General features: G+C 66.5%; 58 protein-coding genes (2 of these 58 only partly in view). 32 read left to right on the forward strand and 26 right to left on the reverse strand.

The features are described from left to right. Window positions 1-111, forward strand: the final stretch of a protein-coding gene (locus tag ACCQ12_RS17465) for an FAD-dependent oxidoreductase (protein ID WP_372382347.1). Its footprint begins 1,098 nt before the window's first position; only the last 111 of its 1,209 coding nucleotides appear in the window; the start codon falls outside the window, past its left edge; its stop codon occupies window positions 109-111. 19 nt (window positions 112-130) lie between these two features. Here the strand turns inward: ACCQ12_RS17465 and ACCQ12_RS17470 are convergent, their stop codons facing one another. After that, complete coding sequence (locus tag ACCQ12_RS17470) at window positions 131-325, reverse strand: hypothetical protein (protein WP_039405970.1); 195 nt, start codon at window positions 323-325, stop codon at window positions 131-133. Between the two features lie 246 nt (window positions 326-571). Here ACCQ12_RS17470 and ACCQ12_RS17475 point away from each other — a divergent pair, with 246 nt between their 5' ends. The 4 genes from ACCQ12_RS17475 (at window position 572) to ACCQ12_RS17490 (ending at window position 3,297) form a co-directional block, all read left to right on the forward strand. Further along, on the forward strand, window positions 572-1,123 hold the full coding sequence (locus ACCQ12_RS17475) for a cysteine hydrolase family protein (protein WP_372382348.1): 552 nt from the start codon (window positions 572-574) through the stop codon (window positions 1,121-1,123). Window positions 1,124-1,343: 220 nt separating this feature from the next. Further along, the gene (locus tag ACCQ12_RS17480) at window positions 1,344-1,850 is read left to right on the forward strand and encodes a YciE/YciF ferroxidase family protein (RefSeq protein ID WP_039405821.1); all 507 of its coding nucleotides are present in this window, start codon (window positions 1,344-1,346) and stop codon (window positions 1,848-1,850) included. 130 nt (window positions 1,851-1,980) lie between these two features. Further along, window positions 1,981-2,880, forward strand: coding sequence for a manganese catalase family protein (locus tag ACCQ12_RS17485; RefSeq protein WP_039405823.1), 900 nt, complete (start codon window positions 1,981-1,983; stop codon window positions 2,878-2,880). Between the two features lie 81 nt (window positions 2,881-2,961). Further along, window positions 2,962-3,297, forward strand: coding sequence for a hypothetical protein (locus ACCQ12_RS17490; RefSeq protein ID WP_372382349.1), 336 nt, complete (start codon window positions 2,962-2,964; stop codon window positions 3,295-3,297). Between the two features lie 172 nt (window positions 3,298-3,469). Here ACCQ12_RS17490 and ACCQ12_RS17495 read toward each other — a convergent pair whose 3' ends face one another. From ACCQ12_RS17495 to ACCQ12_RS17505, 3 genes are all read right to left on the reverse strand, one after another. Next, the gene (locus ACCQ12_RS17495; protein ID WP_372382350.1) at window positions 3,470-4,042 is read right to left on the reverse strand and encodes a hypothetical protein; all 573 of its coding nucleotides are present in this window, start codon (window positions 4,040-4,042) and stop codon (window positions 3,470-3,472) included. Window positions 4,043-4,077: 35 nt separating this feature from the next. Then, on the reverse strand, window positions 4,078-4,371 hold the full coding sequence (locus ACCQ12_RS17500) for a hypothetical protein (RefSeq protein WP_372382351.1): 294 nt from the start codon (window positions 4,369-4,371) through the stop codon (window positions 4,078-4,080). A gap of 239 nt (window positions 4,372-4,610) precedes the next feature. Next, complete coding sequence (locus ACCQ12_RS17505) at window positions 4,611-8,150, reverse strand: CheR family methyltransferase (RefSeq protein ID WP_372382352.1); 3,540 nt, start codon at window positions 8,148-8,150, stop codon at window positions 4,611-4,613. Window positions 8,151-8,350: 200 nt separating this feature from the next. Between ACCQ12_RS17505 and ACCQ12_RS17510 the strand changes: the two genes are divergently transcribed. Further along, window positions 8,351-8,734 carry a response regulator gene (locus ACCQ12_RS17510; RefSeq protein ID WP_047694768.1) on the forward strand — a complete coding sequence of 128 codons (384 nt, stop codon included), beginning with the start codon at window positions 8,351-8,353 and terminating at the stop codon, window positions 8,732-8,734. Here ACCQ12_RS17510 and ACCQ12_RS17515 read toward each other — a convergent pair. Next, a complete protein-coding gene (locus ACCQ12_RS17515) occupies window positions 8,728-8,919 on the reverse strand; it encodes a hypothetical protein (protein ID WP_372383655.1) in 192 nt (63 codons plus the stop codon). The two genes, ACCQ12_RS17510 and ACCQ12_RS17515, sit on opposite strands and share 7 nt — an antisense overlap. A 65-nt stretch (window positions 8,920-8,984) precedes the next feature. After that, window positions 8,985-10,265 carry a sigma-54-dependent transcriptional regulator gene (locus ACCQ12_RS17520; RefSeq protein WP_179456435.1) on the reverse strand — a complete coding sequence of 427 codons (1,281 nt, stop codon included), beginning with the start codon at window positions 10,263-10,265 and terminating at the stop codon, window positions 8,985-8,987. A 531-nt stretch (window positions 10,266-10,796) separates the two neighbouring features. On the opposite strand from ACCQ12_RS17520, the gene ACCQ12_RS17525 reads away from it, so the two are divergent. The 3 genes from ACCQ12_RS17525 to cydB all read left to right on the forward strand — a co-directional run bounded on the left by ACCQ12_RS17525 (window position 10,797) and on the right by cydB (window position 13,751). Next, a complete protein-coding gene (locus ACCQ12_RS17525) occupies window positions 10,797-11,078 on the forward strand; it encodes a hypothetical protein (protein ID WP_047694764.1) in 282 nt (93 codons plus the stop codon). 250 nt (window positions 11,079-11,328) lie between these two features. Then, window positions 11,329-12,738 carry a cytochrome ubiquinol oxidase subunit I gene (locus ACCQ12_RS17530; RefSeq protein WP_372382353.1) on the forward strand — a complete coding sequence of 470 codons (1,410 nt, stop codon included), beginning with the start codon at window positions 11,329-11,331 and terminating at the stop codon, window positions 12,736-12,738. Beyond that, window positions 12,729-13,751, forward strand: coding sequence for a cytochrome d ubiquinol oxidase subunit II (cydB, locus tag ACCQ12_RS17535; RefSeq protein WP_047694760.1), 1,023 nt, complete (start codon window positions 12,729-12,731; stop codon window positions 13,749-13,751). Before ACCQ12_RS17530 ends, cydB begins: the two co-directional genes overlap by 10 nt. Before the next feature lie 125 nt (window positions 13,752-13,876). Here cydB and ACCQ12_RS17540 read toward each other — a convergent pair whose 3' ends face one another. Continuing rightward, window positions 13,877-14,062 carry a hypothetical protein gene (locus tag ACCQ12_RS17540; protein WP_039405975.1) on the reverse strand — a complete coding sequence of 62 codons (186 nt, stop codon included), beginning with the start codon at window positions 14,060-14,062 and terminating at the stop codon, window positions 13,877-13,879. 149 nt (window positions 14,063-14,211) lie between these two features. Continuing rightward, window positions 14,212-14,853, reverse strand: a complete 642-nt coding sequence (locus ACCQ12_RS17545; RefSeq protein ID WP_372382354.1) for a DUF6766 family protein — start codon at window positions 14,851-14,853, stop codon at window positions 14,212-14,214. Between the two features lie 231 nt (window positions 14,854-15,084). On the opposite strand from ACCQ12_RS17545, the gene ACCQ12_RS17550 reads away from it, so the two are divergent. The 6 genes from ACCQ12_RS17550 (at window position 15,085) to ACCQ12_RS17575 (ending at window position 23,044) form a co-directional block, all read left to right on the forward strand. Beyond that, on the forward strand, window positions 15,085-15,951 hold the full coding sequence (locus ACCQ12_RS17550; RefSeq protein ID WP_047694815.1) for an SDR family oxidoreductase: 867 nt from the start codon (window positions 15,085-15,087) through the stop codon (window positions 15,949-15,951). A gap of 493 nt (window positions 15,952-16,444) precedes the next feature. Then, on the forward strand, window positions 16,445-17,626 hold the full coding sequence (gene galE / locus ACCQ12_RS17555) for a UDP-glucose 4-epimerase GalE (RefSeq protein ID WP_228334819.1): 1,182 nt from the start codon (window positions 16,445-16,447) through the stop codon (window positions 17,624-17,626). A 34-nt stretch (window positions 17,627-17,660) separates the two neighbouring features. Continuing rightward, window positions 17,661-18,845, forward strand: coding sequence for a glycosyltransferase family 1 protein (locus ACCQ12_RS17560; protein WP_372382355.1), 1,185 nt, complete (start codon window positions 17,661-17,663; stop codon window positions 18,843-18,845). Further along, entirely contained in the window at window positions 18,845-20,029 is a 1,185-nt protein-coding gene (glf, locus tag ACCQ12_RS17565; RefSeq protein WP_372382356.1) for a UDP-galactopyranose mutase, read from the forward strand. Before ACCQ12_RS17560 ends, glf begins: the two co-directional genes overlap by 1 nt. Window positions 20,030-20,117: 88 nt before the next feature. Then, window positions 20,118-21,269 (forward strand): beta-glucosidase, encoded by a 1,152-nt coding sequence (locus tag ACCQ12_RS17570; RefSeq protein ID WP_047694750.1) that lies wholly within the window; start codon window positions 20,118-20,120, stop codon window positions 21,267-21,269. After that, window positions 21,266-23,044 carry an ABC transporter ATP-binding protein gene (locus ACCQ12_RS17575; protein ID WP_047694748.1) on the forward strand — a complete coding sequence of 593 codons (1,779 nt, stop codon included), beginning with the start codon at window positions 21,266-21,268 and terminating at the stop codon, window positions 23,042-23,044. Before ACCQ12_RS17570 ends, ACCQ12_RS17575 begins: the two co-directional genes overlap by 4 nt. Before the next feature lie 100 nt (window positions 23,045-23,144). Here the strand turns inward: ACCQ12_RS17575 and ACCQ12_RS17580 are convergent, their stop codons facing one another. Together ACCQ12_RS17580 and ACCQ12_RS17585 are read right to left on the reverse strand one after the other, a co-directional pair. After that, on the reverse strand, window positions 23,145-23,327 hold the full coding sequence (locus tag ACCQ12_RS17580; RefSeq protein WP_047694746.1) for a DUF3606 domain-containing protein: 183 nt from the start codon (window positions 23,325-23,327) through the stop codon (window positions 23,145-23,147). 39 nt (window positions 23,328-23,366) lie between these two features. Next, window positions 23,367-23,984 (reverse strand): DUF4142 domain-containing protein, encoded by a 618-nt coding sequence (locus ACCQ12_RS17585; RefSeq protein WP_179456425.1) that lies wholly within the window; start codon window positions 23,982-23,984, stop codon window positions 23,367-23,369. A gap of 256 nt (window positions 23,985-24,240) precedes the next feature. Here ACCQ12_RS17585 and ACCQ12_RS17590 point away from each other — a divergent pair, with 256 nt between their 5' ends. Then, a complete protein-coding gene (locus ACCQ12_RS17590) occupies window positions 24,241-25,404 on the forward strand; it encodes a zinc-dependent alcohol dehydrogenase (RefSeq protein ID WP_039564011.1) in 1,164 nt (387 codons plus the stop codon). Window positions 25,405-25,589: 185 nt separating this feature from the next. On the opposite strand, the gene ACCQ12_RS17595 is transcribed toward ACCQ12_RS17590, so the two are convergent. Continuing rightward, window positions 25,590-25,757: a hypothetical protein gene (locus ACCQ12_RS17595; RefSeq protein ID WP_068835607.1), complete on the reverse strand. Its 168-nt coding sequence runs from the start codon at window positions 25,755-25,757 to the stop codon at window positions 25,590-25,592. 345 nt (window positions 25,758-26,102) lie between these two features. On the opposite strand from ACCQ12_RS17595, the gene ACCQ12_RS17600 reads away from it, so the two are divergent. Beyond that, on the forward strand, window positions 26,103-26,459 hold the full coding sequence (locus tag ACCQ12_RS17600; protein ID WP_166749557.1) for a YkgJ family cysteine cluster protein: 357 nt from the start codon (window positions 26,103-26,105) through the stop codon (window positions 26,457-26,459). Window positions 26,460-26,468: 9 nt separating this feature from the next. Beyond that, window positions 26,469-26,684 carry a hypothetical protein gene (locus ACCQ12_RS17605; protein WP_372382357.1) on the forward strand — a complete coding sequence of 72 codons (216 nt, stop codon included), beginning with the start codon at window positions 26,469-26,471 and terminating at the stop codon, window positions 26,682-26,684. 196 nt (window positions 26,685-26,880) lie between these two features. On the opposite strand, the gene ACCQ12_RS17610 is transcribed toward ACCQ12_RS17605, so the two are convergent. From ACCQ12_RS17610 to ACCQ12_RS17620, 3 genes are all read right to left on the reverse strand, one after another. Beyond that, entirely contained in the window at window positions 26,881-27,198 is a 318-nt protein-coding gene (locus ACCQ12_RS17610) for a lysozyme family protein (protein ID WP_372382358.1), read from the reverse strand. Between the two features lie 281 nt (window positions 27,199-27,479). Further along, the gene (locus tag ACCQ12_RS17615) at window positions 27,480-27,692 is read right to left on the reverse strand and encodes a hypothetical protein (RefSeq protein WP_039405875.1); all 213 of its coding nucleotides are present in this window, start codon (window positions 27,690-27,692) and stop codon (window positions 27,480-27,482) included. A gap of 164 nt (window positions 27,693-27,856) precedes the next feature. After that, complete coding sequence (locus ACCQ12_RS17620) at window positions 27,857-28,789, reverse strand: LysR family transcriptional regulator (protein ID WP_372382359.1); 933 nt, start codon at window positions 28,787-28,789, stop codon at window positions 27,857-27,859. Window positions 28,790-28,892: 103 nt separating this feature from the next. On the opposite strand from ACCQ12_RS17620, the gene ACCQ12_RS17625 reads away from it, so the two are divergent. From ACCQ12_RS17625 to ACCQ12_RS17645, 5 genes are all read left to right on the forward strand, one after another. Further along, entirely contained in the window at window positions 28,893-30,080 is a 1,188-nt protein-coding gene (locus tag ACCQ12_RS17625; RefSeq protein WP_372382360.1) for an MFS transporter, read from the forward strand. A 263-nt stretch (window positions 30,081-30,343) separates the two neighbouring features. Next, a complete protein-coding gene (locus ACCQ12_RS17630) occupies window positions 30,344-31,081 on the forward strand; it encodes a DUF3348 domain-containing protein (protein ID WP_372382361.1) in 738 nt (245 codons plus the stop codon). A gap of 10 nt (window positions 31,082-31,091) precedes the next feature. After that, window positions 31,092-33,749, forward strand: coding sequence for a DUF802 domain-containing protein (locus tag ACCQ12_RS17635; RefSeq protein ID WP_372382362.1), 2,658 nt, complete (start codon window positions 31,092-31,094; stop codon window positions 33,747-33,749). Next, window positions 33,746-34,420 (forward strand): OmpA family protein, encoded by a 675-nt coding sequence (locus tag ACCQ12_RS17640; RefSeq protein ID WP_166752291.1) that lies wholly within the window; start codon window positions 33,746-33,748, stop codon window positions 34,418-34,420. The genes ACCQ12_RS17635 and ACCQ12_RS17640 overlap by 4 nt, the downstream gene beginning before the upstream one ends. Beyond that, window positions 34,417-35,079, forward strand: a complete 663-nt coding sequence (locus tag ACCQ12_RS17645) for a DUF2894 domain-containing protein (protein WP_372382363.1) — start codon at window positions 34,417-34,419, stop codon at window positions 35,077-35,079. Before ACCQ12_RS17640 ends, ACCQ12_RS17645 begins: the two co-directional genes overlap by 4 nt. 158 nt (window positions 35,080-35,237) lie before the next feature. On the opposite strand, the gene ACCQ12_RS17650 is transcribed toward ACCQ12_RS17645, so the two are convergent. From ACCQ12_RS17650 to ACCQ12_RS17660, 3 genes are read right to left on the reverse strand one after another with little or no spacing between them, the layout of a single operon-like run. Then, on the reverse strand, window positions 35,238-36,506 hold the full coding sequence (locus ACCQ12_RS17650; RefSeq protein WP_372382364.1) for a DUF3526 domain-containing protein: 1,269 nt from the start codon (window positions 36,504-36,506) through the stop codon (window positions 35,238-35,240). Beyond that, window positions 36,506-37,942 carry an ABC transporter permease gene (locus ACCQ12_RS17655; protein WP_372382365.1) on the reverse strand — a complete coding sequence of 479 codons (1,437 nt, stop codon included), beginning with the start codon at window positions 37,940-37,942 and terminating at the stop codon, window positions 36,506-36,508. Before ACCQ12_RS17655 ends, ACCQ12_RS17650 begins: the two co-directional genes overlap by 1 nt. Before the next feature lie 10 nt (window positions 37,943-37,952). Further along, complete coding sequence (locus ACCQ12_RS17660; protein WP_372382366.1) at window positions 37,953-38,693, reverse strand: ABC transporter ATP-binding protein; 741 nt, start codon at window positions 38,691-38,693, stop codon at window positions 37,953-37,955. Window positions 38,694-39,023: 330 nt separating this feature from the next. Here ACCQ12_RS17660 and ACCQ12_RS17665 point away from each other — a divergent pair, with 330 nt between their 5' ends. Next, entirely contained in the window at window positions 39,024-40,772 is a 1,749-nt protein-coding gene (locus tag ACCQ12_RS17665) for a M14 family metallopeptidase (protein ID WP_372383656.1), read from the forward strand. 21 nt (window positions 40,773-40,793) lie between these two features. Here the strand turns inward: ACCQ12_RS17665 and ACCQ12_RS17670 are convergent, their stop codons facing one another. Beyond that, window positions 40,794-41,720, reverse strand: coding sequence for a LysR family transcriptional regulator (locus ACCQ12_RS17670; RefSeq protein ID WP_047694725.1), 927 nt, complete (start codon window positions 41,718-41,720; stop codon window positions 40,794-40,796). A gap of 124 nt (window positions 41,721-41,844) precedes the next feature. Between ACCQ12_RS17670 and ACCQ12_RS17675 the strand changes: the two genes are divergently transcribed. The 5 genes from ACCQ12_RS17675 (at window position 41,845) to ACCQ12_RS17695 (ending at window position 47,748) form a co-directional block, all read left to right on the forward strand. Further along, on the forward strand, window positions 41,845-42,258 hold the full coding sequence (locus ACCQ12_RS17675) for a Rid family hydrolase (protein ID WP_184441653.1): 414 nt from the start codon (window positions 41,845-41,847) through the stop codon (window positions 42,256-42,258). A 483-nt stretch (window positions 42,259-42,741) separates the two neighbouring features. Then, entirely contained in the window at window positions 42,742-43,911 is a 1,170-nt protein-coding gene (locus ACCQ12_RS17680; RefSeq protein ID WP_184375458.1) for a hypothetical protein, read from the forward strand. Window positions 43,912-43,921: 10 nt separating this feature from the next. Further along, window positions 43,922-44,350 (forward strand): type 2 periplasmic-binding domain-containing protein, encoded by a 429-nt coding sequence (locus tag ACCQ12_RS17685; protein WP_039405919.1) that lies wholly within the window; start codon window positions 43,922-43,924, stop codon window positions 44,348-44,350. Then, window positions 44,347-46,482 carry a methyl-accepting chemotaxis protein gene (locus ACCQ12_RS17690; protein WP_104579520.1) on the forward strand — a complete coding sequence of 712 codons (2,136 nt, stop codon included), beginning with the start codon at window positions 44,347-44,349 and terminating at the stop codon, window positions 46,480-46,482. Before ACCQ12_RS17685 ends, ACCQ12_RS17690 begins: the two co-directional genes overlap by 4 nt. Before the next feature lie 528 nt (window positions 46,483-47,010). Further along, window positions 47,011-47,748 (forward strand): DNA/RNA non-specific endonuclease, encoded by a 738-nt coding sequence (locus ACCQ12_RS17695; protein WP_166749389.1) that lies wholly within the window; start codon window positions 47,011-47,013, stop codon window positions 47,746-47,748. Window positions 47,749-47,799: 51 nt separating this feature from the next. Here ACCQ12_RS17695 and ACCQ12_RS17700 read toward each other — a convergent pair whose 3' ends face one another. The 3 genes from ACCQ12_RS17700 to ACCQ12_RS17710 form a co-directional block, all read right to left on the reverse strand. After that, a complete protein-coding gene (locus tag ACCQ12_RS17700) occupies window positions 47,800-48,132 on the reverse strand; it encodes a hypothetical protein (RefSeq protein ID WP_372382367.1) in 333 nt (110 codons plus the stop codon). A 35-nt stretch (window positions 48,133-48,167) separates the two neighbouring features. Continuing rightward, a complete protein-coding gene (locus ACCQ12_RS17705; RefSeq protein WP_047694715.1) occupies window positions 48,168-48,398 on the reverse strand; it encodes a DUF1653 domain-containing protein in 231 nt (76 codons plus the stop codon). A 306-nt stretch (window positions 48,399-48,704) separates the two neighbouring features. Next, on the reverse strand, window positions 48,705-48,875 hold the full coding sequence (locus tag ACCQ12_RS17710) for a hypothetical protein (protein ID WP_068835610.1): 171 nt from the start codon (window positions 48,873-48,875) through the stop codon (window positions 48,705-48,707). A 323-nt stretch (window positions 48,876-49,198) separates the two neighbouring features. Between ACCQ12_RS17710 and ACCQ12_RS17715 the strand changes: the two genes are divergently transcribed. Beyond that, complete coding sequence (locus ACCQ12_RS17715) at window positions 49,199-49,408, forward strand: hypothetical protein (RefSeq protein ID WP_372382368.1); 210 nt, start codon at window positions 49,199-49,201, stop codon at window positions 49,406-49,408. Between the two features lie 56 nt (window positions 49,409-49,464). On the opposite strand, the gene map is transcribed toward ACCQ12_RS17715, so the two are convergent. The 5 genes from map to ACCQ12_RS17740 form a co-directional block, all read right to left on the reverse strand. Then, on the reverse strand, window positions 49,465-50,241 hold the full coding sequence (map, locus tag ACCQ12_RS17720) for a type I methionyl aminopeptidase (protein WP_372382369.1): 777 nt from the start codon (window positions 50,239-50,241) through the stop codon (window positions 49,465-49,467). Continuing rightward, complete coding sequence (locus ACCQ12_RS17725) at window positions 50,238-50,465, reverse strand: ParD-like family protein (protein ID WP_372363171.1); 228 nt, start codon at window positions 50,463-50,465, stop codon at window positions 50,238-50,240. The genes map and ACCQ12_RS17725 overlap by 4 nt, the downstream gene beginning before the upstream one ends. Window positions 50,466-50,654: 189 nt before the next feature. Beyond that, entirely contained in the window at window positions 50,655-51,731 is a 1,077-nt protein-coding gene (locus ACCQ12_RS17730; protein ID WP_372382370.1) for a chemotaxis protein CheB, read from the reverse strand. Window positions 51,732-52,148: 417 nt separating this feature from the next. Next, window positions 52,149-52,682: a hypothetical protein gene (locus ACCQ12_RS17735; RefSeq protein ID WP_372382371.1), complete on the reverse strand. Its 534-nt coding sequence runs from the start codon at window positions 52,680-52,682 to the stop codon at window positions 52,149-52,151. A gap of 340 nt (window positions 52,683-53,022) precedes the next feature. Further along, complete coding sequence (locus tag ACCQ12_RS17740; RefSeq protein ID WP_372382372.1) at window positions 53,023-53,946, reverse strand: LysR family transcriptional regulator ArgP; 924 nt, start codon at window positions 53,944-53,946, stop codon at window positions 53,023-53,025. Between the two features lie 104 nt (window positions 53,947-54,050). Between ACCQ12_RS17740 and ACCQ12_RS17745 the strand changes: the two genes are divergently transcribed. Both ACCQ12_RS17745 and ACCQ12_RS17750 read left to right on the forward strand, forming a co-directional pair. Continuing rightward, a complete protein-coding gene (locus ACCQ12_RS17745) occupies window positions 54,051-54,665 on the forward strand; it encodes a LysE/ArgO family amino acid transporter (RefSeq protein WP_372383657.1) in 615 nt (204 codons plus the stop codon). Between the two features lie 158 nt (window positions 54,666-54,823). After that, window positions 54,824-55,294: the 5' portion of a sensor domain-containing diguanylate cyclase gene (locus ACCQ12_RS17750; RefSeq protein ID WP_372361490.1), read on the forward strand. 480 nt of this gene lie beyond the right edge of the window; only the first 471 of its 951 coding nucleotides appear in the window; its start codon is at window positions 54,824-54,826; its stop codon lies off the right edge, out of view.

The following is a 55,294-nucleotide window of genomic DNA, read 5'->3' on the forward strand; positions in this document are numbered from 1 at the left end:
CTGGTGCAGTCGCAAGGTGCCAACGACTTCAACAATGCCGATGCCGCACCGGACCGGGCCGCCTCCGAAGCGGCGGTACGCGAATTGGCGCGCCTGTTCGCATCGGGCTGAGCTGCACTGCGCGGCGGGCTCATGCTTCGCCCAGTGATGCCTGCAACGCGGTGGCCAGCGCCGCATCGCCACTGACCAGCGCGTCCCAGCGCAAGGTCACGCCCTTGCGCTTGCCTTTCTCCACCAGCTTCAGGCCGTCCGGATCGATGATCAGCGTATAGGCCTGCTCGCCGATCTGCAGCTCGCGGCGTAGCGGTTTATCCAGTGGCGTCATGCGCATCTCCCGGGCATAAGGAAACACGGTTGTAGCGCATCTGCGCGTGGCATGCGCAGACATATCCTCGACAAGACGTTCATTGCCGATGTACGCCGCGCGCATAGCCTGCCCACATCCCCAACGATGAGGTGCACGCGCAATGGTGTTCGATCTCACGCTGCACGCAGGCACGGCCCTGCCGACGCACGCAGCCACGTCCGCACGACACAACGCCAGCGCACCGCGTTGCGCCGGAGGTGCCGCATGAGCCTGTCACGCCCGGCCTTGCTGATCATCGACATGTTCAACCGCTTCGACTTCGACGGCGGCGAGCAGCTCGCACACCGTGCACAAGGTGCGGCCCACAGCATCCACGCACTGGCTGCGCGCTTCCGCCAGGCACAGCGGCCGGTGATCTACATCAACGACAATGTTTCAGACTGGCACGCCGACCTGCCGAGCATCATCGCCGTTGCTGCGCAGCCCGACGCGCGCGGTTGCGACATCGCACGGCTGCTCGCGCCGCAACCGCAGGACTACCGGATGCTCAAGCCCACGCATTCGGCGTTCGGGCATACGCCGCTGGCGCCCCTGTTGAAAGACCTGCAGGTCGACCAGGTGGTGATCACCGGCGTGGCACTGGACGTGTGCGTGCTGGCCACCGCCGTCGACGCCGTTGCGCGCGGCCTGTCCATTGCGGTGCCACGCGATTGCACGACGGCCGAGACCGATACGCGCGAGAGCTGCGCACGCACCGTGCTGCAGGAGGGCTTCCACGCCAGCCTCGCACGCTCCGGCTCGATCACCCTTGGGTGACGCGCATCGCGTCACGGCCCAGGCCGGCATCGCATCGGGATCACCGTTTCCACCAATCGCGCTAACACTCGCAGGACTAGCTTAGCCATCACGCAGCAACGCTTCGAGTTGACGGCAGTCATCGTGCTCGCGCTTCTCGAACGCGCACAACAAGTCAGGCGTCACCGCCCAGCGGTGAAGTGCCGCGTTTCAACCTCTGACCAACCGAAAGGAGCCATCCATGGCGATCAAGACTGTCGAAGAGCTTTTCATCCACGAACTGTCCGATATCTACAGCGCCGAGAAGCAGCTGACCAAGTCGCTGCCGCGGCTTGCACGTGCTGCCACCGAGCCGAAGCTGAAAGAGGCCTTTGAAACCCATCTGGAAGAAACCCAGGGCCAGATCGAACGCATCGACCAGGTGGTCGAGGTGCTGGGCATCAAGCTCAAGCGCATCAAGTGCGCCGCAATGGAAGGCCTGGTGGAAGAGAGCCGCGAAGTCATCGACGAAATCGAAGCCGGCCCGGTGCGCGATGCCGCGTTGATCGGCGGCGCGCAGAAGGTGGAGCATTACGAGATCGCCTCGTACGGCACCATTGCCGCGATGGCCAAGCAGCTGGGCTATGCCGATGCGCTGCCGCTGTTGCTGGCCACGCTGGAAGAAGAAAAAGCCACCGACGAGAAGCTGACCCTGCTTGCAGAACAGGGCGGCAATCAGAAGGCATCCAAGGCCAGCAAAGCGGCCTGAGTCATCGCGCAGGGCGGCCCTGCCGCCCTGCGTTTGCCGCCCCGTGCGGTCACCCCGAAAGCCAAGCCCCACGTTTCTGCCCGCTCCCTGAGTGGTTGTAGTTGCCGGGCGCCAGCCATGGAGCATCTCTATGTTTATGCACAACAAGCGGTTGATGTACACCGTCCGCGTCGCCCAGCCCAATCCGGATCTGGCCACGCTGATGCTCGAACAGTTCGGCGGACCGCAAGGCGAACTTGCCGCAGCGATGCGCTATTTCACCCAGGCGCTGGGTGAAGACGATCCGGGCCGGAAGGACCTGTTGTTCGATATCGCCACCGAAGAAATCAGCCATCTTGAAATCATTGGCTCGATCATCGCCATGCTCAACAAGGGGCCGAAGGCGGTGTTGTCCGAAGGCATGGAAGAGGCCATGGAGATGCGTTCCATGACCCAGAACAGCACCAGCCACACCCAGCAGATTCTGTATGGTGGCGGCCCGGCGCTGGTCAATTCCAGCGGTGTGCCGTGGACGGCGGCGTATGTGGACAGCATCGGTTGTCCCACCGCCGACATGCGCTCCAACATCGCCGCCGAAGCACGCGCCAAGCTGGTCTACGAGCGCCTGATCAACGTCACCGACGACCCGGGCATCGTGGATGCGTTGCGCTTCCTGATGACGCGCGAAGTGGCACACCAGAAGTCGTTCGAGAAGGCGTTGTATTCGATCGAACCCAACTTCCCGCCGGGCAAGCTGCCGGGCGACCCGCGCTTCACCGACAAGTACTACAACACTTCGCAGGGCGAAGGCGACATGGTTGGCCCGTGGAATGCGGGCGAGCAGTGGGAAGTGGTGGCCGACCGCGAACAGCAGGCAGCAGTGGACGGTGGCGATGGCTCGGCGACGGTGGCACTGGACAAGACACAGACCGCTGCGCTGGATGCGATGTCGCAGCGTCTGCTGTCGAACCCGGAACTGGATCGGGTGACCGGTGCAGACCTGGGGGCAGGCCCGGGCGCCGGCTCCACCACCGGCGACATTCAGCGCTAGACCCGATGGGCGCCACCGTGCCCATCTCGGCCCGGGCCGTCAGCGACCCGGGCTTTTTATTGGCACCCTTCAGGAGTTGGCATGAACGACAAGACCACACTCGATACGCACGACGCGCGTCAATCGGCTTACCGCGGCAGCGGAACCGACGCGTCCGAAGATGGCCGCGGCCGCGCCGATCCCTCTGCGTCGCAGACAGGCGACATGCCGCCGCGTGACGGCAAGCCGGAAGAACTTACGCAGCGTGGCCATGGCCGTGGCGGCAGTCTGGGCGAAGGCGAGCCCGACGGGCACGCCGAGCACGATGGCAGCACGCAGCCCAACTTTGGCCAGAGCGGCACCTATGGCAAGCAGCAGCACATCGACGCACAGCAGCGGGCGCGTGAGCAAACCGACGACGACACGTCGCAGACGTAGCCTGCGCCGCGATGCGCGGGCGCACGGACCGATTGCGTAACCTCATCGCCTGAGGGACCGAGCGCATCACTGTTGGTCACGACCGCTCGCCGTGGCAGGCGTCACTGCAAGGCATTACCGCAATCAACAAGGGGCCCGACGGGCCCCTTGTCGTTGTTGCGTGGCGGCATGCTCACGCGCGAGCCACGGACGGCGGACGTGTTTCGTTCGCCCATTCCGGCCGCACGCCCGCCGCTGCCGTGCAACGCTCCAGCCGCCACGGCGCCAGATGCCGCATGGCCTCGGTGCCGCCCATCTGCAACCATGACCGCACGTCGCCAGCGATGCAGAGCGGACGATGCGTGGGCATGCTCGCCGACGAGGCCACCAACAACGAAAATCCCATCTGCAGACGACCGCCGATGTCCATCACGTTGCGCAAGCCTGCCGCATACAGCGCGCCGCCATCCGGGCTCAGCCAGGTCGCTGCGGTGGTGCCATCGGCGGACGCCGTGCAGACAAATCCGCACAACGGAATGGCGCAGCGCTGGGTCTCCCAGATGGCCAGATCCACACCGCCCAGCCAGGCCGGCTCCTGCATATGGATCGAACGTTGCTGCCCGGGCGGACGCCGTCCGAAGGTGGCGCGCTCTTCGAGTTTGCCACCACGATCGGCGACCAGGATGTCGGCATCGGCCCCCACACCGACCTCGACCCACGCGTTGCTCGCCACACGGGCAGACAACTGAAAAATGCGGGTAATCATGACTACTCCACTGTGCATCTAGATGACATCAGTGCTTACGCACAATGCGCGCCAAGTTTTTGACTTGCGCAGACCTTGACGGTGCAGGCGTTTGCGCCTGCTTCACCCAGCACGCTGTCAACGCGACGCGCGAATGGGTCGCAAGATATGCACCGCAGCGCAGGATTTTCCGCATCGAGCACACCTGCCGCGAGCAGGTGTGCCAGATTCGCGCAGCAGAGGCTGCTGTGGCGGACGGCAGCTGCAGGATCTGCCGTGGACACCGGCACAACCGTACGCTGCATGCCGCTCCACCGCAGCGCCGAACGCGACGGCAGCGCCTTGCTCATCAAGCGCAGCAATGACGCAGCACCAACGTTGCGCGCACCTTGCCCGCAGCGCTCGCTGGCCTCGGCTGAGCAACACGATGGCCAGGTTGCGGCATGCACGCGCGTTGTGCGTTCGCGTGCAGTCACAGACAACAAGGCAGGCAGCCTTTACCCCTGACGCGCACGGCCTCCCACCGGGCGCTCAGGCAACCTGCGGTGCTGCACCCTCATCCGTCCACACGCAGCGAATGCCCGCCGGCTTACCCATTCACGGGATTGAGCGGCAGCTGGATCTCGCACTCCAGCCGGGTGTCGCTGAGCTCGTAGCGGGTCTGCGCGCCGTGGCTGTAAGGCAGTGCTTTTTCGATCAGGCGGCGTCCAAACCCGCCGGCCTCGTCGCGGTCGTCGCGCAACTGCTGGTTGGCACCTTCCTCGATCCACCGCAACACCAGGCGCGCCGGGATGTCGTCGGTCGTGACCACGTCCCAGCGGATCACCAAGGTGCCGGTGTCCACTGCCAGCGCCCCGTACTTGAGCGCGTTGGTCGCCAGCTCGTGCAACGCCAACGCAAGCGTCTGCACGGTGGATTTGCGCAAGGCCACATCCGGGCCATCGACGATGATGCGATGCTGATCCGGTGCGGCGCCCAGCGCATCCAGCTCCATGCGCAGCAAGGCACCGATGGTGGTTGGCTCGTTGTCCGATTGCGACAACAGCCCCTGCACGCGCGACAACGCCGATAGCCGGTCCTCGAACTTGGCAGCGAAGTCCGGCATGTCGTGGCTGCTCTGCATGGTCTGCTTGGCCACCGATTGCACCACGGTGATCAGGTTGCGGGTGCGATGCTGCAGCTCGGTCACCAGCACACGCTGTTGTTCCTGCAGCCGGCGCAGGTTGTCCGATTCGGTGGACGTGCCCAGCCACTCCAGGACCTGGCCGCGCTCGTCACGCACCGCTGCACTGCGCGTATGAAACCAGCGATAGCCACGCTCGGCCGCATTGAACAGGCGGTGCTCCACGTCCAGCCCACCGGTCCGTGCACTGGCGTGCCACGCGTTCATGGTGAGCTCGCGCTCGTCCGGGTGCACCGCCTGCAACCAGCCCAGCTCCAGGCTTTCGGCATCGCTCTGCCCGGTATAGCTGGACCACTGTGGGCTCGACCATGTCCAGTGGCCTCCATCGAGCGAGCGCCAGACCAGTTGCGGGATGCCTTCCATCAGGGTCCGCAGGCGCTGCTCGCTGCTGCGCAGCGCGCGCTCGGCGCGCGTCAGCGGGGTGACGTCCATGAAGGTCAGCACCGCGCCGCCGATGAAGTTGTCCACGGTGCGGTACGGCAGCACGCGCACCATGTAGCGCGCGCGCGTGGACGGATTCTCGACCTCGCGGTCGAGCACGGCCAGGGTTCGGATCACCCGTCGCACGTCGTCCTGCAATTCGTCGTAGGCCACATGCAGCTTGATATGGCTGATCGGCCGGTGGATATCGCTTTCCACCAGCGGCAGGATGTCGGTCACCGCCGGGGTGAAGTTGGTCACGCGCAGATCGTTGTCCAGGAACACCGTGGCGATCTGGGTGCTTTCCAGCAGGTTCTTCAGGTCGCTGTTGGCATGCGCCAGCTCCTGCACGCGGTGCGCCAGCTCGCCATTGACGGTGGTGACTTCCTCGTTCACCGACTGCAGCTCTTCCTTGGAGGTTTCCAGCTCCTCGTTGGCGCTCTGCAGTTCTTCGTTGAGCGATTGATATTCTTCGTTGGAGGACTTGAGCTCTTCGTTGGTGCTCTCCAGCTCCTCGATCATCGACTGCAGCCGTTCACGGGTGATGCGCAGCTCGTTCTCGAGCACCTGCACGTGACCGCTGTCGGCAGCCGCATCGCGCGGGCCGGTCAGTTCCAGCAACTCGCGCGCTTCCACCTCCTGAAACAGCACCACATAGCCGCGCGGAACTTCCGAATCGGAGGTGGGCTCCACGAACAGGTCCACCGCCCATGCCGAGGCATCTTCGTGTATCTGGATGCCCCTGATCTGCACCGGTGCCTTTTCCGCTTCGGCGCGGGTCAAGGCACTGCGCAGGTCCAGTCGCAGGTCGCGATGGATGAGGTTGACCAGGTTGAGGCTGGGCGCGCCGCCGCCGGGACGGATGAAGCGCCCGGCCTGCGAGGAGAAATGCAGCACGTCGAAATGCTCGTCGAGCACTGCATACGCCGGCGCGTAACGGTCGGCAATCCGCTCGCCGGCACGCACCAGCGCATTGCTGGAGCTGCGCTGAGGCTGCGGCGGTGCCAGCACCCGGCTGGCGGGCGCGTGCGGCAACGTGGGAAAGGTGGCATGCACACGGTTGTCGGCATCGATCTTCTGGAACACCCGAAAGCTGCGCTCCACAGGCGCGAACAGCTTGGCGTGCCGCGAGACGTTTTCCGCATTGCCCAGGAACAGGTAGCCGCCTGGCTTGAGCGCAAAATGAAAGATCGGGATCACCCGGTTCTGCAGCTCTGCATCCAGATAGATCAGCAGGTTGCGGCAGGACACCAGATCCAGCCGCGAAAAGGGCGGGTCCTTGACGATGCTGTGCTGGGAAAACACGCACAGCTCGCGCAGCTCCTTGCGCACCACGTAGGTATCGCCTTCCTTGACGAACCAGCGCCGCAGGCGCTCCGGTGCCACTTCGCCGACGATGCTCGACGAGTAGCGCCCTACCCGCGCGGTGGCCAGTGCCCGCCCGTCGATGTCGCTGGCGAAGATCTGGATGCGCGGTGGTGCGTCCAGCGTTTCGGCATGTTCGCGCAGCAGCATCGCCAGCGAATAGGCCTCCTCGCCGGTGGAGCATCCCAGCACCCATACGCGCAGATGATCGCCCAGGTGCTTGCCCTGGAACAGGCGCGGAATCACCTGCTCTTCGAGAAACTCGAACTCGCGACGATCGCGGAAGAACTGGGTCACCCCGATCAACAGATCGTTGAACAGCAGCAGCGGTTCGTCGAAACGGTTACGCAGCACATCCAGGTAGTGCTCGAGTGCCTCGACCTGCACCACCTGCATGCGGCGCTGCACCCGCCGCAGGAAGGTCGCGCGCTTGTAGCCGTGGAAGTCGTGCCCGGTGGTGTTGCGCAGGATGCTGGCAACCTGACTCAACTGATCGTTTTCGCTGCCGTTGCGCACGCCGACCGGCAGCGCGTGCCCGAAGCTGTGGTGACGCTGCATGTGCGCGGCAATGCGCGCAGCCACCCGTGGCAACGGCAGGATGTCGTCGGTGATTGCGGCCGGGTTGCTGGCGCTGCGCAGATCCAGTTCGTGCAGGGAGGGGTCGTCCACCGCCAGCGCCAGCCCGCCGCACTCCTTGATCGCTGCGGTGCCCAGGGTGCCGTCGCCTTCGGTATTGCCCATGATCAGACCGATCACGTTGCCATCCTGGTCGTGCGCCATCGACACGAAGAAGCTGTCGACCAGGCCGTGCTCGCTTTCGCCATTGAGCGGCCGCAACCGCAGGCAGCCCTCTTCCAGGGTGACCACGGTGCGGTCGGGCGGCAGGTAGAAACGCCCTGGCTGCAGGCGGTCGCCATCTTCGGGCACCAGCAACAGACTGGCCTGCGCGCCAAGCAGTTCGCGCAGGCGGACCTGGTCGAGCAGTTGCCGGTCGCGCAGCAGCAGCATGACCGCAAGGTTGGCCGCGCCTGCAACCGCGTCCAGCAGCTCGGCAAGCCGCGCGGCATCCAGGCCGGCCGCACCCACGCCAAGAATGAACAATGGTGCGTGCCTGGAGGACTCGGGCACGGTGTCGTCGGGCAAAGCGTCGTCTTCGATCATGTCCGCGTCATATCGTCGGCGCCGGTGATCAAGCGCAAGCCGGGATGATCGCGCACACGCGGCACTTGCAGCAAACCTCAGGTGTGCCGACTGCGTTGCACAGACCGGTCTTGGAAGCGCCTGCTTACGCACTGCGTTAACCGCCGCTACGCGCACCATGTGCTGCGCATCGGCTGATTGCGCGTCGCTCAGGAGGTCACATGCTCGACAATCCGCTCAACGGCCGTCGCATCCTGGTGGTGGAAGACGATTACCTGTTGGCCGAATCGCTCAACGACCTGCTGGTGGAAGCCGGTGTCCGCGTGGTGGGACCGGTGGGCAACGTTCCCGAAGCGCTGTCGCTGGTCGCGTCGGGCCAGGCCATCGATGGCGCGCTGCTGGACGTCAACGTGCGGGGGCAGGCGGTATTTCCGGTGGCAGACGCCTTGCTCGAGCGTGGCGTGCCCTTCTCATTCTGCTCCGGCTACGACCGCTACACCTTGCCGCCGCGCTTTGCGCATCTGTCGTACTGCATGAAGCCCTACAACCCGCGCACCATCACCACGCTATTGAGCGACCAGGCGCAAGCGGCCGAGCATCACTGACCGGCGGCATCGTTGCGGGACAGGTCGCCCGGCAGCATCTCCGCCTGGAGGCCATCGGCGCGGTGCTGCGCGCGCTCTTCTTCACCCAGTTGGTTGAGCAGCTCGGTGGCCGATTGATGTGCGTTGCGCAGCGTCTCCAGCGGTTTGGAGGCCTCGCTGCGCAAGGCATACAACGCAAAGCCCATCACATTGAGCCGGTTGCGCAACTGATGCAGCAGCTCGCGCCGCCGTCCCTGTGAAGCGTCGACCACTAGGCGTCCTTGTCGCTGAGGCGATTGTGCAGGGTGCGCACGCTGATCCCCAGTTCGCGTGCGGCCGCCTTCTTGTTGAAGCGCGTGCGTGCCAGCGCCGACTCGATCATGGCGTCCTCGGCCTGGCGCATGGTCCAGCCGGCCGGAATCAGCAACCCGTCTTCGTCGGCCTGCGGCACGGTCTGCTCCACATCCGGTGCACTGAGCTGATCGCCGTCCGAGCGCAGATACAGATAGTGGATGAACGAGCGCAGCTCGCGCACGTTGCCCGGCCAGGTGTGGTACGCCAGATAGCGCAGCAGCGACTTGGTCGGCAGCTTGCGCTTGCCGTACTTGACGTTGAGCTCGTCGATCACCCGCAGCCCCAGCACGCGCGCATCGCCGCGCCGCTCGCGCAGCGGCGGCACCTGGATCGGATACTCGTTGAGACGATAGAACAGGTCCTCGCGCAATACCGCCTGCTCGCGCTGTACATGCTGATGCGTAGCCGCCACCACGCGCGCGTCCAGCGGGATTTCTTCGTTCCCACCCACGCGCATGAAGCTGCGCGACTCGATCGCGCGCAGCAGGTAGACCTGCAGCCGCTTGGGCATCTCGCCGATCTCATCCAGAAACAGCGTGCCGCCGGCCGCCTGCTCGAGAAATCCGGCATGGCGGCGATCGGCGCCGGTGAAGCTGCCGCGCTCGTGGCCGAACAACTGGCTGGCCAGCAGCTCTTCCGGGATCGCGCCGCAGTTGACCGGCACGAAGCGGCCGCGACGGCCGGACACCCGATGGATGGCACGCGCCACCAGATCCTTGCCGGTGCCGGTTTCGCCGGTCACCAGCACATTCAGATCGGTTGGCGCCACGCGCACGATGTCCTTGCGCAGCATCACGATGCTGTCGCTGTTGCCGACGATGCCGAGGTTGCCCTGCTGCGCTTCGCGCAGGCCGCCGAGCACCCGCTCCAGGCGCTCGGGCGCGAACGGCTTGGTCAGGAACTCGCTGACGCCGAACTGGTGGGCGCGGCCCTGGGTTTCGCAGGCGTAATCGCCCGAGACCACCACGATCTGCGGGGTGTGGTCCGGGTCGAGCCGTTCGATGAGATCGAAACCGCTGCCGTCGGGCAGGCCAACGTCCACGACCAGCAGGTCGGGAAAGTTGCTGTCCAGCCAACGGCTGGCTTCGCCAAGGGTGTGGATGCCCTTGGCACGGAAGCCGCTATCGGTGGCCAACTCCACCACCTGATCGCAGAACTCCACGTCGTCGTCGATGATGGCGCAGGAAAGACGGTCCATGAGCGCTTCTGTCCGCAATGACTAATACATGTTCAGTTGAGAATTGTGACGGCGGCGCGAAAAAGCGCCTGCGTGTCACCACGAGATTGCACGTTGCGGTCACGACCATCGTGATCGTACGGCGCCCTTCCCCCAAGTCGAGCTCGCCGGGTTGATGTGCCCGAAGTACGCACGGCTGCGCTGGAATTTGCCAGTGCCAAGGGTCATGGTCGGGGCCGGTCGCCGTTCCGGGAATGTCGAAACGCCAAACAGTGCAAGGTTTGCGACTGCTGCAGCGCGCCGTCGGCGTCAGGTCATGTGATCGAGCCAGTGGATCAGCTCGCTGGCGTGTTGCAGGGCGTCGGGATGTGGGCCGTTGCCGACGCGAGTGGCCGCAGCTGCAGCCGGAACAGCCCGTTCGATGACGATGTCGGGCCCGCTGGGTTACCCACAGCCTACGCACACCGTGTGGAGAGCGCGTGCACGGCGCGCTCACGTGCCTGTTCCGTGTTGCCGCAGACAGTGGCGCCATTGCGTCGCAAGAGGTGTCCCATGCAGGCAGTTTCCGCACATCGCCCGGCCGATGTGCAAGACCAACTGGAGTACTGGCGCGGCGAACATCGCCGCGGACAACTCGGGTATTACCCGTTCGACGGCGTGCCCGATGCCACCGTGCGCGCAGTGTGCGCGGCCTACAACGCCCGCCCGCAGCTCAGCGAACAAGAGGCGATCAAGGCAGTCCGCGATGCGCTGTGCCTGACCCCGGGCTCGATGAACGCTGCACTGGCAGACTGGCTGGCGCCACGCTGCCTGCGTCATCTGCGCAGCGCCTGAGGTCGCCTGCGCTGAGGTGCGGCCCGTGCACGGTCACCGGCGATTCCCTGCGTCGCAGCCGCGTCCGGTGCAGCAGGTCACGCTTTTTGCGGTCGCATGCGCGCACGCTGGCGACAGACGCCCGACGGCGCGCGCGGCGTCCCATGCAGGCGGCACCGACATGCGCCGGTGTCATCTCGCGCCCGCCCTGACCACCTTGCCTTGACCACCGTGACCACGCTCACGCGCACCCGGCATTAGGGAGACCCCCGTGGAAGCGCTGCTGCTATCCCGTATCCAGTTCGCCTTTGTCATCTCGTTTCACGTGCTGTTCCCCGCGTTCACCATCGGGCTGGCCAATCTGCTCGGGTTTCTGGAGTGGCGCTGGCTGCGCACGCACGACGCGCTCTGGAAGCGGCTGTATTTCTTCTGGCTGCGCATCTTTGCGGTGTCCTTCGGCATGGGTGTGGTCAGCGGCATCGTGATGGCATTCCAGTTCGGGGCCAACTGGCCCGAACTCAGCCGCATCGCCGGCAGTGTGATCGGGCCGCTGCTGAGCTACGAGGTGCTGACCGCGTTCTTCCTGGAGGCCAGCTTCCTGGGCGTGATGCTGTTCGGCTGGGGACGCGTCTCGGAGAAGCTGCACTTCTTTGCCACCTGCATGGTGGCGATCGGCACGCTGGTGTCCACGTTCTGGATCCTGGCGTCCAACAGCTGGCTGCATACACCGCAGGGCTACGCGATGGTCAACGGCATCGTGCAGCCGGTGCGCTGGATGCAGATCATCTTCAACCCCTCGTTTCCGTATCGCCTGGCGCACATGGCGCTGGGCTCGTTCATCACCACCTGCTTCGTGGTGGGCGGCGTGGGAGCGTATTACCTGCGTCGGGGCCTGCATGTGGACGCCGCGGCGCGCATGTTGCGGCTGGCGGTGGCGTTTGCGGCGATCGTATTGCCGATCCAGGTGCTGGTCGGCGACCAGCATGGCTTGAACACGCTCGAACATCAGCCCTTGAAGGTGGCGGCGATGGAAGCGCACTGGCATCGGCAGGCCGACGGCGCCGGCGTCCCGCTGGTGGTGTTTGCCGTGCCCGATGCCGAGGCCGAGCGCAACGACTACGAGGTGGCGATTCCGCGGCTGGGCAGCGTGATCCTGACCCACACGACCGATGGCGACATCACGCCGTTGACCTCGGTACCGCGCGATCAGCGACCGCCGGTGGCGCCGGTGTTCTTCGCCTTCCGCATCATGGTGGGGTTGGGGGTGGCGATGTTGTTGCTGGCCTGGGTGTCTGCGCTTGCCTGGTGGCGCGGGCGCTTGCATGCCAGGGCCCTGGTGCTGGCCTGGAACGTCATGCTGCCGGCCGGTTTCATCGCGCTGGTGGCCGGTTGGTTCGTCACCGAGATCGGGCGGCAACCGTGGGTGATCTATGGGCTGCTACGCACCGCCGACGCGGTGGGTGCGCAGTCCACCGCCACCGTGGCGGTGTCGTTGCTGGTGTATGTGCTGGGCTACGCCTTCGTGTTCGGGTTCGGCATCTTCTATCTGGTCAAGCTGGTGCGTGCGGGCCCGCAAGCCAGCCGCGACGGCCCGGATGTGGCCGGCGGCGAGCACACGCCGGCGCGCCCGCTGTCGGCAGCAGATACCGCATTGGAACAGGAGAACACTCCATGGAACTGAGCTACTGGTTGCCGGTGGTGTGGTTTGGCGTGATCGGCTTTGGGGTGCTGATGTACGTGGTGCTGGATGGCTTCGTCCTGGGGCTGGGCATGCTGGCACCGTTCGCACGCGACGAGCAGGAGGTGGATCTGATGATGAACACCGCCGCGCCGATCTGGGATGGCAACGAGACCTGGCTGGTGCTTGGCGGGGCCGGATTGTTCGCCGCCTTTCCGGCGGCCTATGCGGTGATCCTGTCGGGACTGTACCTGCCGGTGCTGCTGATGGTGATGGCGCTGGTGTTTCGTGGCGTGGCGTTCGAGTTCCGCTTCAAGGCGCAGCGCTCGCGCCGGCTGTGGACGCTGTCATTCATCGGCGGCTCGATCCTCACCGCCTTCGCACAGGGCATCATCCTGGGCGCGCTGGTGGAAGGCATGCCGCTGGACAACGGCCGCTACACGGCCGGGGTATTCGGCTGGTTCAGTCCGTTCACCATCCTCACCGGTGCGGCGCTGGTGTTCGGCTACGCCCTGCTCGGCAGCACCTGGCTGATCCTCAAGACCGACGGCCGCACCCACACCCTGGCACGGCAACTCACCAAGCCGCTGGTCGGGGTGGTGGTGACATTCGTGGTGCTGGTCAGCGCCTGGCTGCCGTTCCTGAGCTCGCACGTGATGGCGCGCTGGTTCGCGCATGGCAACTTCTGGTGGCTGTCACCCATTCCGGTGGTCACCGCAGCGGTGGCGCTGGCGTTGTGGCGCAGCAGCGACCGCTCACGCCATGACGCGGTGCCCTTCCTGCTCACGCTGGCCATCTTCGTGCTGGGCTTCATCGGGCTGGTGCTGGGCATGTGGCCGTATCTGGTACCACCGACCTACACCATCTGGCAGGCGGCCGCGCCCACGTCGTCGCAGATGTTCCCGATGGTCGGGCTGATCGTGCTGCTGCCGCTGGTGCTGGGCTATACGGTGTGGTCGTACCGCGTGTTCCGCGGCAAGATCGCGGCCGATGTGGGATATCACCACCATCACTAAAAGTGGCCGCTGAGTGCGGCCGCAGTGCATCGATCGTGGTACCGCAGGCATGGCGCCGGGCGATGCGCCCAAAACGCACAGTGCCCGCATCTGCGGGCACCGTGCATGCTGCGCGCTGTGCGGTGTCAGCGCTTTTCCGAGCCGTCCGGACGTTCGTAATCGTGCTCGGGGTCGGCCTTGTTCACATCCGGGTCCTCGTCGGGCATGTCGTGCACCTTCCACTCCACGTTCTCGTTGCGCTTTTCCTGCGGCGTAAACGGCTTGCTCTGATCGTCGTCAGGGCCCCACGGCTTTTTCGGTTCGCTACCCATGTTCGTCTCCTGCGCGTTCGTCGTGGCCCCAACCTAGGCAGGCGCGCATTGCAACGCGGTGAACGCCGCCCGGTGACGGCGTGAAGTGGTGCGTATCGACACCAACGGCCGCGCCCGCCTGGCGGCGCCCTGCGAGGGTGCCGTTGCGGTTACCCGCCGGTCTGGGAATGCGGTGCCCGCACCGGCTTGGATTGGGGCGAATCCTTCTGCCGCAGCCAGATGGTCAACACCACCAGCGAGAACACCGCCAGGAACTCGCTCTGCCAGTTCTGCATCGACTCGAACCAGAAGCCGGCGTCGGTGAAATGCGCGAACACGCTGATCGGCGGCAAACCTTTTTGTGCACGCTCCAGCAGTTCCAGCCGCCAGCTGCCGATCAGATGCAGCACAAAACTCATCAGAAACAGCGCGCCGAACGCAATCGCCAGCGAATGCTCGTACAGCCGTCGCCATACGCCGCCTGCGCGTACGGGCCATGGCGTGGTGCCGGGTTTGATCTCGGTACGCTCCTCGTCGGGATCGAGCGGACGCGATTCGGCCGACCCCACCTGACGCAGCCTGACGGTCAGCAGCACGTACATGCCCATCTGCAGGAATTCGCTCTCCCAGTTCTCGAACAGCGCGGACATGAAGTGCGGGCTGTGCAGATAGGCCGCCAGCTGCAAGGTGGGCAGCCCCTGTTCGCGGAGTTCCGCGTTATAGGCATGCAGACCCGCGTAGATCTGGCATCCGATAAAGAACAGCGTCAACGCAAGCAGACACAACGACAGCCCGTTACGGCGAAAGAACATGGGTGACCTCCTGCAGGTGCGCGCAGTATCGAGTGCTGCCGGCAAAAGCGCATGAAGGTTTGGTCAAGCGCCAGCAGTGCGTTGCGCGGTACGACCGATGGCGTGAATGCAGCGGCGCGTGTGGGGCTGCCAGCACACGCGCCGCTGACATCGCCTCACCCGGATGTTTACGTCTGCATGTCCACACTGGCCGTCAACCCGAGCTTCCACCGCAACCGTCAGGAGACGACCATGCCCGTACCCAACTATCCGCGCCCGCCCTTCAAGCCGCAGCCGCAGAGCTTCCCCGGCCGCACCGAACAGATGGACCCGCGTCCGGACCATGGCGAAGACAGCTATGTCGGTCACGGGCAACTCAAGGGCAAGCGTGCACTGATCACCGGCGGCGACAGCGGCATCGGCGCGGCGGTGGCCATTGCCTACGCCCGCGAAGGTGCAGACGTGGCAATCGCGTTCCTGCCCGATGAGCAGGAAGATGCGGCCAAGATCGGCGCGCTGATCGAGAAGGCCGGCGTCAAGGCGCTGCTGGTCGGTTGCGATATCAGCGACCCGAGCCAGGCGGCAGCGTTGATCGACAAGGTCGACAGCACCTTCGGCGGGCTGGACATCCTGGTCAACAATGCCGGCTACCAGAAGTATTTCGAAACCTTCGAGGACATCACGCTGGACGAATGGCGCAAGACCTTCGACACCAACGTGCATGCCGTATTCAACCTGGTGCGCCTGTCTGCGCCGTTGATGACCGATGGTGGCTCCATCATCAACACCGCGTCGGTGCAGTCCAAGAAACCCACGCCGAACATCCTGCCCTACGCTGCCACCAAAGGGGCGCTGGCCAACCTCACCATCGGCCTGGCCGGTGTGTTGGCGGAGAAGAACATCCGCGTCAACGCGGTACTGCCGGGGCCGATCTGGACCCCGTTCATTCCCTCCGGCATGGATGATGAGTCGGTGGAGAATTTCGGCTCGCAAACGCCGATGGGCCGGCCCGGTCAGCCGGTGGAACTGGCATCGGCCTACGTGATGCTGGCGTCCGACACGGCCAGCTACACCTCCGGCACCTTGCTGACCATTGCCGGCGGCGCCGTCACGCTCTGACGCCTGCGCGTTGCAGAGCCCGCATCACCGATGAGGTGATGCGGGCTTTTTTTTGTCTGCAGAGATTCATTCCACCCGGTCGCGGTTGCTCGCAACGTCGTGCCAAGCACAGGGCGCGCGCGATCACGCCGGCCCTTATCGACCACATAACCGATGTGCAGCGCCGGCCTGCGCGACCTGCACTGCATCGGTCGGTCGCGTAGCACGGGCGATCGTCAACGTACCGTGCAGATGAGGTTCCGGTCAACGTCGCACTCGCGTGGCACACACCCACCGCTGCGACGGTTCTCACGCCCGGCGGCCTACCGTAGGTGGCGTTGGACCGTGATGCACACACCCCTTCCTCTTGCCCAGACCTGCCCGCCGATGTGCGTGGCACAGGTGCTCTGCACGGCTGGCGCGACATCACGCAACACGCATCGAGACATGCGAGGTGGTGCATCCGCGCCATAGGCAGGCCAGCGCATCCGCGCTCCCCACAAGGCAGACAACTATGAGAATTCTGGTCACCGGCGGCACCGGCTATATCGGCTCGCATACCTGCGTCGAACTGGCACGGCGTGGTCATGAGGTGTGCATCGTCGACAACCTCAGCAATTCGTCCGAGCGCGTGCTCGACCATCTGCAGCACCTGATGGGCTATCGGCCGGAATTCCACTGCATGGATGTGCGTGCGCCGGAGCTGGCCGAGCTGATGCGCAGCAAACGCATCGAGGCGGTGCTGCATTTTGCCGCGCTCAAGGCGGTGGGCGAATCGGTCCGCGAACCCTTGCTGTACTTCAACAACAACGTGACCGGCACGCTGGCGCTGCTGCGCGCGATGCGCACCGCCAAGGTGGCCAACCTGGTGTTCAGTTCGTCGGCGACGGTGTACGGCGACGCCAATACCAGCCCGATCGAGGAGAGCGCACCGCTGAAGGCGATCAACCCGTATGGCCGCACCAAGCTGATGATGGAAGAGATGATCGGCGACCTGAGTGCGGCCTGGCCGGAATTCAACGCCGCACTGCTGCGCTACTTCAACCCGGTCGGCGCGCATCCCAGCGGCTACCTCGGCGAGGATCCGCGCGGGGTTCCGAACAACCTGATGCCCTACATCGCGCAGGTAGCGGTCGGTCGTCGCGACGCCTTGCAGGTCTTCGGCGACGACTACCCCACCAACGACGGCACCGGTGTACGCGACTACCTGCACGTGATGGACCTGGCCCGCGCACACGTGGATGCCATCGACTACCTGCAGCGCGAGCGCACCGGCCTGGTGGTGAACTTGGGCACCGGGCGCGGCTATAGCGTGCGCGAGGTGGCGGCCGCATTCGAGCGCGCCAGTGGCCGGCGCATTCCGCTGTGCATCGCGCCGCGCCGCGAGGGCGATGTGGCGGTGTACTTCGCCAGTACCGCACTGGCCAACCGGCTGCTGGGCTGGACCGCCGAGTACGACCTGGACCGCATGTGCCGCGACACCTGGCGTTGGCAGTCGATGCATCCGCAGGGCTACGCCAACTCGCGTCTTGCGCGACAACGCACGCCATCTGCCATGCCGTCCGCTTCGCCCGGGCGCGATGCCGCGCGTGAGCTGGCGGCCCCGGCATGCCGTGCCTTGCCCGCGCCGGACACGCGCCGCCGCAGCGAGCCGTCACGCGCCCTGGTCCTTGCCGACGGCCTGTCGCGCGCATGAGGCGCAGTCACTTCTTTCCTAGCGAGGGCATTTCATGAGTTGGGCAGGTCAGTTTCAATACGCTATCGGCAAGACACGTCGTGCCGTCGCTTCCGACAGCGCACCGCAGTTCGATCCAGGCCGGCCGACGCTGTTATGTCTGTCGCACCTGCGCTGGAGTTTTGTCTACCAGCGCCCCCAGCATCTGATGTCGCGCTTTGCGCACGATGCGAACGTGCTGTTCTGGGAAGAACCCATCGCCTGCGACGAGCCCACTCCATGGCTGCAGGTGCGTGGCGAGGACGGCGGCGTGCACGTGCTGGTACCGCGCCTGCCGGCCGGCTGCGAGGGCGAGGCGGCGGTGCGTGTGCAACGCCAGTTGCTGGATGGCTACCTGACCGAACTGGGCGTTGCCGATCTGTTGCTGTGGTACTACACGCCGATGAGCCTGGGCTTCAGCGCGCATCTGCAGCCGCGCATCACCGTGTACGACTGCATGGATGAGCTGTCGGCGTTCCGCGGTGCGCCACCGGAGCTGGTCGAACACGAACGCACGCTGTTGCAACGTGCCGACGTGGTGTTTACCGGCGGCTACAGCATCTGGGAGGCCAAACGCGCACTGCATGGCAACGCGCATGCCTTTCCCAGTAGCGTGGACGTGGCGCATTTTGCCGCCGCACGTGCGCCGCAAACCGAGCCCGCCGATCAGGCCGGCATCGCGCATCCGCGGCTCGGCTTTTACGGGGTGATCGACGAGCGCTTCGATGTCGCGCTGCTGCGCAGCCTGGCTGCGCAGCGCCCGCACTGGCAGCTGGTGATGATCGGCCCGGTGGTCAAGATCGACCCCTCCGAGCTGCCGCGCGCGGACAACATCCATTACCTGGGCGGCAAGACCTATGACGAGCTGCCTGCGTATCTGTCCGGCTGGGACGTGGCACTGATGCCCTTTGCGATGAACGCGTCCACGCGCTTCATCAGCCCGACCAAGACACCCGAATACCTGGCCGGTGGCTGCCCGGTGGTGTCCACGCCCATCCACGACGTGGTACGTACCTATGGCGATACCGGCGTGGTGCGCATTGCCGACACGGCCGACGCCTTCATTGCCGCCTGCGAAGCCGCATTGCAGGACGGCGCCGACACCGAGCGCCTGTACGCGACCGCCGACCAGGTGCTGGGCGACATGTCCTGGGACCACACCTACGCATTGATGAAGGAGACACTCTCTTGGAACCAGTGATGCCTCACGGCAACGCCACCCTCCACGGCACGCCACCGCGCACCCGGACGCGGCGCGGCTTCGATTACCTGATCGTCGGTGCGGGCTTTGCCGGCAGCGTACTCGCCGAACGCCTGGCCGCCGGGCTGGGCAAGCGCGTGCTGGTGGTCGACAAGCGCCCGCATATCGGCGGCAACGCCTACGATTTTCATGACGATGCCGGCGTGCTGATCCATCGCTATGGCCCGCACATCTTCCACACCAATGCACAGCGCATCGTCGATTACCTGTCCAACTTCACCCAGTGGCGCCCGTACGAACATCGCGTGCTCGCGCAGGTGGGCGAGCAACAGGTGCCGATTCCGATCAACATGACCACGCTCAATCGCCTGTACGGCGTGCAGCTGACCAGCGAGGACGAGGCGGCAGCGTTTCTGGCCAGCCGCGCCGAGCCGGTGGCGGACATCCGGACCAGCGAGGACGTGGTGATCAACCAGGTGGGGCGCGAGTTGTACGAGACGTTCTTCCGTGGCTATACGCGCAAGCAATGGGGCCTGGACCCATCGCAGCTGGACAAGTCGGTGACTGCGCGCGTGCCCACGCGCACCAATGACGACGACCGCTATTTCACCGACACCTTTCAGCAGATGCCGCTGCACGGCTATACGCGCATGTTCGAGCGCATGCTCGATCACCCCAACATCAAGGTGATGCTCAATACCGATTTCCGCGAGATCCGCGACGAGCTGGAGTACGACCAGCTGGTGTACAGCGGGCCGGTGGACGAATACTTCGACTACTGCTACGGCAAGCTGCCGTACCGCTCGCTGCGCTTCGAACACAGCACGGTGGAGCAGGAACGGTTCCAGGCGGTGGCGACAGTCAATTATCCGGCCGAGGATGTGGCCTACACCCGCATCACCGAGTACAAGCATCTCACCGGCCAGCAGCATCCCAGCACCAGCCTCACCCACGAATACCCGTCGGCCGAGGGCGACCCGTATTATCCGATCCCGCGTGCCGAGAACGCCGAGCTGTACCGCCGCTACGAGCGGCTGGCAGCGGAAACGCCCGATGTCACCTTCCTGGGGCGCCTGGGCACCTACAAGTACTACAACATGGATCAGGTGGTGGGCCAGGCGCTGGCGGTGTACAAGCGCATCGAAGAACGCGAGCAGCACGCGCCGGCCGCGCTGGCGGTCTGATCGGCTCCCCTGCCCTGCAGCAGTCCCGCTGCAGGGCCGTTATCGACGCGATGCCGCTACCAGCGGTGCGCGTGCAGCAGGATGGTAGATGCACACCCCCACAGTGTTCGACAGTTTCTTCATGGCGGGGTTCGAGTGTTCGAGCCATCGCCGTCGCGACGGCCGCCGGCTGGATCTGCTGGCCGGCACCCGGCACGACCGCTGGGCGGCCAACGACTATGCCGCCGTCGGCACGCACGGTCTGCGCACCGCACGCGACGGCCTGCGCTGGCACCTGATCGAGCAGCGTCCCGGCCACTACGACTGGTCCAGCTTCCTGCCGATGCTGCATGCCGCCCAGGCCACCGGCACCCAGGTCATCTGGGACCTGTGCCATTACGGCTGGCCGGACGATGTGGACATCTGGACCCCGCAGTTCGTCGAGCGCTTCGCGCGGTTTGCCGCGGCAGCCGCGCAATGCATCAGGAACGAAACCGATGCGGTGCCGTTCTATGCGCCGCTCAACGAGATCTCGTTCTGGGCGTGGAATGGCGGCGATCACGCGCGCATGCATCCGATGGCACGTGGACGCGGGTTCGAGCTCAAGCACCAGCTGGTGCGCGCTACCATCGCGGCCATCGATGCGGTGCGCCGGGTCGAGCCGCGCGCACGCTTCGTGCAGGTGGATCCGGCCATCCACGTGGCCGCCCCCAACGACCGCCCCGGCCCGCGCCGCGAAGCCGAACGCCTGCGCCTGGCGCAATTCGAGGCCTGGGACATGGTCTGCGGCCGGCAATGGCCGGGGCTGGGCGGTGCGCCGGAGTATCTGGACATCATCGGCGTCAATTACTACTCCGATAACCAGTGGTACCCCGGTGGCACGCCGATCCTGCGCAGTTCGCCGGATCACCGCGCGTTTTCGGCCATCCTGGGCGAATTCTGGCAGCGCTACCAACGCCCGATGATCGTGGCCGAAACCGGCGCCGAGGCCGACCAACGCGCCCCCTGGCTTGCGCATGTCTGCGACGAAGTGGCGCTGGCCCTGCAGCACGGCGTGGCCATGGAAGGGATCTGCCTGTATCCGGTGCTGGACTACCCGGGCTGGGACAACTACCGGCATTGCCCCACCGGCCTGCTCGGCTACGCCGATGAACACGGCCAGCGCCCCGTCGATGCCCCCCTGGCGGCGCAGCTCAGGCGCGAACACGACCGCTTCGGCCTGCGTGCACCGCAGTTCCCGCTCGCGGACATGGCCACGTGAGCACATCCACGCAGCCGGACCTGTTGCCGGATACGCCGGCGCGCTTCCTGTGGCACTACATCTGCCAACGTCCCTGGCACTTCGGCGGCCTGCTGGTGCTGATCATCGGTGCGGCCGGTTGCGCGGTGACGGTGCAATACGGCATGAAGATGCTGGTCGATGCGATGGCCACCGAACAGCGCGAGCAAGCCGATGTGTGGCTGCCGCTGGGCGTGTTCATCGGCCTGATCGCAGTGGAAAACCTGTTCTGGCGGCTGGGCGGCTGGCTGGGCTGCCGCACCGTGGTGGCCAGCGTGGTGGATATCCGGGTAGACCTGTTCCGCCACCTCACCGGCCACCCGATGCGCTATTTCACCGAGCACTTTGCCGGCGCGCTGGGCAACCGCATCTCCGCACTTGGCGGGGCGGCCGGGCAGATCTACGGCGGGCTGGCCTGGAAGATCCTGCCGCCCATCGTGGATTTCATCGGTGCCGTCGTGTTGCTGTTCACCGTGGACTGGCGCATGGCGGCCACCTTGATCGGCTTTGTTGCGCTGGTGGCGGCCATCATCACCAGCTTCGGCATCCGCGGGCGTGCCAAGCATCAGCGGTTTGCCGCGCAGGCCGCGCGGGTGGGTGGCGAGCTGGTGGATGCGGTGTCCAATGTCTGGACGATCAAGGCGTTTGCCGCACGCGACCGCGAAAGCGCGCGGTTGGCCGAACAGATCGGCCATGAAGCGGTCGCGCATCGGCGCAGCTGGATGTACGTGGAAAAAGCCCGCGTGATCCACGACATCTGCCTGTCGCTGATGGCCGGCGGCATGCTGCTGTGGGCGATCAGCATGTGGCGCGGCGGCGCGGTCAGTGCCGGCGATGTGGTGCTGGTCAGCGCATTGACCTTCCGCATCCTGCACGGCTCGCGCGACCTGGCGCTGACCCTGGTGGACACCACCCAGCAGCTGGGCGCGATCGCCGACACCTTGCAGATCATCCTGCAGCCGCATGCCATCGTCGATACGGATGCGCCGCTGGCGCTGGCCGAAGGCGATGTGCGCTTCGAGCAGGTGCGCTTTGCCTATCCCGAGCGCGAGGCAGTGCTGGATGGGCTGGACCTGCATATTCCCGCCGGCCAGAAGGTGGGCATCGTCGGCCCGTCCGGTGCCGGCAAATCCACCCTGATCGCGCTGATCCAGCGTCTGGACGACGTGGAATCCGGCCGCGTGCTGATCGACGGGCAGGATATCCGCGGCGTCAGCCAGGACAGCCTGCGCGAAAAGATCGCGGTGGTGCCGCAGGAAACGGCGCTGTTCAACCGCAGCATCGGCGACAACATCCGCTATGGCCGTCCCGACGCCAGCGACGCGGAGGTCCACCAGGCCGCGCGGCATGCATTCTGCGATGGCTTCATCCGTCAGCTGCCGGAGGGCTACGACACCCAGGTCGGCGAGCGCGGGGTGATGCTCTCCGGCGGGCAGCGCCAGCGGCTGGGCATTGCGCGCGCGTTCCTGAAGGATGCGCCGATCCTGATCCTCGACGAAGCCACCTCGGCGCTGGATACCGAGTCGGAAGCGGAAATCCAGGCGGCGCTGGATCACCTGATGCGCGACCGTACCGTGCTGGCAGTGGCGCACCGCCTGTCCACCGTGATCGGCTTCGACCGCATCGTGGTGCTGCAGGATGGCCGCGTGGTGGAAGACGGCGCACCGGCGGCGCTGCGTGGGCGTGGCGGTGTGTTCGATGGCCTGTGGCAGCGGCAGGCTGCCGGCTTCGAACAACCCTTGTCCGCCGCGACCTAGTGCACTGCGGCAACGATTGCCGCTGCTTCAGTCTGCTATTTCACTGAACATCGCACACACAACAGGCAGCCAAGGCTGCCTGTTGTGTGCATCGCTCCGCTCAGTGCGGTGGTCGGTAGTCGCGTAGCTTGGTGGTGACGTTGCCGATTTCCTGCACCGCTTTCTTGAGGTCGTCTTCGGACATCCCCAATTCGCGCGCCCAGTACTGCAACTCCCATTCCTCACTGATGCTGACCGTGTGCATGTCGGTGGGTTGCCGGTTTGCGTCCTGTGGTTCGCCCATGGCGATCTCCGCTATCGAAGCAGAAGGTCCAAGCCCGCCTCAGTGCGGCGGGGTCTGCTTGGTGCTCAGGGTCTTGGCATGTTCCAGATGCTCGGCAATGGTCTCGCGTGCACGCTGCAGCTCCTTGCCCAGGTCGCTGGAACCAGGCTCGCTGCTCAGCTGCGCATCGAGGAGCGCCAACGCCTGCTCGTGGCTGCTGATGGCGGTCTGCAGGTACTGCTTTTCGAACGCCTGGCCATGCAGCGGTTCCAGCTGGTCCCGTGCTGCCTTGGAACGCACGGACGCCGCCTGCCCCAGGCTGCCGCTGCGATCGGGTGCGAAGCGGCTGAGATCGGTCAGTGCGGCACTGTGCGCTTCGTCCATCTTGCGCGCAAAGTCCAGCACTTCGCCCTCCACGCCCTTGACCACGGCCAGCTGCGCCAGCGTGCGCTCCTGCTCGTTGAAGATGGCCAGTGCGCCCAGCGCCTGCTTGCGGTCGCGCGCATCACCCACGCTGTCGCGCAACGGGTCGCCGTGCGGCGGCGTTGCGCCGATGGCGGCCTGCCCACTCTGCCGATCCTGCTGTGCGCCTTCATTCGCCTGGCCCTGGCGGCGTTGCCACGCCTTGTAGGCCACATAGCCCACGGCGCCGGCGGTCACCATCTTGAAAAGTCCCATGCATGTCTCCTTGAGTGGTCGCCATCTGGCGATCGTTGATTGTCGGTTCGCCCCACTGCAGACGGGCTCGCATGCAGAACGGCGTGGACATTTAGCGTGCGAGCGCACGGGTTATCCAGCCGTGACTTGCGCATCAACGGCGCGTGGCCGCCGGCCGCCGTGCACGCCATGCCCACGCACCGTGCTGACGCCCTTAACGCGCCTGCCCGAACACTGTTGTGCGTTGCCGCAACCCACGGCCCAACAGGAGATCGATATGCTTGCCCTCAACTATCACGGCTCACGCGATGTGCGGGTCGAAACCGTGCCGGACCCGGTGCTGGTGGAACGCGATGACCTGATCCTGCGCGTCACCGCCACTGCCATCTGCGGATCGGATCTGCATCTGTACCGCGGCAAGATTCCGGATCTGCGGCATGGCGACATCCTCGGCCACGAATTCATGGGCATTGTCGAGGACGTCGGCCCGGACGTGACCGCTGTCAAACGCGGCGACCGGGTGGTGATTCCGTTCGTGGTGGCCTGCGGGCAGTGCTTCCATTGCATGCTGCAGGAATTTTCTGCCTGCGAAACCACCAACACCGGCAAGGGCGCCGCGCTCAACCACAAGGACATGCGCCCGCCTGCGGCCTTGTTCGGTTTCAGCCATCTGTACGGCGGGCTCTCCGGTGGCCAGGCCGAATATGTGCGCGTCCCCAAGGCCAATGTCGGGCCGCTGGTGGTGCCTGATGCACTGCACGACGAGCAGGTGTTGTTCCTGTCCGACATCCTGCCCACCGGTTATCAGGCCGTGGTCGACGCCGGGGTCAAACAAGGCTCCACGGTGGCGATCTTCGGTGCCGGCCCGGTCGGTCTGATGGCCGCGGCATGCTGCCGCATGCTCGGCGCCGAGCGCATCTTCATGGTCGACCGGCATGCCTATCGCCTGGATTTCGCGTCCAAGGCCTATGGCGTGATTCCGATCAATTTCGATGAGATCGACGACCCGGCCGATGTGATCGTCTCGCAGACCGATGGCCGCGGTGTGGATGCCAGTATCGAAGCGGTCGGCTTCGAGGCCGAGGGCAGTGCGCTGGAAACCACGCTCACCAACTTGAAGCTGGAGGGCAGCAGCGGCGTGGCGATCCGCCAGTGCATCGCCGCCACCCGGCGCTGCGGCGTGGTCAGCGTGCCGGGCGTGTACGCCGGTTTCATCCACGCCTTCATGTTCGGCGACGCATTCGACAAGGGACTGAGCTTCAAGATGGGCCAGACCCATGTGCAAAAGCACATGCCGCATCTGCTCGAACGCATCGGCAATGGCGATCTCAAGCCCAGCGCCATCATCTCCCACCGCATGCCGCTGGCCGATGCAGCGCGCGGCTATGAGGTGTTCGACAAGAAGCAGGACGATTGCCGCAAGGTGGTGTTGACGCCGTAAATCTCGGCCAGGCGGACGAACAAAGGCGCGGTCACCGACCGCGTCTTTGTTGTTTTCGCGCTTCAACTGCTGCGGTGCGATGCGGCGTAAAACTCGCCAAGCAAACATCGGCACACCTGCATGCAGAGCGATGCGCACACGCCGCCTCGCGCAAGAACGCGCAGGCGGCGTCTGTGCGCAGCCGCTCAGTCCAGCGGCTTTGCAGGCACGAACGGCGATACCGGATCGCTGGCCGGGAAGGTTTCTTCCACCGCCTCGTCCTGCAGCGCGTCCTGCTTCTTCTTGTCGCTGTGGTCCTGATCGTGGCCTGTGGCCTGATCGTGTGCGGACGGAATCTGATTGGATGGGCTCATACCTGTCTCCTGTGACGTACATCGGTACTGCCCACGCTACGGCGCCGCAGCGATCGCACAGGTGAAAACCGTCTTCGCATGGGCGCGACAAAGGCAACCGTTGGCAACGCCGCCGTAGTGTGCGTTTCGGCTTCCGCGTGACAGACGGCATGACCAGCGACAAACGGGCGGCAACGATGCGTCGCCGATACATTCGCCGGGATCGCGATGGACGCAGCAATCCCCCATGTGCGGCACGCCGGATGGTGCGATGTGTCCCCTGACGTTGCATGTTCGCCCCGCGTCGCTGCCGCCGGAGATGCGCGCCACCAGGCGCAGGTTCACATCCTGGCGCGCCCAAGGTGTATGGTGCCAGTGCGCCTGACGCCCGGCGCCGCCCCCATTCTCTCTGGCCTCCCCATCAAGAATCTCTGCGAACGCTGCGACGCCGTCTGTTGCCGGCTCACCGTCATGGTCGATCCATCCGACCGCATCCCCAACCACCTGACCAGCGTGACACCGGAAGGTTGGCACGTGATGGCGCGCGATGAAGAAGGGTGGTGCGTGGCGATCGATGCGGCGCGGATGTGCTGCTCGATCTACGACACGCGACCGGCCATCTGCCGGCGTTTCGTCATGTCCGGCCCGTATTGCCGCGACGTGCGTGCCACCTACGACGATCAACGCCGGCGGGGCATCCCCTTGACGCTCTACAACGCATGAGGATTCGCGATGAGTAACTCCCGCCGCCAGTCGATGACCGTCAGCAATCAACCCGGCAAGCCGCGCCTGTCCGAACAGCGCCTGGCCGCCGATCTGGAAGCCTTCCAGCAGTCAGGCGGTGCGATCGAACGCCTGGGCGATACTCCGCTGCGGCGCGAAAAGACGCGCGGTGCGTCGACCGCGACACCGGCGACACCGGTCAAATCGGCCACTGACGCGGAATAGAACTGCGTGGAGCACGGGTGTCGTGCATCTCACTGCGCTGCACGGAATAGACCTGTGTTGGAGCACAGGCGGTAGGCATCTCGCCACGCTGCGTTGTGGCTCCAACGCTAGCGCCTGCTTGAGGGCCCACTGACTTATTCTGCGAATAGGTACTGCGCCGTAGCCGGCGCACGTGTGCCGGGTCGATCAGCGGGCCTTACGCAAGCGCAGCGTCTGCACAGCCGCTGTTCACATTGCCCTCGCGCAACCCCGCCTTCTGCTGCCGCCGCGTCGCCAGGTAGTGCCGCCACCGCGCATTCAATGCATCACACAGCTGCTCGGCTACCAGCGACTCGTGTGCACTGGCCAGATTGAACTCACGGTGCCAGTGGATGCCCGTTTGCCCGCCCGGCCAGGGCGCCATCCGGTAGCCTTGCGGCAGCGCAAGCCCGGGGAGGGTGGCACCGCACAGCATTTGCCCGTCGTGCGGCCCGCCAACCAGATGCACCCGCACGCCTTCTCCTGCTTCGTTCACAACCAAGCTCCTCAACGAGGTGCCGGACGTCCGCATCCGGCACGGGTGTTGGGGGCGCCATTGCGGGGGACTGCAACACCTCCGTGTGCAGCCTCACACTCAGCGCATCGCCCGATGGCGCCCCGATCGGCACCACGTGATCGAACCAGACCACGCGATGCCATCGACGGCGCTACGATAAAAACGGGCGCAGCAGGCGTGCGTGAACACGGCAGAAAAATTCAGTGATGGCGTGCCCGGATCGTGCGATCAAGGGACATAACGCAGGTGACGCCAGGCGGTTACAGCAACTGCGCGTGATCGATCGCGCCCAGCCCTTGTGCCAGAGAGGCCATTTCGTTGGCCAGGTCGATCAGGTTGCCGCCGGCCTGCGCCGCGATGCCCATGATGCGTTGGTACGCATCCCAGAAGTCCGGGCCGCTGCCGTACGCAGCATGGAACCCTTGCAGCTCCAAGACCAGCAGATCGGACACCTGCATGTCGGAGTGGTCCATTGCGTCACCTCGCTGGAAATTCCCCGGCCCGCAGCTTATACCCGTTCATTTGACAGAACCGGGTCAGCCAGACGACCGGGCGGGCGGCGCTGAATGGGTCACGCAGCGCGGCCGACGCCATCGTCGTGGCGGAACCTCCCATGCGCCACGCCATTCGCTGCGGCTCAGGCATGCATGCGTGCCGCCCGGGTGGCGCCGCGCAGTCCCTGCTCCAGACATTCCAGCAAGCGGCTCACCTTGGGCAGCAACTGCCGTGCGCGCATCCACACCAGATGCAGCGGCAGGCCATCGGTATCGCACTGCGGCAGCACCGTGACCAGACTGCCGCGCTGCAGATGGTCATCGATCAGCCAGGTCGGCAATTGTGCGATGCCCAGGCCGGCGGCCACCGCATCCACCTGTGCCTCGGCATTGCCCAACACCACGCGTCCGTGCATCGGCCGTTGCTCCACCGGCCCTTCGCCGTGGCGTAGCAGCCAGGGGCTGCTGCTGCCATCGGCCTTGGCATAGATCACCGCCGCGTGGTTCACCACCTCGTCGATCCGCTGCGGCGTGCCGCGCTGCGCCAGGTACTGCGGGGCCGCGCAGAACACGTAGGTTTCGTGGCCGAGATAGCGGTGGCCCAGGCTGCCGGGCCACTGCTCCGGCCCGCCGATCCGCACGGCCACGTCGATGCCCTCCTCGGCCATGTCGACGAAGCGGTCGGTAAACGACAGGCTCGGCTGCAGGCCGGGATGCTGCTGAAAGAACGGCAACAGCACCGGCAGCACCTTGCGCCGGCCAAAGCTCACCGGCACATCCAGCCGCAACCGGCCGGTGGGCGCCTGGCCCTCGGCGCGCAGCACGTGCTCGGCCTCCTCCAGTTCGTCGAGCACCTTGACGCACACCCGATAGAACGCCGCGCCGGCATCGGTCAGTTCCAGCCGCCGGGTGGTCCGTGCGAACAGGCGCACGCCCAGGCGCGCCTCCAGCCGGGCAATCGCCTTGCCGACCGCTGAGCTGGTCAGGCTGAGGCGCTCGGCGGCGGCGGTGAAGCTGCCGGCGTCGGCAGCGCCAACGAAGACATCGATGCCCTTGACGCGTTCGGAGGAATGCATGCTGACCCATTACAGAAGTGATGTCCGTAATCTACGGAAAATACTCCCGATATACGACTTCAGTTCTTTCTTACCATGGTCAGCCCTCATTCCGGCCGATGCCATGCCTGCTCTCCATTCCCTTCCAGCGACCAGCCCCGCCGCCACCGGGCGCAGCGGGCTGGCGATCTTCATCCTGGCGTTTGCCGCATTCGTGATCGTCACCACCGAGTACCTGATCGTCGGTCTGCTGCCCGGCCTGGCGCGCGACATGGGCATCTCGATCTCCGCTGCCGGCCAGCTGGTGACGCTGTTCGCCTTCACGGTGATGCTGTCCGGCCCGCCGCTGACCGCCTGGCTGTCGCACCTGGACCGCAAGCGCCTGTTCGTGGCGATCCTGCTGGTGTTCGCGGTGTCCAACGCCGTGGCTGCGCTGGCGCCCAACATCTGGGTGCTGGCGGTCGCGCGCTTTCTCCCGGCGCTGGCATTGCCGGTGTTCTGGGGCACCGCCAGCGACACCGCCGGGCAACTGGCCGGCCCGCAACAGGCCGGGCAAGCGGTGTCGCGGGTGTATCTGGGCATTTCGGCGGCGCTGCTGTTCGGCATTCCGCTGGGCACGGTGGCGGCCAACAGCATCGGCTGGCGCGGCGCGTTCTGGAGTCTGGCGGCGCTGTCGCTGGCGATGGCCGCCGCGTTGGCGCTGTGGATGCCGACTGTGGCGCGCACTGAGCGGGTCAACCTGCGCCAGCAGGCCGGGATCTTCACCGAGCGCTTCTTCCTGGCCAATGTGGCGTTGTCGGTGGTGGTGTTCACCGCCATGTTCACCGCCTACACCTATCTGGCCGACCTGCTCGAACGCAACGTGGGCGTGCCGGCGGCAAACGTCGGCTGGTGGCTGATGGGGTTCGGTGCGGTCGGCCTGATCGGCAATTGGTTGGGTGGCCGGGTGGTGGACCGCTCACCGCTGCGCGCCACGGCGGTGTTCCTGCTGTTGCTCGCGTTGGGCATGGCGTTGTGCGTGCCGGCGGCCGGCACCGGCGTGCTGCTCTGTCTGACCCTGGCGGTCTGGGGCATTGCGTATACCGCGCTGTTTCCGATCAGCCAGGTGCGGGTGATGCAGTCGGTCGGCCATTCGCAGGCATTGGCCGGCACCACCAACGTGTCGGCTGCCAATGCCGGCATCGGCGTCGGCGCCATCATCGGCGGGCTGGCGATTCCGGCCTGGGGGCTGGGCAGCATTGGCTACGTCGCCGCGGCGGTCGCCGTGCTGGGGGTGGTGCTGATTCCGTTGGTGCACCGCGCCCGGCGGTGAGTGGCGCGCCTGTGGCAAGGCTGCGCCCGGGCCATCAGGGGGCACGCGCGCCACATGGCAGCGGGTGACGCGCTGATCGGCGCCGGTGGCGCATGTGCCCCGCCACCTGCGCGCCCGGCGACCTGGAGCTGCCCCGCAGCGCCCCCTGACAGCACTGCACGCCAGCCCCTGCTGAATGCCGCCAGCCCAGGCAGCGCGGGCCTTGGCGCGGCGGCTGTGGCGCGCGCATTCCCGTGTAAAATGCGCGGTCTTTGACCGGAACAATGGCGAAAGCTGCTCCACGGGCGCCCCTCTCGGGCCCGGCGTTCATTAGCCTGCTCGCACGCCTCAGCGATGTCCGCGTCGCCCAGTCCAACCACGCGCTGGCCGACCGGCTGAGCCAATGGATCGACTGGACGCGTGCAGTGGCCGTGTCCAAGGCGCTGGATGGCAAGCTGCCCGACACCGATGACCTGCCCGAGCCGCGCCCGCTCGATGCCGACGCCTGCGCCCGCGTGCGCGCCGGTCTGGCAACCAGCAGCGTGGCCGATCTGGATGCGCTGGTGGCACGCCTGCGCACCGAAGCACGTGCTGCCACCGAGGCGGGCGCGGCGCCGCCGATGCCCGACTATGCCCCGTTCCGGCAGCATTACCTGGCCATGCAGCGCGCCATGCGCACTGCCACCGGCGATCTGCGCGGGCGGCTGCGCGACCTGCTGACGCTGGTCTCCAGTGAAATGGCACGGCTGGCCGAAGTGGATGCGGTGATGGAGCTGACCCTGAGCCCGCGCGAGCAGACCCTGTTGAACACCGTGCCCAGCCTGCTCGGCGCGCATTTCGAACGCCTGCGCCATGCCGCGCAGGCGCATCACCCGCCAGGCGATGACCAGGCCGCCGCGCGCGCGGTGTCCGATGGCTGGCTGGATGTTTTTCGCAAGGACATGCAGAGCGTGTTGCTCGCCGAACTGGATGTTCGTTTTCACCCGATCGAAGGCCTGCTTGCAGCGCTTCGTACCCGCTAACTGGGACGTCATGTTCAAAACTCTTGTACACGTGTGTGTGTTTCTCGTCGGCCTGTTGGCGGTTTGCTGGGTCGGGTTCGGCTATCTGGGCTCCAATCCGTTGGGCGCCTGCATCGCCGCGGTGATCGGTACCTGCTATCTGGCCGGTGCGCTGGAGCTGTATCGCTATCGCCAGGCCAGCGCCACGCTGGACACCGCGGTGTCCGGGCTGAGCGCCGCGCCGTCGGCACTGGATGCATGGCTGGCGCAGCTGCACCCGAGCCTGCGCAATGCGGTGCGTCTGCGCATCCAGGGCGCGCGCGTGGCGTTGCCGGCGCCCGTGCTGACCCCGTACCTGGTGGGCCTGCTGGTGCTGCTGGGCATGCTCGGCACCCTGCTCGGCATGATGGCCACGCTCAAGGGCACCGGCTTTGCACTGCAGAGCGCCACCGACCTGCAGGCCATCCGCGGCTCGCTGGCCGCACCGGTGGAAGGCCTGGCGTTTGCATTCGGCACCTCCATCGCCGGCGTCGCCAGCTCGGCCATGCTGGGCCTGTTGTCGGCGCTGTGCCGGCGCGAGCGCCTGCAGGCGGTGCAGCGGCTGGACCTGAAGATCGCCGCCGAGCTGCACCCGCATTCGGAAGCGCACCAGCGTGATGAAGTGTTCAAGCTGCAGCAGCAGCAGAGCGCGTTGATGCCGGCACTGATCGACCGGATGCAGGCGCTGATGAGCAGCATCGAGCAGCACAGCATCGCGGCCGACCAGCGCCTGGCCGCGCATCAGGCCGACTTCCATGCCAGAACCGAGGCGGCGTACACGCGGCTGGCCACGTCGATGGAACAGTCGCTGCAGGCCGGCGTTGCCGACAGCGCGCGCGCGGTCGGCGCGGCATTGCAGCCGGCGATGGAAGCCACCATGGCCGGCATTGCGCGCGACACCGCCGCACTGCACGAACGCCTGACCCAGGCCGTGCAGCTGCAGCTGGACGGCATCAGCAGCGGCTTCGATCGCAGTGCGAGCAGTGCGGCCAGCCACTGGGCCAGCGCGCTTGCCGCGCAGGAACAGGCGCAGCGCGCGCTCCACACCCAGCTGCAGGACACCCTGGAGCAGGTCGCCCACCACAGCACCGCCGTGCAGGAAGGCGTGAGCACGGCCGTGCAGCAGCAGTTGCACGGGCTCAGTGCCGGCTTCCAGGACAGCGCACGCACCGCCGCCGACCAGTGGCAGGCCGCCCTGGCCGCGCAGGAGCGCGCGCAGCAGGCACTCACGGAACAAATGCAGTCACTGCTGGCGCAGGTCGATGAGCGCAGCAGCGCCGTGCAGGACAGCGTCACCCGCGCGGTGCAGCAGCAACTGAGCGCACTCGACGATGGCCTTGCACGCAGCCATGCCGCCACCGCCGCGCACTGGGCCACGGTGCTTGCCGAACAACAGCGCGCCACCCAATCGCTCAGCACCCAGCTGCAGGCCACGCTGGAACAGCTGGCCCGCCAGACCAGCGCCCTGCAGGACGGCGTGCAGCAGGCCGTGCAGCAGCAGCTGGAGGGCTTGAACAGCGGGTTCGAGACCAGCACGGCCGCGGCCGCGGCCAGCTGGACCGCTGCGGTGGCCGAGCAGCAGCGCAGCAACCACGCGCTCACGCAGGACCTGCAACATGCATTGACCGAGTTCGCCAGTACCTTCCAGGCGCGCTCCGGCGCCCTGGTCGATGCGGTGGCCACGCGCATGGACCAGTCCAGCAGCGAGGCCGCCACCGCATGGACGGACGCACTGGCACAGCAGCAGCAGGCCAGCGCTGCGCTGGCCACCCAGCACCAGGCCGCACTGGCCGCCGCCACCGCCAGCTTCGACGCACAGGCCGCATCGCTGGTGGGCACCTTGCAGCACGCGCATGGCGATCTGCAGGCCGCGCTGGAAGCGCGCGATGCGCAGCGTCTTGCCCTGTGGAGCGAGCGCTTCACCGCGATGAGCGCCACGCTCACCGCGCAATGGGAACAGACCGGCGAGCGCGTCACCCGGCAACAGCAGGCCATCTGCGACACCCTGGCCAGCACCGCCAGCGAGCTGTCCACGCAGGCGCAGGCGCAGGCCAGCGCCACCATCAGCGAGGTCTCGCGCCTGATGCAGATCGCCGCCGAAGCGCCCAAGGCCGCCGCCGACGTGGTGGCCGAGCTGCGCCAGAACCTGTCCGAGAGCATGGTGCGCGACACCGCCATGCTGGAAGAACGCACCCGCCTGCTGGCCACGCTGGACACCTTGCTCGACGCGGTCAATCACGCTTCCACCGAACAACGCCAGGCCGTGGACGCGCTGGTCACCACCTCGGCAGACCTGCTGCAACGGGTGGGCACCCAGCTCACCGAGCAGATCGGCAGCGAAACCGGCAAGCTCGGCGCAGTGGCCGCGCATGTCAGCGGCAGCGCAGTGGAAGTGGCCAGCCTGGGCGAAGCCTTCGGCGTGGCGGTGCAGCTGTTCAGCGGCGCCACCGGCGAGCTCAACGAGCGCCTGCAGCACGTGGCCACCGCACTGGATGCCTCGCTCGCGCGCAGCGATGACCAACTGGCGTACTACGTGGCGCAGGCGCGTGAGGTGGTGGACCTCAGCATGCTGTCGCAGAAGCAGATCATCGAAGAACTGCGTCAGCTCGATGGCCGCCGCAGCGATGCCGGCGCAGCGGAGCCGGCATGAGCGACGAGATCGAAAGCGACGGCGAGTCCGGCACGCCGATCTGGGCCGCCTTCGGCGACCTGATGTCGGTACTGCTGGGCGCGTTCGTGCTGATCCTGGTCGGCGTGATCGGCGTGCAGCTGCAGCTGTCCAGCCGCCTGGACCAGGAGGTCAGGCAGCGCCAGGCCGAAGCGCAGCGCCGCAAGACGCTGGAACAGGCGCTGGCCGCGCCGCTGGCCGCCGGCCGCGTGACGCTGGTGGATGGCCGCATCGGCATTCGCGGCAACGTGCTGTTTGCGTTCAACTCCGATGAATTGCAGCCGGACGGCCGCGAGGTCCTGAAGTCGCTTGCCGCCCCGTTGGCGCAGTACCTGCGCGCCCGCGAAGAGATCCTGATGGTCAGCGGCTTCACCGACGACCGCCCGGTACTGGGCGGCAACCGCCGCTATGCCGACAACTGGGAACTGTCTGCGCAGCGCGCGCTCACCGTGACCCGGGCGCTGATCGCCGACGGTGTGCCGGCCGCCTCGGTGTTCGCCGCCGCGTTCGGCGCGCAGCAACCGGTGGATTCCAACGCCGACGAAGCGCGCCGCGCCAGGAACCGCCGCGTGGAAATCGCACCGATCGCACGCCCGGCGACCGCGCGTGCGCCCTCGTCCGCAGCGCCGGCACCGGCAGCGGCCACGCGATGACCACCTCGGCGACATCCGCCTACGCGCGGCTGGCGCGCTGGCGCAACGACGGTGCCGACCAGCTCGACCCGGTGCGCTTTCATCTGATGCAGGCATTGGCCGCACGCGCGCAGACGCAGACCGATGCGGTGCGTGCGGTGCTGGAAGACAGGCTGGATGCATTGGTCGATGCATATGCGGCCACGCTGAAGGATGCGGCGCGTCGTCGTGCCACCGGCCCTGCCGATCCAGGTGCCTTGCAACGCAGTGCCCTGCGCGCGGTGACCGACCAGCTGGCAGGCCATGCCGCCTTGATGGAAGTGGACAGCAGAAAGACCGCAGCGCCCGATGCGCAGCTGTTCCCGGAACTGCCGGCGCTGGACGATTTCCGCCGTACCTGGACCACCGTGCGCACTGCCAGCCAGGTGCGGCAGTCGCTGCAGGATGCGCCCAAGGACGCCGGCCCGCTCAATTCCAGCGTACTGGTGCACCGCTGCATCACCCTGATGCGCGAACGCTCGCCCGGCTATCTGCAGCACTTCCTCGGCTATGTGGACGCGCTGTCGTGGCTGGAGCAGATGCAAAGCGGCGGCGTACTGGCCGATGACGCGGCCGCGCCGCTGCCAGCGCCCAGGAAGCGCAGCCGCAGCGGCACCACCAAGCGGCGCAGCCCGGCGTAAGTTTGTGCGCGGTGCGGCAGCCCGTGGTGGGCGATCCGCTTGCTCATCGAGCACGGCCGGGTGTTCATCCTGCGCGCACTGCGCGCCATCTTGCGCATGCAGCCTGCGGCAGGCTTCGCCAACACCGCGCTGCACAGCGCGTGCAGCGCGGCATGGTCCTACGACGCCGGCTCGGCGATGGCATCGAAGCGCGGCGCGCGCTCGAAGTCCGCGCGCGTAAACGGGCGGTCGCGGAACAGGTAACCGTAGTAGAACGTGCGCAACCGCTGATGGTAGGCGCGGATGCGGTCCTGGTAGGCCAGTTGTGCACGCAGGTCGGTCTGCGCCAGCCGCGTCAACGCGGCCTGCAGCGCCACCGGCGGCAGCACCATGGCGGCACGCTGCGCGAGCGCTTCGCGACGCACCAGCCCCTGGCGGTACGCGGCCACCTGCGTGGCCACCTGCTGGTCGCCGTTTTCGTGGAAGGCGAAATACCACTTGTAGTGGAAGGCGTCGGTCAACGGCGCCGAATCGGCCCACTGCGGGTTGCGCGCGTAGAAGCGCTGCATGGTGGCCTGGCGCGGAATATCCCAGGCGTGGTTGACCGCCTCGCGCTGCAATCGTGCGATCTCGGTGCCCTGGGTGACCGGTACCGCCTCGTTGATCGCCACATGCGCCAGCGCCGGTGCCACCAGGGCCAGCAGCACCCAGCAGGTGGCCAGTGCCGTGGCATGCGCGGCGGGCCGCCAGCGCAGGCGGCCCACCACCACCGCCAGCAGTACCCAGAACAGCAGGTACGCGCAGGTCAGCGCCAGCACGGCCAGTTGCTGCAGCAGCGGTACGCCGCTGACGCCGGCGGCAATGAAGAACGGCACGGCCAGGCACAGCAGTACCGCCAATGCACGCACCGTCACCCGTCGCATCCACACCCTGGCGCCGGCACCCGGCAGCGCCGCCAGCATGCGCGCGCGCCCTGCCTCGCGCTCGCCGGAACGCAGGTCGAACAGCAGCGCAATCACGAACAGCGGCAGCAGGAACACCAGGACGAACGCGTAGTCGAAGCGGCCGGCCAGCGCCAGCTCGGGGTTGTAACTGTCGCCATCGTAGATCTGCGCCTCCAGCCCCAGCGCGCGCACGCGCAGGATGTACGGCGCCACATCGCGCATGCCCACCGCAGCGAATGCCAGCGGCGCGGGCGCATCCCAGGTCGGGTGAAAACTGTAGTAGGCCGCGCTGCCGGCATCGTTGCTGCGCGCGACATAGGCGGCCACCGCCGCGGTGTCTTCCTGCTGCAGCGCTGCAATGCGTGCGATGTTGGCGCGCTGCGCAGCGATGACGTGCTGCCCGGACAGCAGGCTGCACACGGTCAACAGCGCAAGCAGCACCAGGCCGGCCGCTGCAGCGCGCGCGCGCAGCAGCAACAGCAGTTCGTATTTCCATAGCAGCATCAGCGCGTCACTCCCACACGTCGGCCGGCGACGACCAGCATGCACAGCGCCACCAGCAACCACGCCCCGATCAGTCCCAGCGGGATGCGCGTCGCGCCGATCACCTCGTCGGTGGACGCCGGCACGAACGCGAATACCGGAATCGCATGCCAGTGCGCTGCGGAAATGCGCTTGCGCCGGTCCGCACCGGCATCCTGCGCGGTGTCGTCGGCCATGCGCACCGCATCGGCCTGCAACTGGTTGAGCTGTTGCACCAGCGTGTAGCGATAGCGCTCGGCCTGCGCCAGAAAGTGCGCGTGCGCGCGCAGATCGGTGCGTGCCAACGCCATCGACACCTCGCGCAGCGCCACCGTCGGGCTCAGCACCGCGAAGCTGCGCACCAGCAGGTTCTGGTCCTGCTGGATGCGGGCATCGCGCGCGGCGTAGCGTTCGAACAGGCTGGCGCTGAGCCGCTCGCCTTCCAGTGCGAGCAGGCCCTTGTAATTGACCGGCAGGTCTTCCACGCGCTGGACACCGTAGCGGCGCAGCACCTGCTGCTTGAACTGAGCAAAGTGCGGGTCATCCGGGTTATGGCTGTCCCCGAGCGTGCGCAGATCGCGCTGGATGGCCACATCGGTTTCCAGCCGCGTGGGCAGCCGGTACGCCGCACTGGCCACATCCGGCGCCACCCGCGGCACCAGCACGGCCAGCCACACCCACAGCGCCAGCGACACCAGCAGCGCATCGCGCCCGCGCCGGCACAGCATCGAGACCGCCAGCACCAACGCGCACCACAGCAGCAGATACGCCGCATACGCCAGCACCAGCAGCGCCACCGGCCCGGCCTGGCCGGGCACCAGGGCAATCGGTATCAGGCCGACCAGCGCCGGCAGCAGGCAGGCCCCGGCCACCGCAGCCAGTGCCAGATACTTGCCGCCAAGCAATTGCCGGCGCGTGGTGCCCTGCAACAGCAACACGCGCAGCGTGCCGGCCTCCTGTTCGCGCGCCACCGCGCCATAGCCCAGGAACACCAGCAGCAACGGTGCCAGTACCTGCAACACGAACGCCGGGGTCAGTTGGCCAAACCGCACCAGCAACGAACTCTGACGTACGTCGCCGAAGTTGGCGGTGTTCTGGCGATGGCCTTCCAGGAACATGCTGTTGCCGGTGAACGCATCCACGCCCGCATCGAAGGCGGCCAGCGCCGGCAACGGGCGATAGATGAAGTGGCCGTAATGCACCACGCGATGCGGATGCCGGTCCGGCTGGGCCTCGAAGGCCTGCTGCGCGGCCTGTTGCTGACGTGCGCGGAACTCGGTGACCTGGCGCTGGTGATGCGCGGCAGTCAGCGTGGCCGCCAGCGTCAGCAGCATCAGCAACACCACGCCGATGGCGGCGGAGCGATTGCGTGCCATGAAGCGCAGTTCTTCGCGGGCGACCAACCACACCGCCCTCATGCGCGGCGGCTCATGCAGCGTGATCCTGCGGACGCGCAAAGCGCGCATGTAGGGAGCGCACATCGAACCCGCTGTCGCCGGCGCCGATCTGCTCGGCAATGCGCCCGTCTTCGAGAAAACCGATGCGGTCTGCAACGTCGACCGCGCCGAGCAGATCGTGCGTGACCATCAACACCGCACCGCCACGTTCGCGCACGCCGCCGACCAGGCGGTTGAAGTCGGCAATGGCGCGCGGGTCCAGCCCGGAGGTGGGCTCATCCAGCAGCAGCACCGGGACCTGGCGCAAGCTGGCGACGGCGATGGCCACCTTCTGGCGCATGCCCTTGGAGAACCCGGCCAGGCGCTGCGCCCACGCCTCGCGCTGCAGGCCTGCGGCGGCAAATGCCTGGCCGATCTCGGCATGGGCGCAGCGCTGCCCGGCCAGTGCGAGCAGGTAGTCGGCGTTTTCCATGGCACTGAGATGCTCATAGAGCGCCACGTTTTCCGGCAGATAAGCCAGCCGCGCACGTGCCTTGCCGGGCGCGGACACCGGGTCGACACCATCCACCAGCAGCGTTCCCGATGCTGGTTTCACAAAGCCCAGCAAGGCAGACAAGGTCGAGGACTTGCCGGCACCGTTGCCACCGAGCAAGGCGTAGACGCTGCCGGCGGCGACCTGAAGCGTGAGGCCTCGCAGCACGGCACGTCCGCGGTAGGCGACGTGCAGGTTGTCGATCGAGATCGCCGGCGCTGGCTGTGGAGATGGGGACATCGTGCCGATCATGGGTAAAATGATACGTTATCACATTCCCGGCCCAGGCCTGAGATGCCCGGCCGCGCGCGACGCCCGCATGGCCTTGCGCAGGCTGCAGCGGACCGTCGCGACCAGTGCCGCGCCCGTCACTCGACACTGGCGGCAGACCGCACGGCCACCGCCTTCATCAGCCCCATCACTGTCACCACCTCCACACGAGATTGCGCACGCCACATGAGTTCCGATCCACGCACTTGCCCCGACTCCACGCACGCCGGTCACCGCGTCGCCTCGCCCTGCTCCCCGCGCCCCGGCTTTCACCGCACGACACGTGCCGCCTCTGCCTGCCTGCTCGCGGCCGCATGTCTTGCTGCAGCGCCGCTTGGCGCACAGCCACTGGAAACCACTGCCCTGTTGCCGCCAGTGCGCGCCTGGCATGGGGCGAGCGAGGCGTTGATCGCCGGTCCAGCCGATCCGTGGATCACGCCGGCCGAGCGCAGCGATTTCGTCAGCACGCCCAGCTACGAAGAAACGCGTGCGTGGTTGCAGCGCCTGGTCGCGGCCTCGCCGCTGCTGTCGCTTGAAGTATTCGGCAAGACCAGCGAAGGGCGCGACCTGCTGCTGGTGCGCGCGCGCAAGGGCGAGCCGGGCAAACCGGTGGTGCTGGCGCAGGCCGGCATCCATGGCGGCGAGATCGATGGCAAGGACGCCGGGCTGATGCTGCTGCGCGACATCGCCCAACGCGGCAAGGACGATCTACTGGATGCGGTGGACTTCGTGTTCGTGCCCATCCTCAACAGCGACGGCCACGAACAACGCGGCCCGCTGGTCGGCGCCGCATTGCGTGGCCCGCAACAGATGGGCTGGAACACCACCACGCGCGGCATCAACCTCAATCGCGATTATCTCAACCTGGAGGCGCCGGAGACGCGCGCGATGGTCACGTTGCTGCACACGCTTGACCCCGCGCTGTACATCGACCTGCATGTCAGCGGCGGGCTCGATCATCAGTACGACATCACCTTTACCTTCGCCGGTTGGGGCACATATGCACGTTCGCGCGCCACTGCCGGCTGGCTGCAGCAACGCTTCACGCCGGCCGTCAACGCCGCGCTGCGCAACCAGGGCCACACACCTGCGATCTACCCCAGCCTGATCGACGAAGATGCGCCGCGCTCGGGCCTGCGCTATTCGCCGGAAGGCCCGCGTTACTCCACCGGCTACGGCGATTTCGCCGGCATTCCCACCGTGCTGGTGGAAAACCACCGGCTGAAGTCGTACCGGCAGCGCGTGCTCGGCGACTACGTCCTGCTCGAAGAAGCGTTGCGCCTGGTCGGTCGCGATGCAAACAAGATCGCTGCCGCCAAGCGGGCCGATCGTGCCGCACGTCCGCAGGAATTGATGGTGGCCTGGGAACGCCTGCCGCAGCCGATCGACCACATCGCGTTCAAGGGCGTGACCTATACCCGCGCGCCGTCGCCGGTCTCCGGCCGGCAGGAATTGCGCTGGGAAGGCCGCGATGAAACCTGGACGATGCCGGTGATCGGTTACCGCCAGACGCAGGCGGTGCAGTATCCGGTGGCCTGGTGGATTCCCCCCGGCTACGACGACGTGCTTGCGTTGCTCGACACGCATGGCATCCAGTACGAACGTCTGCAGCAGCCGCGCCAGCACACGGTGCAGCAGATTCGCATCACCAATACCAGTACCGACGCCACCAGCAAGCAGGTCGCGCGCACAGACAGCGTGGACGAGCTCCTTCCTGCCGGCAGCATCCGCGTGCCCGCCGATCAATCGATGCGCATGTTGGCCGCCGCATTGCTGGAGCCGCTCAGCAGCGATTCCCTGCTGGCCAGCGGACGGTTCCGCAACGCCGGCAGCCCCGACAGCGGGCTATACGGCGCCGAGCTGGTGGACTTTACCGAACGCCTGTTGCGCAGCGACGCCGCATTACGCCGCGAATTCGAGCACAAGCTGGCCAGCGATGCTGCGTTCCGCGCAGATGGCGATGCGCGACTGCAGTGGATCTACGCACGCTCACCCTACGCGGCGATCACTGGCTGGCGGTATCCGGTGCGGCGCGAAGTGACGCAATAGCGCCGCGCCTATGCGCAGCGCTTATCGCAGAGCGGGCGCCATCGGCGGCGCATGCTCGGCCATCAGCGCAATCACCCAATCGATGAACACCCGCAATTTTGCGCTGACGTGGCGGTTGGGCGGGAACGCAATCGACAAGGGCATCGGCTCCAGTTGCCAGTCTGCAAAGATCGGAACCAGCTCGCCGCTGGCGACATGCGCGTTGGCCATGTACACCGGCAGCCACAGCACGCCCATTCCCGCCAGCCCGGCGGCGAGATACGCATTGCCATCGTCGGCGGCCACAACGTGCCGCCCGTGGACGCGCACCGCGTCGTCGCCCCGCTGCATCACATAGGGAACCGTCGTGGTAGTGCCCCAGCGCATGAAGCCGACGCAGCGATGCCGGGTGTTTTCCAGCTCGGACGGATGGGTGGGCATGCCCAGCCGCTGCAGATACGCGGGCGCGGCGTAGACGCCGGCCTGCAGGTCGGCCACGTGGCGCGCGATCAACGACTGGTCGGTGATGGTGCCCCCGCGTATCACGCAATCCACGTTCTCGCCGATCAGGTCCACGCGACGGTCGCTGACGCCCATGTCCAGCTGGATATCCGGATAGCGCGCATGAAAGGCCGGCACCGCCGGCATCAGGATCAGCCGCGCCAACGGGCTGGGCACATCCACGCGCAGGCGCCCGCGCGGCAGTGTCGAGGCATCGGACAGGCTGGTTTCCGCGTCGTCCATGTCGGCCAGCAGGCGCACCACGCGGTCATAGTAGGCCGCGCCATCGGCGGTCACCTGCACCCGGCGCGTGGTGCGGTGGAGCAGGGTCACCCGCAGGCGCGCTTCGAGCTGCTGCACCAGCTGGGTGACGCTGGCCCGGCTCATTTGCAGCGTGTCTGCGGCCTTGGTGAAACTGCCGGCCTCTACCACCCGCGCAAACGCCTGCATCGCATCGAACCGATCCATCGCCACTCCCGCACCCAGATTGTTTGGATTCTACAAACAGTGTTGGTCAAGGCTGCGGATTTATCGCACGCGGCCACGCGTTTAGGGTGGAGCTCCGTTCTGTCGCACTTCGAAGGAGACCTCCATGGCCACACGTGACGTTGTTTTACCGCCGGGCCGCCACGCCTTGTATGAGCGCCATCGCTATTCGCCGGCGGTACGTGCCGATGGCCTGCTCTTCGTCGCCGGCCAGGTCGGCAGCCGCGAAGACGGCTCGCCCGAGCCCGACCTGGACGCGGAGATCGCGCGCGCCTTCAGCAATCTGGACGCCATCCTCAGCGCGGCCGGCTGCACCTCGCAGGACGTGGTGGATGTCACCTTGTTCATGGTCGATCCCGAGGTGGTGTTCGACGCTGCCTGGAACCGGTGGGCCGATTACTGGGGCCCGGCCCCCTACCCCACCGTCACCGCCGTGGGGGTGACCTGGCTGGCCGGCTTCCGGTTCGAGATCAAGGTGGTCGTCAAGTCGCCGGCGACCGATCACGCGTCGGCTGCCTGATCCCGGCGTGGGCTCCCACGCCATGATGGCAACGAGCTGACGGCCGTCGAGCACCAAGCGGGTGACCGCGACGATGCCAGCGACGCGGATGACTCCCGCTGGCCGACCACCACACGACAACGCCACGCCCACGCGTGGCGTTGTCGTATGCGTCAGGCCAGCGCGCAGGGCACGCGTGGTAGCGCCGTGCGCCCGCGATCTTCAACTCCTGCGCCATCGGCTGCGCTCAACATCGAAGCGGTGCCGGACAAAAACGTCCATCCACCCGTGGCGATTGGGTAATCCAGGCATTCCGATAGCGCCGGGCTATCGTTCATTTCCGTACTGTCTCCGGCGAATTAACCGTTTCTTAAATTCGTAAAAAACTCGCTAAAGCGATGCCAGAGGCGGCCGCTACCGGGGATCAGCGCCACCAGATGCGCATCGCCGTTCTGCCCGCTGCGCTCCTGGCGCGGCGTCCATCATCTTCCTAGCGAGACCGCAATGAACCTGACCGTCAAACTGCTCAGTGGCGCCATCGCCCTGGCCTCGTCGACCTGCGCCTACGCGCAGGAGGACTCGATGTTTTCCTTCAGCGGCTTCGGCACGCTGGGCGTGGTGCACTCGACGGAGGATCAGGCCGACTTCACGCCCGACATCCAGACCGTGGAAGGCGTTGGCGCAAGCCACTCCACCTCCGCCCGCCCGGACTCGCGCATCGCCGGCCAGGTCAATGCCAACTTCACCGACAACTTCACCGGCGTGCTGCAGGTGACCAGCGAATACGCCGAGCGCGCCGACTACGCGCCCAAGGTGACCCTGGCCCACGTGAAGTACCAGTTCGGCCCGCAGTTCGCCGCCCGCCTGGGCCGCATCACCGCGCCGTTGTACATGCTCTCCGAATACCAGCGCGTGGGCTATGCCACCCCGTGGGTGCGCCCGCCGTACGAGGTCTACAACTACCTGCTGCCGATGGACGGCATCGAAGGCGTGTACACCATCAATGCCGGCGAAAGCGTGGTCAGCGTGCAGGGCTTCTACGGCCGCATCAATTCCAAGAAGGCCGACGTGTACGCCATGCGCGGCCTGGCCCTGGGCCTGGAATCGGGTGCATCGACCTTCCGTGCGGCCTACATCGTCGGCACCACCGACTTCGATTCGCCGTCGCTGGACCGCCTGTTCACCGCCTACCAGCGCATCAACCCGGCGCTGGCCAATCGCCTGACCACCTATGGCGTGGACGGCAGCTTCGCCAGCGTGGGCTACGCCTACGACCCGGGCAACTGGTTCCTGCGCACCGAAGTGATCCAGGCCGATTACTCGCCCTCGCTCAACGGCAAGACCACCTCCGGTTACCTCAGCGTCGGCGGCCGGTTCGGCACGCTGACCCCGTCGGTCACCTTCGGCAGCGTCGATCGCAAGGCCTCGCGCATCGCCCCGGGCCAGGACCCGGTCGGCATCATGACCCGTGCGCTGGCGCAGGCCGAAAGCGGCCGTCACAGCGTCACCGCCTCGCTGCGTTGGGATGCGCGCGAGAGCATGGCGTTCAAGCTGCAGGCCAGCCATATCAACAACAACGCCGGCTCGTTCGGCTCGTTGAACAACATCCAGCCGGGCTTCCGTCCGGGCGGCAGCTACAACCTGCTGTCGGCGTCCGTCGACTTCGTGTTCTAAGGGAGCCCCCATGAAACTTTCCAAGTATTCCGCAGGCTGCGCGCTTGCGCTGTTGTCGCTGGTTGCATTCTCGGCCAACGCCGACGTGGTGGTGGTGATGGCGGCCAAGGGCGGCCCGGACAGCCTGAGCGCGGCGCAGGTCTCGCAGATCTTCCTGGCCAAGTCCAACAGTCTGCCCGGCGGCGGCGCAGCGGTGCCGATCGACCAGGAAGAAGGTGCCGCCACGCGCGATGAGTTCTACAAGAAGGTCGCCTCGCGCGATGCGGCGCAGCTGAAGTCGTACTGGTCGCAGCTGATGTTCACCGGCAAGGCGCAACGCCCCAAGCGCGTCAGCGGCGACGACGCGGTCAAGAAGGCCGTGGCGGCCACGCCGGGCGCGATCGGCTACATCAGTGCCGCAGCCGTGGACGCCAGCGTCAAGGTCGTCCTGAAGCCGTGACCCGCCACCTGCTCGAGAGCCCTCTCATGAGACGCATTCTGTCGCTACCGTTGTTCTGGAAAATCCTGATGCCGGCAGCGGTGGCAATCATTTGCCTATCGGGCTATGTGGCTTTCAGCACGCTGGTGTTTCATCGCAACAACGACCGCCTGGAAGCGGTGCGCGACGTGCATTTCCCGATGCTCGACGCGATGACGCGCAATGTGGCCGCGCTGGACAAGCTCATCAGCGGGCTCAATGGCGCGGCCGCCGCAGGCGATGCGGACATGTTGGCGGCCACCAAACCGGTGGCCGACGACATCCACAGCTCCTACGTGAAACTGCAAAAATCCGACCCGGCCAACGCGCAGGAACTGGCACGCCTGGGCAAGCAGTTCGATCAGTACTACAGCCTGGCGCATGGCGTGGCCGCGGCGTTCGTGGAGCAACGTGAACCCGATGCCGCGCAGATGAGCGCCATGGCGCCGGCGCTGGAGACCTATCGCACCACGCTCACCGCCATGCAGAAGCGCGCCGATGCGCGCTTTCGCGGCACCGTGCAGGAAGCGGTGGACAGTTCGGTCACCGCCAGCATGACCGGCCTGCTGCTGGGCCTGGTCGGCGCGGTGGTGTGCATCGCGTTCGGCTGGATCGTGGCGCGTGCCATCACCCAGCCGCTCAACCGCGCGGTGGGCATTGCGCATGCGGTGTCGTCGGGCCGGCTGGACAACGCCATCTCGATCGACCGCAATGACGAGGTCGGCCAGCTGTTGCAGGCCATGGACAGCATGCAGCGCCAGCTGCGTCGCGTGATCCAGGCGCAAACCGACATGGGCGACAAGCACGAGGCCGGCATCGTCAGCCACCGCATCGCCGAGCAGGAGTTCCCCGGCGAGTTCGGCACCATGGTGCGCGCCAGCAACACGCTGGTGTCCAGCCATATCGCGGTCACCATGCAGATCGTGGCATTGACCGAGCGCTATGCGGCCGGCGACCTGTCGCAGCAACTGGAGGCATTGCCGGGCGAGAAGGCGGTGATCAGCCAGTCGATCAACGACGTGCGGGCCAGCCTGCTGTCGATCAATGGCGAGATCAAGCGCCTGGCGGCGGCCGCGGCGGCGGGCGACTTCAGCGCGCGTGGCGACGAGACCGCGTTCGAGTACGACTTCCGCCAGATCGTGGTGGACCTCAACCACCTGATGGGCACCTCCGACAAGAGCCTGGGTGCGTTGTCGCAGGTACTGCAGGCGATCGCCAACGGCGACCTGACCACGCGCATGCACGGCAACTTCGCCGGTGTGTTCGCGCGCATGCGCGACGATGCCAATACCACGGTGGAGCGCCTGACCGACATCGTCGCGCGCATCCAGCAGTCGTCGGCGGAAATCGATACCGCTGCCGGCGAGATTGCCGCCGGCAATCAGGACCTGTCGCGGCGCACCGAGCAGCAGGCAGCCAACCTGGAAGAAACCGCTGCCTCGATGGAAGAGCTCACCTCCACCGTCAAGCAGAACGCCGAACACGCGCATCAGGCCAACGAACTGGCACGTAGCGCCGCCGGCGTGGCGTCGAAGGGTGGCGAGGTGGTGAGCCAGGTGGTCGGCACCATGAGCGGCATCGAAGCGTCGTCGAAGAAGATCGCCGAGATCATCTCCGTCATCGATGGCATTGCCTTCCAGACCAACATCCTGGCCCTGAACGCGGCGGTGGAAGCGGCGCGCGCCGGCGAACAGGGCCGTGGCTTCGCGGTGGTGGCCAGCGAAGTGCGCACGCTGGCACAGCGCTCCTCCGGCGCCGCCAAGGAGATCAAGGAATTGATCGACGCCTCGGTGGGCAAGGTGGCCGAAGGCTCGGCGCTGGTGCACAAGGCCGGCACCACCATGACCGAGATCGTGGCCAGCGTGAATCGCGTCACCGACATCATGGGGCAGATCACCGCAGCCTCCAGCGAGCAGTCGGCCGGCATCGAGCAGGTCAATCAGACCGTCATCCAGATGGACGAAACCACCCAGCAGAACGCGGCATTGGTGGAAGAGGCCATGGCCGCCGCCCGCGCGATGGAAAAGCAGTCCAGCACCCTCACCCAGCTGGTGTCGTTGTTCCAGCTGGACGCGGCAACCCAACAAGAACGTGCGCTCGAAGAAGTCGCATAGCAGATCGCGATCCGCCGTGCGGATCGTTTCGCTGGATCGTCAACGACCCCCTGCTGCATCGATGCAGCAGGGGGTTTTTTTGTACGCTGGATGACGACCGCGCGGGCGACCGCAGCGACCGGGGCTGCGTAGCCTGAGGGAGCCGTTTGGCAAGTGCATAGCGCAGGCCCGGCAGGCAGGCGCGGCGACGAGGCACGACGCCGGTTAGGACCTACGCCATTCGACGTGACACGACGTCACCCGCATGCGCGGCAGTTGCGCAATGACCGGCAGCATCGCGACGATGCACCCATCCCGGCACATCGCTGGATGCCAAGTGCGTCACAGCCTGGCACTGCGGCGCGCCTGGCGCAGGTGTGTTGTCACGTTCGTCACACGCAAGCAACATTGGCATGCGATAGCTGTCGCGCTCGCTAGGGGACGGGCGAGCCATTGACCTCTCTCAGCGCACTGCGCATCACGTCGGTCTGCTCCTGGCACATCGGCGGCGGCGTCGTGCGTCCGACCGATTCGAAGGAGATTTGCCGCATGCGTTTCAGGACCCTGTTTGCCGTCGTGCTTCTTACCGCGTTCAGTGCCGTTGCCCAGGCACAGGTCGTCACGCTCAACAAAGGCGGTTACACGCTGCGTTACGACTGTACCAACCACACCACGCTGCGCTACGAATACGTGCTGCAAGCCGATACCGGCTCGGCCGCGCGCCCGTCCGGCTTCAATCTGGACACCGAGCTGCCCAGCGGCTGCGCCGGCCAGACCTCCACCGCCTCCTACGCCAGCGTGCGCAGCGGCTACGACCGCGGCCATCTGGTGACCTCCAACCACATGGACTACAACGCCACCTACATCCGTCGCGCCAACCTGATGTCCAACATCGTGCCGCAGGTGGCCAGCTTCAACCAGGGCATCTGGGTGCGCGCCGAAAACGTCGCCGAGTGCTACCGCGATATCGCCAGCGTGCAGGTCTATGGCGGGGTGATCTACAGCGACACCAGCAACGACTACTTCCTGACCAGCCACGGCATCCGCACCCCGGATTTCTTCTGGAAGACCATCATCACCGCCAACCCGGGCGGCGGCACGCGCGCCATCAGCTGGCTGATTCCCAATCGCGAAAATCTCGGCTCGCTGGACAGCTACATCGTCAGCATCGACGAACTCGAAGACCTGTACGGCGCCAGCACCATCGGCATCACCGCGCCGGCCGCCGTCAAGGCCATGCTGCCTGCCACCACCTGGCCGCAGCCGAGCAACTGCGACCTGGGCTGAGCCGCCCTGCATCCACGCCACTGCACCCAGCCCGGCATGCGCCGGGTTGGGTCATGCGCCATCGCGTGCGGCAAACCATGCGGCGTAGGGCGTGTTCCTGACCAGATGCCGATTGAGATCGTCGGCACCGTCGGTCCACCACACCGGGCCGCGTTCTCCCAGAGCCACCTTGGCAGCATCGACCCGGCGACGTGCCGCCGTCAGGGCGTGTGCATCGTCAGCGCGTTTGGCCGCCTTGACCGCGCGCCGCGCGTCCATCAACTCGCTCACCAGCGCCGCACGGGCCTCTTCGCTTAGATGCGGATTGGCCGTCCGCCAGAGCCGGCCACGCACGATGAGATAGCGCCCGTCCGGTGTGACCAGCGGCACGTCGGTCGTGCTCATTGCGGTGTCCGGGACACGGCGGTCGGCGTGCCTGCTCAGGCAACCGGTGCGAAGCGCGGGCGCATGGCGCCATCCACGTTCACCTGTTCCAGAAACATCGCATACGGCCTGACCCACAGGCCAACGTCGTTGTCCAACGGCCGGTACAGCACCAGCGGTTCCAGTGTCTCGCTGCTACGCACCACACCCAGCACCTCGTAGCGGCCGCCCTTGAAGTGGCGATATTCGCCCAGTGCAATAGTCGGTAGCGGTGGGAGTGTCTGCATGGTCGTCAGCGCAAGCGAGGGCTGTGGAGTGTAGGCCGGGTGGCGGCTGCTGACGAGCTGGCGCGCGCGCATGCGCCGATCGTCGTTCACCTGCAGCATGGACTGCGTCGCCAGGCGACGCCGCAGCGGTGCCGCAGCGGTGCCGCATCTTCGTTCCAGTGGCCCAACGAAGTCATGACGGCCGTGGCACCGGCACACATACCACCGGGCAGGCATCCACCGCACCTGCAGGCGTGCGCACCCGGACCGGGCACGCACGCGGCTCCGGATGCCGCGACGCGGCACCTGGAGCGGCGTCTGCGGTGCCTATTCGTCTTCGTCCTCGTCGACGTCGTCTTCGATGCCATCGTCGTCGTCGATCTCGCTGTCCTGGGCAGGGCCATCCTGCAGCAGGTCTTCGTTCTTGCCCGGCGCCTTGACGCCATTGGGCGGGGTGGGGTCGTCGATCCGTGTCGCGCCGCTGTCTTGGGTACGCATGCTGCTCTCCTGCGGCAGAAGGCCGCGCAGCCACCTTCCCCCCGCCGCCGTGATGTGGACGTGTGCCGTGCGCATACGCAGCGCGCAGGCACGCATGGCCGTCACAACGCAGCCGCCTGGTGAACCAGCGCCATCAGGCGATGCCCGCACATCCGGCCGGCGCACGCACCCGGCCGGTCACGACAGCCGCAGCCTCGCGTTACGCAACGCGTCGGCAGGCTGCACGCGTCTGCGGCTGAACTGCGTCATCGCGCCGCAGGCCCGCCCTGCATCTGCGCGTCAGCTGCCTGCGTAGAGAGGGGACACTCATCGGGACACCCACCATGCCGAGCCTGCACCGTGATCTGGAAGACCTGCTCGCCGCCTGGAAGGCGGAAGCGCGCACCTTTGATGCCTGCGACATGCCCGCCTCTGCCCTGGCCTTGCGCGACTGCCATCGCCGGCTCTCGGCATTGCTGGGCAGCCACAGCGCGCACCCGCCAACGGCCGACGTGGCCGTGACTGCCCACGCGCAGCCCACCACCACGCTGTAATCAGGCACGGCGGGTGGCGCCGGCCGAGGCGACCTGCCCTGGCGCGGTCGGCGGTCTCACCCCACCGGGCACAGCGGTGTTTCGCCGGGCCGTAACGTCAGCACACGCACACCGGTGCGCGTGACCGCCACGGTATGTTCAAACTGCGCCGACAGCTTGCCGTCGCGCGTGTACACCGGCCACTGGTCCGGCTGCGAGCGGATCGCCGCGCGTCCCTGATTGATCATCGGCTCGATGGTGAACACCATGCCCTCCTGCATGTGCAGGCCGGTGCCCGGGTGGCTGTCATGCAGGATCTGCGGCTCTTCGTGCATCTGCCGCCCGATGCCGTGCCCGCAGTAGTCCTTGACCACGCTGTAACCGTGCTCGTGCGCATGCCGGGCAATGGCATGCCCGATATCGCCCACGCGCGCGCCCGGCCGCACCGCGGCAATGCCCTTCCACATCGCCCGGTACGCTGTGTGCACCAGCCGCCTGGCGGCATAGGACACCTCGCCCACCAGATAGGTGGTGCTGGAGTCGGCGATGAATCCGTGCTTTTCCAGCGTGATATCCAGGTTGACGATCTGCCCGCTGCGCAACACGTCATCGGCCGATGGCACACCGTGGCAGACCACATCGTCGATCGACGCGTTGAGCACGTACTCGAAGCCGTATTGGCCCTTGCTGGCGGGCCGCGCACCCAGCTCCTGCACGATCATGCGCTCGACCAGCGCATTGAGTTCCAGCGTGCTGCGTCCTTCCAGCGGCACCTGGTCCAGCGCATGAAACACCTGCGCCAGCAGCTGGCCGGCCGTGGCCATCGCTGCGACCTCTTCCGGCTGCTTGATCATGCCCGCCCAGGCTTCAAAACCTGCGGCTTCAAGGCCTGTGGCCGCACCCCTGCCGCGCGCAACTCCTGCGCCACGATGTCCTGGAACGACATCGCCGGATGCATCTCGCACAGCATGCCGACCTTGATCCAGAAATTGGCCTGCGCATTGATCGACCGGCTGCTCACCGTACAGGCGCGGCGCAGTTGGTCATGCAGCTCGTCGTCGATATTGACGATGCCCATCGGTAATCTCCTGATCGTGAATATACGCAACGTATATGAAACATATATTCGCAGCAAGCAGCCGCTAGCGAGCGTCGCTTCGGCCGCGCTCCCTGGCATCAGACAGGACACTGCAAAAACTCAGCATCGCCACACGCCACCTACTGCGCGTCACTCCGGTGGGCACAACCTAACTGGCTCGATGAACACTCATCGTCTCGAGGTGCGCTCATCATCGAGCGTGCCCATGACTTCTTTGTCGGCAACCGCCTCACGCTGGCGTGTCTGGTAGTTGTCCGCGGCCACCGTCGGCTTCAATGAACCCAGCAGCACGCCGCGCAACAGGTCCGCATAGCTGCGGTATTCGGACGCGCGGTCGGCATACATTGCCGCCACCGAGGGTTGGCGCCGGCCATCCTTGCTGGCCAACCGCGTCACCAGATCGACACGCTCCTCGATCACGCGCAACGCCACCCGCAAGGCCTCGTCCACCGCGCCTTCCTTTTCCATTTCCAGCGCCTGCGCAGAATACGCATGCCCCACCTGGCACCTGAAACGCAGCCCGCCGTCACCTGCGATCTGGCTCAGCACGCCGCCACAGGCCGGGCAACTCAGCGTGGAGGGAGATGCGATCTGTGCGATCAATTCTCCTGTCGACGGCCGGCCGAGCGCGATATCCACCTCCAGCGTCAGCGCACCCAGATCGGCCTGGTTCGGCGACGGGCGCTGCTGCAGCAATTGCACGATGGCCTCTGCCAATCCCGCGCCGCAGGCAATGCGATCGGGCCTCAGCCGCTGCAGGGCGGCACGCGGCATTTCATCGGCATCGGCGTCGGCCGGATCCTGCACGATCACCGCACCACCGCAGGCCTGGATCGCCTCCAGCCCGGCGGCGCCATCGCCCAGCATGCCGGACAGCAACACCCCCACCACGCGCGGGCCAAACGCGAGCGCGGCCGACCGGAACAACGCATCGATGGCCGGACGCGACATGTTCTCGCGCGGCCCCACACCCAGGGCAAGGCGCTCACCGTTGAGCATCAAATGCCGATCCGGCACCGCCACATAGATGTGCCCTGGCAGCAGTGCCTGCCCGTCTTCGGCCACGTGTACGGCGAACTGCGGTGCGGCGCGACGCACCACGCTGTCCATGCCATCGCCGCGCGCAGACAGATGCATGACGATCAGGATCGACGCGGGCAGATCGTGCGGCAGCTCGCCCAGAAACGCGCGCAGTGCCGCGCCACTGCCCGCAGAGCCGCCGATGACCACGATATCGCGTTGCATTGCAGACCTCTCTCCCAAACCTGAGGTCACCAACCTGCACGCGCGGCCGTGCATGGTTCGTTAGATGCACGGCCAGCGCAGATCAGCGCCTGTGCAACACCATGACCTGGCAGCGCGTTGCAGCACGTGCAGTGCACTGGCACACCGCGCGCATGCGTGGTTCACACGCATGACATCGCTTGATCTCCTGCGGCGCGACATCGCAAGGGAAGCGAGGGCCGCCCGGTCCGGACAGGCGGCCGCCTGCGCAGGCGCAGTCCGCTGGCGAAGCGATCACCAAGGATGGCCCGGACGTGCATGCGGATCGATGGCACCGGTGCTGCTGCAGTCCTGCACGGCAGCACCAACGGCACAGCCGCTGCACGTCCCACCTTCAACCGGCAGGCCTGGCACGGCGACGATCGCTCGGGGACCTGATCAGTCGCGCACGGCGCCGCCCTGGACCTGCGGTTGACGCCGGCGCGTCTTGCCAATCAGCCGCCGCAGCACCGGCCACAGCGCAAAATGAGCAATTGCAGAGACGCTGGCGATCGCCACAAAGACGATGCAGGGCAGCACCGCGCCAAACACGAAGGTCATGCCCAACACGAAGCCGAACAGATATTCGGCACGGTACGCGCGGACCACCACTGCGCACAGCAGCAGCGTCACCAGCACACCGAACGCGACCGATTCGTTGCCGAGCACGAAGGCGACCGATAGCGACCCGCCAGCCGCCCACGCGCCGACCGCGCCTGCCACCGCGTTGCGGAACACCGCACCATCGCCAGCGGCCCGGCGTTCCACCACGCTGACGGCAAGCCAGCCCACCAGCGGCAGGCTGAGCAGCCCCCACCAGTTGGAGATGGCAGGCAGGTCTGCGCGGTTCAGCAGGTGATGGCTACGCACGCCGCCGTGGCTGTGCTCCCACGCCAGTTGCGCGATGGCGACCAGCACACCCAGCAACGGCATGCCCCAACGCCACCAAGATCTGTCCCGCTGTGCCATCCGTGCTCTCCTGGTGGTGGTCGTTGCGCGCCCTGCGTCGCCATGCGCTGACGCACGACCACTTTGCCGCAGCCGTCGGCGCGCCACGTGTGCTGGGCGGCACCATGACTTCTGGGTGTGATCATCGGCGCAGTCGCGCACGCGGGGTCACCACCGCGCACCGACAAGCGCTGTACAGCGGCACCGGCCTCAGAGGCAGGCATGTGGACAGGAGAGGTAGCCATGCACGACATCCATGTCGATGTCGGCAGTGTCGGTGCTGATGCGCAGAGCGTGCATGTGGGTATCGTCCGGAAGGATCGGCTCAACGGCGCACGGTGGAACTGCGTGCCTTTTTCGAATGCATCACCGTGGCGGCGGCGTCGCGGATGGCGCTGGTGATGTGCTGCAGCGTGCTGGACCTGACCGCCGAATACTGCCAGTACAGCGGCACATCGATATGACGCGTGGGCGAAATCAACACCACATCCCCGGCATCCACGGCGGGTGATGCCAGTGCATCCGGCGCAAGACACCAGCCCATCCCGCTGGCAGCGGCACGGACGAAGCCGGTGGACGTGGGCAGGTAATGAACCGGTGGCTGCAGCCTGGCGCGCGTCACATGGCGGATGAATCGTGCCTGCAGGTCGTCCTTGCGGTTGAAGGCCAGCAACGGCGCCCGCGCCAGCGACGCGGCCGACACGCCGTCAGCGAAGTGCCGGCCTGCAAATGCCGGCGAAGCGATCGCCACGTACCGCATCACGCCCAGCGCATGCACGTTGCAGCCCTGGATGGGGCGAGGCTCGGATGTCACCGCGCCGAGCACCGTGCCGTCGCGCAGCAGGCGCAGCGTGTGGTCCTGATCATCCACCCGCACATCCAGCAGATAGCCATGCGCGGCATGCAACCCGGCAATGGCCGGGATCACCCAGGTGACCAGCGAATCGCCGTTGACCGCAATTGCAACGGACTGGGTGCCACGGCGTTTCTCCGAGCGCGCAAACACGTCCTCGACTTCGGACTCCAGCGCCTGCAACGGGCGCACGCGGCGCAACAACTGCTCGCCCGCCGCAGTGGGGCGGCAAGGTGCGTCTCGCACGATCAAGATCTGGCCCAGCCGGTCTTCGAGCGCCTTGATCCGCTGCGAGACCGCCGACTGGGTAATGGACAGGTGGCGCGCCGCCGCCTCGAAACTGCCCTCATCCAGAACCGCCGAAAATGCCGCAAGCTGTGGATGCATGAGGATCATCGTGGCGCTCCATTAGACACGCTAATGCTGTAGAAGAATGGATCGTTTGTCTAATGCGCGACCTGCGCCAATGCTGGCACCTGTCATTGAGATCGGTGCCCCACATGTCCATCACTGCCCTGTTGGCCGGCTTCCTCGCCAGCGCCGGCCTCATCATCGCGATCGGCGCCCAGAACGCCTTCGTCCTGCGACAGGGGGTGAAGCAGCAGTACGTCGCACGCGTGGTGGCCATCTGTGCCCTGGGCGACATCCTGCTGATCGTGCTTGGCGTTGCCGGCATCGGTGCATTGGTCCACCGCTATGCCGGGTTGCTGGAGGTGCTGCGGGTGGGCGGCGCCTGTTTCCTGGCGGGCTATGGCGTGCTCGCCGCCAGGCGTGCCTGGCGCGGATCGGGCGGCCTGTCCGCGGCACCCGAAGCGCAAGCCGGCCCGTATCGCGTGCTGCTGACCTGCGCGGCGTTTACGTTTTTGAATCCACACGTCTACCTGGACACGATGGTGCTGCTGGGCAGCATTTCCACCCGTTATGCCGGCCAGCACCGCTGGTTCTTCGCGCTGGGCGCCTGCCTGGCGAGCGTGACCTGGTTCACCGCACTCGGCTTCGGTGCGAGGTGGCTGAGGCCCGTCTTCAACGCCCCACGGGCCTGGCGCGTCCTCGATGCAGGGATCGCCGTGTTCATGATCGGCCTGAGCGTTGCCCTGCTCACTCGCCCGCTGTGAATGCGCAGGGCATGGTGCACACGACGACACCGCCAGCGATCGGGCGTTCGGGCAGTTCCCGCGCACTGACGCCTGCTCGGTTCATAAAGTCGAGGGTGCATCCGCTATAGCTCCGATCGATCCTGCCGCTATGGGTTGAATCAATGGAGCGAGCCTGCATGGCCAACGAACTCACAACCCAGGTGCCCTTCGCTGGCCTGGACGACACTGCCGGGGAACTGCTGCAGCGCCTTGCGGAGCTGACACCGCTGAAAACCTGGGTGCTTGCAGAAATCAAGAACGACCATTGGATCATCCGGGCCTGCACGGACGCGTCCTTCGGCCTGGCGGTGGACCAGTTCTTGAGTTGGCCCGAATCGGTCTGCCGCAGCATGATGGTCATGGGCGGGCCGCAGTTCGCACCGGACCTGCAGAAGTTCGAGCACCTGGCGCAGTCGCCGGTGGCCAGCAGACTCGGCATTGCAAGTTACCTGGGCGTTCCCATCCGCATCCCCGGCAGGGTGGAGGGCATGTTGTGCGGCCTGGACGACCGCGTCGTGGAGGGAAAGGTGGAGCATCTCCTGCCTCTGGTGGAGACCTTCGGGCGCGTCCTGGCCGGCTCCTGGGCCCAGCACCTCGGGGCGTTACCG

Source organism: Xanthomonas sp. NCPPB 1068 (genome assembly GCF_041479385.2).
In the GTDB taxonomy this organism is placed as follows: Bacteria; Pseudomonadota; Gammaproteobacteria; order Xanthomonadales; family Xanthomonadaceae; genus Xanthomonas; species Xanthomonas cannabis.

Coding starts and splice junctions, on each gene's coding strand:
- ACCQ12_RS17470 (WP_039405970.1), bottom strand. CDS start 325: ATGACGCCACTGGATAAACCGCTACGCCGCGAGCTGCAGATCGGCGAG.
- ACCQ12_RS17475 (WP_372382348.1), top strand. CDS start 572: ATGAGCCTGTCACGCCCGGCCTTGCTGATCATCGACATGTTCAACCGC.
- ACCQ12_RS17480 (WP_039405821.1), top strand. CDS start 1,344: ATGGCGATCAAGACTGTCGAAGAGCTTTTCATCCACGAACTGTCCGAT.
- ACCQ12_RS17485 (WP_039405823.1), top strand. CDS start 1,981: ATGTTTATGCACAACAAGCGGTTGATGTACACCGTCCGCGTCGCCCAG.
- ACCQ12_RS17490 (WP_372382349.1), top strand. CDS start 2,962: ATGAACGACAAGACCACACTCGATACGCACGACGCGCGTCAATCGGCT.
- ACCQ12_RS17495 (WP_372382350.1), bottom strand. CDS start 4,042: ATGATTACCCGCATTTTTCAGTTGTCTGCCCGTGTGGCGAGCAACGCG.
- ACCQ12_RS17500 (WP_372382351.1), bottom strand. CDS start 4,371: ATGAGCAAGGCGCTGCCGTCGCGTTCGGCGCTGCGGTGGAGCGGCATG.
- ACCQ12_RS17505 (WP_372382352.1), bottom strand. CDS start 8,150: ATGATCGAAGACGACGCTTTGCCCGACGACACCGTGCCCGAGTCCTCC.
- ACCQ12_RS17510 (WP_047694768.1), top strand. CDS start 8,351: ATGCTCGACAATCCGCTCAACGGCCGTCGCATCCTGGTGGTGGAAGAC.
- ACCQ12_RS17515 (WP_372383655.1), bottom strand. CDS start 8,919: ATGGGCTTTGCGTTGTATGCCTTGCGCAGCGAGGCCTCCAAACCGCTG.
- ACCQ12_RS17520 (WP_179456435.1), bottom strand. CDS start 10,265: ATGGACCGTCTTTCCTGCGCCATCATCGACGACGACGTGGAGTTCTGC.
- ACCQ12_RS17525 (WP_047694764.1), top strand. CDS start 10,797: ATGCAGGCAGTTTCCGCACATCGCCCGGCCGATGTGCAAGACCAACTG.
- cydB (WP_047694760.1), top strand. CDS start 12,729: ATGGAACTGAGCTACTGGTTGCCGGTGGTGTGGTTTGGCGTGATCGGC.
- ACCQ12_RS17540 (WP_039405975.1), bottom strand. CDS start 14,062: ATGGGTAGCGAACCGAAAAAGCCGTGGGGCCCTGACGACGATCAGAGC.
- ACCQ12_RS17545 (WP_372382354.1), bottom strand. CDS start 14,853: ATGTTCTTTCGCCGTAACGGGCTGTCGTTGTGTCTGCTTGCGTTGACG.
- ACCQ12_RS17550 (WP_047694815.1), top strand. CDS start 15,085: ATGCCCGTACCCAACTATCCGCGCCCGCCCTTCAAGCCGCAGCCGCAG.
- galE (WP_228334819.1), top strand. CDS start 16,445: ATGAGAATTCTGGTCACCGGCGGCACCGGCTATATCGGCTCGCATACC.
- ACCQ12_RS17560 (WP_372382355.1), top strand. CDS start 17,661: ATGAGTTGGGCAGGTCAGTTTCAATACGCTATCGGCAAGACACGTCGT.
- glf (WP_372382356.1), top strand. CDS start 18,845: ATGCCTCACGGCAACGCCACCCTCCACGGCACGCCACCGCGCACCCGG.
- ACCQ12_RS17570 (WP_047694750.1), top strand. CDS start 20,118: ATGCACACCCCCACAGTGTTCGACAGTTTCTTCATGGCGGGGTTCGAG.
- ACCQ12_RS17580 (WP_047694746.1), bottom strand. CDS start 23,327: ATGGGCGAACCACAGGACGCAAACCGGCAACCCACCGACATGCACACG.
- ACCQ12_RS17585 (WP_179456425.1), bottom strand. CDS start 23,984: ATGGGACTTTTCAAGATGGTGACCGCCGGCGCCGTGGGCTATGTGGCC.
- ACCQ12_RS17590 (WP_039564011.1), top strand. CDS start 24,241: ATGCTTGCCCTCAACTATCACGGCTCACGCGATGTGCGGGTCGAAACC.
- ACCQ12_RS17595 (WP_068835607.1), bottom strand. CDS start 25,757: ATGAGCCCATCCAATCAGATTCCGTCCGCACACGATCAGGCCACAGGC.
- ACCQ12_RS17600 (WP_166749557.1), top strand. CDS start 26,103: ATGGTGCCAGTGCGCCTGACGCCCGGCGCCGCCCCCATTCTCTCTGGC.
- ACCQ12_RS17605 (WP_372382357.1), top strand. CDS start 26,469: ATGAGTAACTCCCGCCGCCAGTCGATGACCGTCAGCAATCAACCCGGC.
- ACCQ12_RS17615 (WP_039405875.1), bottom strand. CDS start 27,692: ATGGACCACTCCGACATGCAGGTGTCCGATCTGCTGGTCTTGGAGCTG.
- ACCQ12_RS17620 (WP_372382359.1), bottom strand. CDS start 28,789: ATGCATTCCTCCGAACGCGTCAAGGGCATCGATGTCTTCGTTGGCGCT.
- ACCQ12_RS17625 (WP_372382360.1), top strand. CDS start 28,893: ATGCCTGCTCTCCATTCCCTTCCAGCGACCAGCCCCGCCGCCACCGGG.
- ACCQ12_RS17630 (WP_372382361.1), top strand. CDS start 30,344: ATGGCGAAAGCTGCTCCACGGGCGCCCCTCTCGGGCCCGGCGTTCATT.
- ACCQ12_RS17635 (WP_372382362.1), top strand. CDS start 31,092: ATGTTCAAAACTCTTGTACACGTGTGTGTGTTTCTCGTCGGCCTGTTG.
- ACCQ12_RS17640 (WP_166752291.1), top strand. CDS start 33,746: ATGAGCGACGAGATCGAAAGCGACGGCGAGTCCGGCACGCCGATCTGG.
- ACCQ12_RS17645 (WP_372382363.1), top strand. CDS start 34,417: ATGACCACCTCGGCGACATCCGCCTACGCGCGGCTGGCGCGCTGGCGC.
- ACCQ12_RS17650 (WP_372382364.1), bottom strand. CDS start 36,506: ATGCTGCTATGGAAATACGAACTGCTGTTGCTGCTGCGCGCGCGCGCT.
- ACCQ12_RS17655 (WP_372382365.1), bottom strand. CDS start 37,942: ATGAGGGCGGTGTGGTTGGTCGCCCGCGAAGAACTGCGCTTCATGGCA.
- ACCQ12_RS17660 (WP_372382366.1), bottom strand. CDS start 38,693: ATGTCCCCATCTCCACAGCCAGCGCCGGCGATCTCGATCGACAACCTG.
- ACCQ12_RS17670 (WP_047694725.1), bottom strand. CDS start 41,720: ATGGATCGGTTCGATGCGATGCAGGCGTTTGCGCGGGTGGTAGAGGCC.
- ACCQ12_RS17675 (WP_184441653.1), top strand. CDS start 41,845: ATGGCCACACGTGACGTTGTTTTACCGCCGGGCCGCCACGCCTTGTAT.
- ACCQ12_RS17680 (WP_184375458.1), top strand. CDS start 42,742: ATGAACCTGACCGTCAAACTGCTCAGTGGCGCCATCGCCCTGGCCTCG.
- ACCQ12_RS17685 (WP_039405919.1), top strand. CDS start 43,922: ATGAAACTTTCCAAGTATTCCGCAGGCTGCGCGCTTGCGCTGTTGTCG.
- ACCQ12_RS17695 (WP_166749389.1), top strand. CDS start 47,011: ATGCGTTTCAGGACCCTGTTTGCCGTCGTGCTTCTTACCGCGTTCAGT.
- ACCQ12_RS17700 (WP_372382367.1), bottom strand. CDS start 48,132: ATGAGCACGACCGACGTGCCGCTGGTCACACCGGACGGGCGCTATCTC.
- ACCQ12_RS17705 (WP_047694715.1), bottom strand. CDS start 48,398: ATGCAGACACTCCCACCGCTACCGACTATTGCACTGGGCGAATATCGC.
- ACCQ12_RS17710 (WP_068835610.1), bottom strand. CDS start 48,875: ATGCGTACCCAAGACAGCGGCGCGACACGGATCGACGACCCCACCCCG.
- ACCQ12_RS17715 (WP_372382368.1), top strand. CDS start 49,199: ATGCCGAGCCTGCACCGTGATCTGGAAGACCTGCTCGCCGCCTGGAAG.
- map (WP_372382369.1), bottom strand. CDS start 50,241: ATGATCAAGCAGCCGGAAGAGGTCGCAGCGATGGCCACGGCCGGCCAG.
- ACCQ12_RS17725 (WP_372363171.1), bottom strand. CDS start 50,465: ATGGGCATCGTCAATATCGACGACGAGCTGCATGACCAACTGCGCCGC.
- ACCQ12_RS17730 (WP_372382370.1), bottom strand. CDS start 51,731: ATGCAACGCGATATCGTGGTCATCGGCGGCTCTGCGGGCAGTGGCGCG.
- ACCQ12_RS17735 (WP_372382371.1), bottom strand. CDS start 52,682: ATGCCGTTGCTGGGTGTGCTGGTCGCCATCGCGCAACTGGCGTGGGAG.
- ACCQ12_RS17740 (WP_372382372.1), bottom strand. CDS start 53,946: ATGATCCTCATGCATCCACAGCTTGCGGCATTTTCGGCGGTTCTGGAT.
- ACCQ12_RS17745 (WP_372383657.1), top strand. CDS start 54,051: ATGTCCATCACTGCCCTGTTGGCCGGCTTCCTCGCCAGCGCCGGCCTC.